Source organism: Salinivirga sp., assembly GCF_055145285.1.
In genome coordinates, this window is record NZ_JBSRDC010000052.1 from 1 (window position 1) to 57671 (window position 57671).

Below are 57671 nucleotides of genomic sequence, written 5' to 3' on the forward strand. Positions count from 1 at the left end.
AACCGCGCGGAGTTTGCACGGCCAGTTCCACATCGAAAGTAGTGGTTGTATTGTTGAAATGCAGGTAAGTGTGGGTAATGGCACTGTCGCTGCCCGAAGAAGCATCGCCAAAATCCCAGCTGAGCTGCACATCCACATTGTTGGTGGGCATATGCGCAAAATCCACATCCAAAGGGTTACAGCCTGTCAGTGGAGCGGCTGTGAAGGTGGCGTCAGCCACGGGGTATACTTCAATGGGCTGCTCCGTAGTGTCTGTACAACCAGCGGCATTATCAACAACCAGTTGAATGGTATTTTGGATAATATTGTCAGTGGGATTGGTATAAGTATGTGGTGTCGGATTTGCTGCTGCATTTAAAGGAGATCCATCTCCCCAGTCCCATTCATAGTTATTTATGGCTCCATCTGATTTGTTGATAACAGATACTTCTAAATCGGCACATCCTTTAATTTTATTTGGTGTAAAACCTGCATTTATATAAGGATGTACAGTTATGTTTTGCCGGGCTGTATCCTGACATCCATTGGCTGATGCAATGATAAGCTCTACATTGAATGTTGTATCTGCTGGGCTGTAATTCTCAAATTGGTGGCTGGGATTCAGCTGGTTGTTGATCACTGTGCCATCGCCCATGAACCATTTCTGTTCAGCTATTGCGCCGGTGGATGTGTCTTGAAAGGTTACAGGTAGCGGATGACATCCAATTATTAAATTCTGCTCAAAACCTGCTTCCACTCCTGGAAAAACTCTTATGTTGAGCGCTGTGGTGTCTGTACAATTGTTTTTGTAGGCTATAAGTTTTAAAGTGTAAACTTGCTCAATTGCTGTAGTGTTATTGTATGTATGAGAACCGGGGTTGTCGGTAAAGGTTGTGTCTCCATCGCCCCATATCCATTTGTATGAATCAATTGAACCTGTTGGTGATGACAAATTAGAAGGATTAATTTCGAGCGGAGCACAACCCATATTTTGGTCTACATGAAACTGGGCGTATAATGCTGGTTCCACAGAAACAGTTTTTGTTACAGTATCTTTGCAAAAGAATGTGGGAGATTTTGTAATTAGCTGGGCGGTATAGGTTTGTATATTAATGGTCAGGTTTTGATATTGATGAACAGGTTCAAATTCCGTAGATGTGGCACCATCGCCAAATGACCATTCAAATGTGGATGTATCACCACTTGACAAATTTCGAAAAGGCACAGTCAATGGGTTACATCCGGCAGTATCTGGCTCAAAATCTGCATAAATGGCTGGGTAGACAGTGACGTCAGCGTACAGAGAATCTTTGCATCGCAGTACATTCTCAGTTAAAAGCTTTATTGGGTATGTGATGGGTGCGTTTGTTGTGTTATTGAATGTGTGGTATATTGTGTCGGGGCCTGTAGTATATTCAGGATTGTTGTCACCATCCATATCCCATTCGTAGTTAGCTACCGGGTAGTTATCTTCTGAATGATTAGTTATGGCGACATCCATTGGAGCACATCCAAGCACATCACTTAATGCAAAAGAAGCTTCAATTGGGTCAGAAACTATGATATCAACATAAGCAGAATCTCTAAGGTTGCAACCTCCTTCTACAATAACTTTATATTTTCGGTTGCTCAGGGGCGATACAATGGGGTTCTGGCTTGTGGGATCATTGATATAATAAGGTGTTGCATCAGCTGTCCATAAGTACGAGTTTCCCGAACTGGCTATCAGCTGTGTACTTTTTCCGTAGCAAAGTACTTTTGAGCCGTCGATGGTTCCAACTATGGTGGCAGCAACATCGAGTTTGTTAAAGTCGCTGAAGTAACCGTAAAAGCAGTCAGCACTACCAATTCCATTGATTATTCCCAGGTGAAATACATCATCGTTTGTGAGCACCTGTGGTGTTTGTGCGGCAACGATGGCTGAGGCATCAACCGTTCCGGCCATCCATTCATTCGGCACTATTTCAGTCCAGCCGCCAATGGGATTTATGAGACCGCCTGCACCGTTTAGCTCAAAATTATTTTCTGCCCCTTTTCTTACGAGGATATTCATATAAAATGGAAAGTTCTGAGGGCGAGTGAATACAACCTCCTGAGAACCTGTGCAAACGTCAATTTGAGGGAGGATACTTCCGCCCATCTGGCCTGCAAATCCGGATACATGAAACACAGAAACCGGGAGGTCAGCCTCTATAAGGTTAAAATTTGCTCCCAGGTTATCAATTCTAATTGGCATTTGTTCACCCGCATTAAGCACAGGGGCTTGTGGTGTTCCATTCAAGCTCACTGTTGTGCCGTTTTGAGTGGCCAGAACGTACACATACTCGGGTACTGTAGTAATTTGTCCTTTCATAACCACATAGGTCTGTCCCAGCAGACTAACCGGCACTAACTGATCAGCTACATAATCCACATCACCGCCGCAGCCATTACAATATACAGAACTCACGTCATGCACAAGGTCATCTTTGGTTTGTACCACAAGTGCTGAGTCGTTTGACCATACACGTGTTCCGGCCAGGCGGGTTCTGCGACTGATATTATAAGTTGCATTATCGCCAACACCGTATGGGACGGCTGTGAAAGTTTCACCGGTATTGAGGTTAACTGAATAAGTGGTGTTGGCGGGGATTATTACGTCTCCACCGGCAGCAAATATTAGCATGTCAACAGTTGGTCTTATGTTGACTGTTGTAGCTTGCGTGGCAAGAATGTCAATTGCACTATAAACCAGAGGGTATGCAGCTGTAAGGTAGTTGTTGAAATTGGTTTGAAATGGCACGTAAAAATTTCTTCCAACACCATTACGGCCTTTTAAGGCAATAATTTCCCTGTTTAGATTTGAACTAATTTCATAATATGCTGTAATGTTTGATGTACTGGATATCTTAAGGCCAATATTATTGATATTTCCTACTCGTGCAGGCGTTGGAGCCTGTATTTCGTTTTCTATAAGATTCAGATCATAGACGCCTGCGCCACCACCACCTGGTCTGAATTCGATCGAACGTGTATCGTTTGCAGGAATGTTTATAACTATCGGGGTAAATGCCGGGTTGGCAGGTTGCGTAATGGTTACTTCCGATGGTAAATCGTATGTTGCAATGCGTAAATAAGTGGGTTGTCCGCCACCTCCGTGTGCATCATTTACTTCAGAAGCAACAAACCAGAATTCCTGGTCTGTTTGGCCGTATGTTGTAAGGTTGATATATAGACTGATACTAATGATGAGAAATATTAACCTAAGGGTAGAAGCTGCAGGATTAGTCATAAGTCTTTGAGGCTTTAGAGTAAGTTTTTTATAATTTTACTATGTCAAATATTTTGACCAGTAATAAGTGCTTTCAACTGTTTTGTCTGTCTTTGAATTTTAAGAACTCATTAACAGGGCAATATTACTAATAATTTTTTACTTTGTGAAAATATTTAGATGAACCTAAGCATCATAATGTGAGGTGCTTTATTCTATACAATATTGAATGTGTGCTCGTTGGTATGTTATTGTCCTGAAGTAATTATTTTTATTGCGCTTTGTTTGTTTTTGATTAATTTTAAAAAATAATTGATGATTGGTTAAAACCGCACCTCCAATAAAACGTATTTATAAAAAAAAAGATATAGAATAACCCATGAGAAAGCTTGTTTATGCATTTATTGCCCTATTCGTAATTTGGACTAACCAGGTCGATGCCCAGGTATTCTTCAGTGAAGATTTTGAAGATGGAATTCCCATAACCTGGACACAACAATATCTCACTTCCACTGCATCATGGTATATTGAAAGTGGTGGTTTGAATGGTGAACATCCTGATTCTGCATTTCAGGGTAATTATAACGTTATCTTGCAGCAAGCCGGATCATCAAAAATTACCCGTCTTATCACACCAATGATAGATTTGGGAGATGTAGTTAAGGCCCAACTTCAGTTTGGGCATGCCATGACAGAATTTGTTGGGATTGATGAATTATCAGTGGAATGCCGGGTACATCCTGATAGTGTCTGGGTTGAAATTGCTTACTATGGAACAGCCGTTTCTGCGTGGGAATTTGAAGAAATTCAGATTCCTGATTCCCTCACAAGTTCTACATCAGCGATAGCTTTTAAAGGCAAAACAAATTATGGTGGTGGTATATGTATCGATATGGTAGAAGTTATTGAGGTTGGTGTTGTACCGTTACAAGTTAAAACTATTGGTGCACAAAATTTTTCATACACTACGGTTCCTTCTGGCTCTGAAAGTAATCCAATTTTACTTACAACGATTAAAGTTGTCGGTAATACAGGAAGTCTAAATTTAGAAGAAATTACCTACCAGTCATTAAACACAGATGACACCGATTTAGAAAATGGAGGTGTGTCACTTTATTATGCTAAAGATACATTACTCAGAAATGTAGAATTTGTGGCCGGTAATATGAATTTTGAACAAGGTGAAGTAACCTTTACAGATCTTACCGTTCCACTCTCTTTTGGTGATAATGTTTTTTGGTTGACCTATAATGTAAAGTCGGATATATCCCATGAGCAACATGATCATGTGTTAGATGCCAGGGTAAATATTGATGATATTATTATCGAAGGATATACCTATCCTTATGAAGTGCTGGATCCGTCCGGAAAATTGTTGCTCAAAGAATCATTATTTTATGATGATTTTGAGGGGATGGTGAATTGGAACTTACTTGAAGAATTCGAAATTGATCAACCTACCGGACTTGGTCTTACAGGGGATGGAAATCCTGATCCTGAATTTGCTGTGAGCGCTTCAAACGTGCTGGGAACCGATCTTACAGGATTGGGAGCAACCGAAGGTGCCTATGAGAATAATTTAACTGGAGCAGCTTATCAGGCCATTTCTCCTTATGTAAACGTAGATTATTTTAAAGATTTGGATGTGTTTTTTTGGCGCTGGCTCAATGTCGATTTTTTCGATGATGCCACCATTGATGTCCGGAGAAATCAATCTGGTTGGGGAAGAGTATGGATCAACAATAATTACAATAATGATAATTTCTGGCGCGTTTACGAATATGGGCTGCATGATACATTGTATTATAAAGATAGCATTCAAATGCGTTTTGCTCTGGGTCCATCCGATGAAGAAAATAATCAGAGCGGCTGGAACATAGACAATTTTGCGATTACAGGAGACTATATTGCCTACGATGTAGGTGTGTCTGCGTGGGTTTCACCCGGCGATGGTTGCGGTCATACGGAAGATGATATTGTAACAGTTCAGGTAAAAAATTATGGTGGAGAAGCTTCACCGGCTAATATCCCTGTTGAATATTCTATCGATAATGGTACTACCTGGGTTCAGGAATTATTAAATGCGTCTATTCCGGTAGGGGGTGAAACTACCTACACCTTTACAAATACTGCCAATATGTTGCTACCAGGAACTTATCAGGTGATTGCACGTACCGTATTGCCCGAAGATGAGTTTACAGCCAATAACCGAATGGATACCTTGATTCATGTAACACCTTCCTATAGCTTGCCCTATAGCCAAAGTTTTGAAGCAGGAGCAGATTATTGGATGCGTGGGGGTGAAAACAGCACCTGGGAAATAAGAAAGCCTCATCAGGCAATTTCAGGTCCTTATATCGACACTGCCTATCATGGACAGTTGTGCTGGGTTACCAATTATGAAGGTAGTTATCTTGCTAATGATTCCAGCTATATTCAAAGTCCTTGCTTTGATTTCACTACCGCAGCGGCGCCAGTGTTAGAATTTGCCATTTTTACCGACTTTCAAACAGGTATAGATGGAGCCAATGTTTGGTATTCTATAGATAATGGTGCATCGTGGGAGTTTTTAGCTGAACATCCCGATTACAGCCAAAACTGGTATACCAACAGCAATGTGACTTCATTGGAAAATCCCGGATGGGATCAATCCAACAGCGGATGGATGATAGCAAGAAATTTACTTCCGCAAGAGCTTACTGCATACCAATCTGTTAAATTCCGAATTGTAATAGAATCTGATGGAACTATTGAAAATGAGGGTGTTGCTATTGATCGCGTTCGGCTTTATGATGCACCTTACGATATTGGTTTGAGTGCACTTGTCTATCCATTAACCAGTTGTGAGCTTGGGGCGGCAATTCAACCACAAATCGAAATACAAAATACGGGAGTAAGCGCATTACCCGGTGGCTTGGAGGTGCCCATTAATTTGTATTTCAAGGAGCATTTTATACTACGCGATACATTTGAACTCACTTCACCGCTGGCTGTGAACGATACTCGTTTATTCACTTTCGATACGGCGCTTTATATGGATACTGCCGGAACTTATGCATTTGAATTTATTAATAAATACAATGAAACGCCCGGTTTTTATTCATCAAATAATGATACGCTTTATACTCAGGTTAGTGTGGAAGGAATGCCTCAATACAATCCTTTCCCCGATGTAACAGGTAAAAACAGCCCATATGTTGAACTAGATGCTGGTGCGGGATATACTTATAATTGGAGTAGTGGATATACGGGCCAGGTCTTTCAGGCCTATTCAGAAGGTATCTATTCGGTTACAGTGACCAATGGCAACGGCTGCACTGCTGTTGATTCTACAGAGGTTATTAACTCAGTAGATGATATGGAGCTTGCCCAGGTACTAACATTAATTCCCGATCAGTGTCAGAGACCTGATCCGGTGTTTATGGAGGTTGAACTCATAAATCATGGGGAAGCATTTTCAGTTGGAGATAAACTACCGGTTGCCTACCGGGTGAACCAGGAGCCTAAGGTGTTAGATACCCTTACACTATCGAGCCCTCTTGCAGTTGGAGAATCCGTACAGTTTACTTTTAATACAGGCATAGATATGAGTGCGCCTGAACAATATAATATTGCAGTTTTTAGCAATATTGACAAAGACCTCGATAAGTCTAATGATACCATTTTGTTGCAAACAAATACATGGGGGGAGCCGATAGTAGGTTTTTATGGCGATACAATTTACACTGCCCAACCCGATACCGTAGTGCTTGATGCAGGTGCCGGAATGGATGTTTACCTTTGGCAGGACAATAGCGTGAATCAAACCTTTAATGTAACCAGTGATGTATCACAATGGTATTATGTTACAATAAATGATACCTATAATTGTGGACCCACTATTGATTCAGTATTCTTGAATACGAGCGACATTGGAATTCTTAATATACAAACACCTGTAACCAACTGTGAGCACTCAAATAGCGAAACAATAACAGTGCAGGTTGAAAACCGCAGTGGTGACTATGTGAATATTGGCGAACAGTGGGTATTTGGCATTCAACTAAACGAGCAGGAGCTTGTTTATGAGGATTATACATTGAATCAAACAATTGAGCCTAATAGTTCCAGGTTTATAGACCTGAATACAACACTTGATATGGAGGATACAGGAACCTATCAGTTAACCATCTGGCTCGATAAAGCAATAGACAACAGCACAGCAAACGACACTGCAATATCTACTATAGCCACCCTGGGGTATCCTGATGTTGAATTAGGCCCTGACACAGTTTTTACTACCCGGCCCGATACACTGTTTTTTGATGCTTCTACCCAGTTTAGCTCTTATGTGTGGCACGATGGTTCAATTAATCCTTATTTTATTGCAGATCAGGACACATCATTTCTTTACAAAGTAACTGTTAGTAATGAAGATGGTTGTGGTACAGATAGTGATTCAGTACAGGTTTTTACTTATAATTTGCAGCTTGCAGAAATCATAAACCCGGAGAGTTCATGTGAATTATCCGAAAATCAGCATTTCGATTTACGAATAATCAATAGTGGCCCCGATAAACTCTATCCGGGAGAAAATATTCAGCTCGGCTACCAGGTTAATGGTAGTGAGTGGTACAGGCATAATCTATCATTAACCGATACATTATTTGCCGGTGATGATATTATTCGCAGAATAAATGAGCCATTTGACATGTCTGCGTTTATGCGCTATGACCTGGTTTCTGCAATAAGTTTTGAAAAAGATGCAACTTCTGCAAACGATACTATTATTAAAACAATTGAAACCTATGGTTACCCGCCCATAAATATCAATTATGACATTATAAACAGTACCCAGCCCGATACAATAGATCTCATTGTTACACCACCAGGTTATGTTAGTTACATGTGGCACGTGGGTATCGATAATGATACTTTACAACTCGATACTTTGAACGAACCATACTACGCCGTTACAGTATCAGATATTCATGGTTGTGCAACGATGGATACGGTGCTTGTGAATCAAAAAAATATTGGATTCCATAAATTGGTTGCACCACAATCGGCTTGTCAGCATTCACTTGATGAAAATATTACTGTACGCCTGTTAAATAGTGGAGTTGATACCATCGATGCTGGTGAATCTATAACTTTAAATATAATAAGTCCCGATGTAGCCACCGAAATTCTAAATCTTTCAGAACCACTTTACCCGGGAGATTCTATTGATTACACATTTACTCTGGGAGTTGATTTGGCTGCAGTAGGCACTTATGATATGAGTATAAATCTTGAAGCAGATTTTGATGCCACAATATCTGATAATACCCTTAATCAAGCAATAGAAACTTATGGGCCGGCTGACATTGATCTTGGAAACGAAATAACCATTAGTCAATTGCCTTATGTGCTTGATGCTGGTGACGGATATGTTTCTTATTTGTGGCACGATAATTCAACAAACCAAACTTTCACAATTGATGAGACAAATATTACCGGTACGGGATTGTATTCTGTAACGGTTACCAATAGTTTAGGTTGCGCAGGCAGCGACAGTCGCCGTGTAAACGTAAATATTTTCGATTGGGCTGCAGAATCAATCATACAGCCACAAGGAGATTGTTTTAATAGTTTTCCTGCGGTAACTGCCTTATTTAGCAATCAAAGTGGCGTTCCGGTGCGCCAGGGGCGGGCATTTTATATCAGTTATGCCCTTAACGGAGGTGCTGAAATAGAGGAAATTTTTACCCTGGAAGATAGTGTTTATCCGCAGGAAAATTACACTTATACCTTCATGCAAATACCAGCCTACGAAGAAGAAACCGCTGGAGTTTTAGAAGTTACCCTGGATAATGGCGGCGATGAAGAACCTTCCAATAATAGCGTAACCCAAACATTCACCATGCACCTCAATACTATGGCTTTTGCCAGTGATACTTTAAGGCCCGGCAGTTATCCGGCTACAATTACTGCCCCCGGAGGATATGCATCATATGAATGGAGCACTGGCGAGAGTGGGCAAACCGTTTTTGTAAGCAGTCCGGGATGGTATACTGTAACTGCTACGGACTATCAGGGCTGCGCTGCTACGGATTCCATATTTGTTACCGATCCGACGGGTATAAATGGACCGAAAAAGCAGCAACAAATCACGATTTGGCCAAATCCCGCCTCCAATACTATTTGGATCCGGTTGCATCGCGAAACCGGTGGTTGGATACATTACGAAATGATTTCTGCGTCAGGAGATGTAGTACTGATTGACGAGCAGAATATTCAAACCGGAGAAATTTTAGAAATACCAGTCAATGAATTTTCCGATGGCATATATTTGTTTCGCTTTTATGATACGGATGAGCAAGGCATTGAAAATATTATTATAGCCAGGTAATTGCTTGAAAAGTTGTTAATATCACTAACAAAGCGGCTACTCATTTTATGAATAGCCGCTTTTTATGCTCATGTTGTTTATTTATTATTTTCTTACTGTGGTAGTAGAATTACCTTGCGCTGTTGGTGTTATAAGTACATCGTTGATATTCACATGAGGAGGTCTCGATGCAATCCAAACAATTGTTTCTGCAATATCTTCAGCACGCAGGGCTTCCAATCCATCATATACTGAAGCTGCACGGTCCTCGTCGCCTTTAAACCGCACCATAGAAAATTCTGTTTCTACCAATCCGGGACTCACAGAACTAACTTTAATACCATGTTTGAGCATATCTAAGCGCATACCTTTTGTAATGGCTTCAACTGCGTGTTTGGTTGCGCAGTATACGTTGCCTTTTTCGTAAACTTCCTTACCTGCAATTGAGCTTACATTTATTATATGCCCTTTTTCACGTTCAACCATGCCGGGCATTATTTTGCGCGATATGTACAACAAACCTTTAACGTTTGTGTCAATCATTTGCTCCCAGTCATTGATGTCGCCTTCCTGTAAATGCTTCATGCCGGCAGCAAGTCCTGCATTATTTACAAGTAAATCAACGGCTTTCCATTCAGTTGGCAGGTTGTCAATGGCATCATCGACTTCTGCTCTTTCACGAATATCAAAAGTGAGGGTTAAAACCTCCACATTGCATGAAGATTTTATACGCTCAGCAAGTTTTTTAAGTCTTTCTTTACGTCGGCCTGTAATAATCACATGGTAGCCCTGACCTGCCAGTTGTGTGGCGGTTTCTTCTCCAATGCCGGCAGTGGCTCCCGTAATAAGTGCTATTTTATTCATTTTATCCATTTTATCGGGTTAGATATATAGCGAAGTTAGTAAAAAATATTTGAGCAAATACGATGTTTTCCATTCCGTGTTTTTCAATAATCTAAACATTCATTTTTGCACTTCATTAAATAGATGTTCGTTCAATGTTTTTTGTGCCTGGTTAATATGTGGAAACCATTTTTTTATCAGCTTTTCAGCTTTTTTCCAGTCAATACTCAAAAGTAGTAAACCGTATAAAAAAGGTTGTGCAGGTATTTTGTATCGCACAAGGGCTCCCAGTACAGGAGTTGTCATTCCTGCAAGGGCAAAAAGTATTAAGGTAAATGACCCTAAAAACAGCATTGCCCGTCTGTTGATTTTTCGCTTATGGAAAATGAAAGCTAAAAAAATTAAAACCATGGTAATGAGGTTTTCTATCACCGCCGGGATCATGGCCAGGTTGTGGGCTTCCAATGGATGTGGTCTGAATAGTGTGATAAACAGACCCCGAAATCCCTGCGTGATAAAATCCCAAAAATTACTTGTGAGCCGCGGGCTGTCAATATAGCTACCAACATGATTGAGCGATTGCACATAATTTATAAAATCATTTTGCTTTCTGCTGATAAGTTCCGGAATATCTGGCAATCCTGCCATGGGGAGAAGAAAAATTGCCAAAAGTAAAAATAGGTGTACACTCAAAAAAGACATCCAGTTTTTACCGGTGGCTTTGGCTAAGTAATAGCTTAAAATGGCTGGTAAAATAGCCATTAGCACATAGAATTTCGAAATGCTAAATATTGCCAGAGCTAAAATCAGTGTAATATAGGGTTTGAGTGATAACCGGTGCTTATCAATTAGAGCAAGAGCATGAAGCAGCATACCCAGTGCAAAAATTACGATGCCTTCTTTTAATAAACCGGAGCCCCAAAACAGGAGCGATGGAGGAAGGACTACCACCAAAAGTGCAACCCATTTATTGGCTTTTACTACCTGCAGAAGAAACCGAAACATGCCCACCAATCCAATAAACGAGAGAAAATTCATTATATAAGCATGAACGTATATGTTTTTGAAGGAAAACAGCATCACTAAGGCATTAAACCGAATCACCGTTTTATTATCATTAAATAAATTGTAATTGAAATCTTTTAACCAGAAATTCATCTTGTCGTAATAATGCATCAGGTGCGGCGCATCATCGCCAATTCCTGTCAGCATACTAAAATAGTCATACGGATTAATGCTCAAGGCACTAAAAAGCACTTTGCCATCAGTGAAATAGTTAAAAATATCAGCACTACCAGGAGGGTAATAATATTTATACACCAAAATTAAAGCTATCCCCATTAATGCTTTAATCGAAAAGATAATTCTTAACCCGACAGCGGATATTCCTGATTTTCTAAAAAAAGGAATTCTGGGGATTAGCCAGATGATAAATGCCAGATATGGTAACGACCAAAATATTTCCATGAATTTACCAATGAGTTGTGCCCAAAATTAAATAAATGAGGTGAATATTCAGAAAAAAACTGAAGTACATACATTTTTTACTTGCTAAGCCTGTTGTTTTAATCCGATTTGCATGCCGAAGTCCATAACTTACATTGTTTTTTGTTTAATGCATCGGTACACCTCAAAAAAATTATTAAGTTTGCGTTCATAATTTTCATACAAACGCCAAAGCAAAATGACACAAAACCAAGTCGATATAAATACCGCGAAATCGCTGGGTTTATTGCCTGAAGAGTTCGATAAAATAAAAGAAATTCTTGGAAGAGAACCCAACTTTACCGAGTTAAGTATATTTTCTGTCATGTGGTCGGAGCATGCAGCATATAAAAATTCCATCAAGTGGCTTAAAAAATTACCTAAGGAAGGAAAAGCCGTCCTGGCAGCCGCCGGTGAAGAAAACGCCGGATTGGTTGATATTGGTGGTAATATGGCTTGTGCCTTTAAGATTGAATCGCACAATCATCCATGTGCTGTTGAACCATATCAGGGCGCTGCTACAGGCGTCGGCGGTATCAATCGCGATATATTTACCATGGGGGCTCGTCCAATAGCGCAACTGAACAGCCTGCGTTTTGGTGATTTAACAATTGACCGTACCAAATGGCACATGAAAGGCGTTGTGAAAGGTATTGGAGATTATGGCAATGCATTTGGTGTCCCGGTTGTTGGTGGTGAAGTAGTTTTTGACAAAAGCTACAATACCAATCCATTGGTGAATGCTATGAGCGTTGGCGTGATGAAAAAAGGTAATGTGGTAAGTGCTAAGGCTGAAGGTGAAGGAAATCCTATTTACATTGTAGGATCCTCAACAGGTAAAGATGGTATTCATGGTGCAACATTTGCCTCAGCCGATATTACCGAAGATTCTGCTGAAGATATTCCATCGATTCAGGTCGGAGACCCTTTCCAGGAGAAATTGCTTTTGGAAGCTACCCTTGAAGTAATAGAAACAGGCGCTGTTGTTGGTATGCAGGATATGGGTGCTGCAGGAATAATTTGTTCCACAAGCGAAATGTCGGAAAAAGGCAATAGCGGTATGCGCATAGATTTGGATAAAGTACCCTTGCGTCAGCAAAATATGAATGATTGGGAAATATTGCTCTCAGAAAGTCAGGAACGCATGTTGATATGTGTAGAGAAGGGCCGTGAAAAGGAAGTAGAAGCAGTATTTGAAAAATGGGATTTGAATTGTGAGATTATAGGCGAAGTTATCAACGAAGATAGATTATATTTCAATTTTAAAGGGCAACAGGTAGCTGATGTGCCTGCTTCAGCTCTTGTGCTTGGTGGAGGAGCGCCACAATACGACCGTGAGTTCCGCGAACCGGCATATTACAAAGAGTATCTGAATTTTTCAATAGATGAAGTAACAAAGCCAAAGGATCTTAAAGTTGTGGCTGATGAACTTCTTAAACACCCCAATAATGTAAGCCGCGACTGGGTTATGCAACAATACGATTCCATGGTAGGTACTCGCAACATGACGACTAACCGGCCGTCAGATGCAGGTATTGTCAATATTAAAGGTACAAACCGGGCATTAGGCCTCACGGTGGATTGCAACGGGCGTTATGTCAAGGCCGATCCTGAAATTGGAACAGCCATAGCAGTGAGCGAAGCCGCCAGGAATTTAGTTTGTTCAGGTGCCAAACCACTGGCCATTACAAATTGTCTGAACTTTGGAAATCCATACAACCCCGAAGTATACTGGCAGTTTGTGGGAGCTATAAAAGGCATGAGTCGTGCATGTAAAAAGTTCGATACTCCTGTAACCGGTGGTAACGTTAGTTTTTACAATCAAAGTAGTGTAAGTGGCAAAGAAGTACCAGTGCATCCAACACCAACCATTGGAATGTTGGGACTTATCGAAGATAAAAATAAGTTGATGACACTTGACTTCAAGCAAAAGGGAGATATGATTTATATGTTGGGAACTTCTAAAAATGATATTGGTCAGTCTGAGTATCTTACTTCATATCATGGTATTGAAGGTAGTCCCGTACCTGATTTCAACCTCGATTTTGAATTTAAATTACAAAATGCCATCCTACAACTCGTTGACCAGAAATTAATCCAGTCGGCACATGATGTTTCCAACGGCGGGTTATACATTACCCTTGTGGAATCAGCTATTCCACGTAATCTTGGGTTCGACATTACCTCCGATGCAGAAATACGTACCGATGCATTTCTTTTTGGGGAATCCCAAAGTCGTGTAATCGTTACATGTGCTGAAAAAGATGAAACACAGTTTATTGATTTATTATTGAAACTCGATATTCCATTTTCAGCGTTAGGTCATGTCACAAAAGGAGAAATGCGTATAGATGATAAATCCTTTGGTTTTGTTGATGAAGCCCGGAAGTTGTATTCAGAAACCCTAGCATCTTATCTTGAAGACTAATAAGGTTACACCATACAAGAACCGTTTGTCGAAAAAGGAACAAGTGGCTGGCATGTTCAACCACATAGCTCCACGGTACGATTTTTTAAACCACTTTTTATCGCTTGGTATTGATCGCATATGGCGCAGAAGGGTTGTGAAAAAACTTCAGCAAAACCCACCAGTTCGCATGCTCGATGTTGCCTGTGGAACAGGTGATCTGGCCATTGCTGCAGCTAAACGAATGCCGGACATTAAAATAGATGCAGTTGATATAGCAGCCGTAATGCTCGAACGGGCCAACAGAAAAATAGACCGTCGTAAACTTGGGTTTAATGTGCATCTGAATATAGGCGATGCAGAAAACTTACAGTTCCCAAACGAACGTTTTGATGCTGTTACCTCTGCATTTGGTGTGCGCAACTTCGAAGATCTCGAAAAAGGATTGCATGAGATGCATCGGGTGCTGAAAAAAGACGGGACAATCATTATTCTGGAGTTTTCCCAACCGCGCAAAGGTTTGTTTGCAGTGTTGTTTAAGCTTTATTTTAATGCTATTTTACCACTTATCGGTAGCGTTTTTTCTGGTAATAACCGCGCATATAATTATTTACCTGAATCGGTAAATGCTTTTCCTGAAAGAAATAATTTCATTAAATTGCTTGAGCAAACAGGGTTTAAAAATTGTAATTATAAACCATTTACCTTTGGCGTAGCTTGTATGTATCAGGGAAAAAAGTAAATTCGCACAATAAATTATTGTCACAACGTTTTAAACTTTATGATTATTGTCACAACGTTTTAAACTTTATGATTAAGCGCATTAGCATATTCTTTGTTTTTGTTATCATGGTTCTTGGTGCTTATGGCCAGGAAGGCAAACATGTTTGGAATAAGCCGAATTACGATGAATACCCTTTTCATTTTGGATTTGCAGTGGGCTATAATCAGATGGACTTTAGAATTATACCACGCCAGGAATTATTGACAAGTTTTGATACCGTATACGCAGTAGAAAATAATCCGCGACCCGGATTCAATATTCACATGGTGGGCAATCTGCGTTTAGGCGAAAATTTCGATCTCCGGTTTATTCCGGGTTTGGCTTTCGGGCAGCGAGACATCAAATACACCCATGTAAATACTGTACAATCCGATACCGTATTAGAAAATCATCTGATGCAGATAGAATCTACTTTTTTAAGCTTCCCTTTATATTTTAAATACAGGGCTAAACGCCTTAATAACTGGCGTCCATATTTGCTTTTCGGAGGTAATTATGCGATTGATCTTGAGGCCAGAAAAAAGATTAAAGAAGAAGAGCGACCCAAGATACGGCTTAAGCAGCAGGATTTTTATCTGGAGGCCGGGGTTGGTATCGATTATTATTTCCCGTTCTTTAAGCTGGCAACAGAACTGCGGTTCTCTTTTGGTATGATGAATGTAATCAAAGAAGATAATACTGAGTATACACGGTTTTATGACCGACTCAACTCCCGCATGTTTACCTTGCTTATTTTTGTCGAATAAATTTATTTTTCATGGCGCATCAACTACAATTAACGCTAACACCTGAAGAGGCAGCGAATCCGGAAATTTATATAGCAAAGTTTGCCCAAAAGGCAGGTGTTAAGATGAATGATGTCATAAAATTTCAAATCGTTTCCAAATCCATTGATGCCCGCAGACCCCCTGTTAAGATTAATATGGCGGCAAAGCTTTATACTGATATTGAGGATAACGATTACATAATCCCACCATTCGAAGCCAACGATGTATCAAGAGCCCCTGAAGTAGTTATTGTAGGTGCCGGACCAGCAGGTCTCTTTGCAGCCCTTACTTTTATAGAAAAAGGCATAAAACCGGTTATTATCGAAAGAGGAAAACGTGTAGGCGAGCGTAAACGCGATGTTGCCGCCATTAGCACAAAACATTACGTCGATTCGGATTCGAATTATGCTTTTGGAGAAGGCGGGGCAGGCACATTCTCCGATGGAAAGCTTTACACCCGAAGCAAAAAACGCGGTGATATCAGACGTATATACGAATTATTGTACCTGCACGGGGCCCAGGAAGAAATTTTATACGAATCGCATCCTCATATTGGCTCTGATGTATTGGCGCAGGTTGTGGTTAATATTAGGCAAACAATACTCGATGCAGGCGGCTCAATTTTGTTTCAGCAGCGCGTAGTAGACCTTGTTGCAGAGGGCGAAGAGCTAAAAGGAGTAAAACTAAACGATGGCCGCACATTGGCAGCAAAACATATTGTGCTTGCTACAGGACATTCTGCAAGGGATGTATATGAAATGCTGCAAAGCAGAGGTATTATGCTCGAAGCAAAGGGGTTTGCTATAGGTGTTCGCCTGGAACATCCCCAGGAACTTATCAATCAGATTCAGTACCACAGCAAAAATCCCGACCCAAATTTACCACCGGCCAGTTATAAACTCGTGAAGCAAGTCGACGACCGGGGAGTATATTCATTCTGTATGTGCCCGGGTGGATTTATTGTCCCCGCAGCCACAGCCAATGACCAACTTGTTGTAAATGGTATGTCGCCCTCAAAACGTAATGGTATGTTTGCCAATTCTGGAATGGTGGTAGAGCTTAGAACAGAAGATATTCCGGGAGTTGATGCAGACCCCCTGGCAGGTATGCGATACCAGGAAAAATTAGAGAAAATGGCATTTGTAAACGGAGGTCAGGGACAAGTTGCCCCGGCTCAAGGTATGGCCGATTTTGTCAATAACCGGATTTCATCCGATATGCCTGAAAATTCTTATTTCCCGGGAATCATTTCATCGCCAATGCACTTTTGGCTACCAGAAAATGTAAGTACGAGACTTAAAATGGCTTTTAAAGCATTTGGAAAAAAAATGCACGGTTTTTTAACAAACGATGCTTTGGTTATTGGGCTCGAAAGCCGAACCTCAAGTCCTGTTCGTATTTATCGTGATAAAGATGCTTTGACATCTTTTCCATATGAAGGACTGTACCCAACTGGTGAGGGTGCCGGATATGCCGGTGGCATAGTATCAAGTGCGCTCGATGGAGTAAAAGTAGCCAGAAAAATTGCTGAAATAATATAGCCGCATTATTATATACCGATTCTGCAGATTATTAAAGCTATGCTTATCAAACCCTATTTTTGCAGCAATAATTATAAAAATTTATCATGGTGGTTAGTGTTGCTGACTATTATTGTCAGTGTTGTCATTCGTTTCCACCTGCTTGAGACTCCTTTTGAGCGGGACGAGGGCTCATATGCTTACCTTGGACAACAAATATTAGATGGTAAAATTCCGTATGTGGATTTTTTTGAGAGAAAATTTCCCGTCATCTTTTATGCCTATGCCGCACTAATTGCAATATTTGGTTATTCGCTCACCGAATTACATTTAGCTTTTACGGTTGTGAATGTGCTTACTATTATGGTTGTTTTTTTACTCGTGAAAAAACTTTTTAATCCTTTAACTGGTTGGATTTCAGCTACATCATTTGCGCTTTATTCATTGAGTCCATTTGCATCCGGGTTTACAGCGCAATCAGAACATCTGGTAATATTTTTTGTTGTTTTGGGTTTTCTAACCTTGGTACACGCGCTTAATAAACAGCATCTTTGGTTATACGTGGTCGCGGGAATTATAATGTCCACAGGGCTGTTAATTAAACAAAACGGTATAATTTTCATCTTTTTTTCGGTTATAGCACTCATTACGATATTGTTGGTGAGGCAATATCGTTACAAACAAATATTAAAGTATCTTACTTTTTATGCCATAGGCGGAATCATACCGGTTATTTTGGTAGCTGTAATTCTATTTTTCCAGGGAGCTTTCGAAGAAATGATTTATTGGACCATTCATTCTTCAGCTGATTATGTGTCATCAAGAGGGTTAGATAAGGTTTTTGCAAACATTGCCTATATGGTGCAGCGAATTAGTCAAACCCACCTTATAATGTGGATACTTTCTTTGATGGGGTTGATTCTTTTTTGGGTTTTGCGTAATCCTCTGCATTTTAAGATATTACTAACATTGTTTGTTGTGTTTTCTTTTGTCGCTGTTGCTCCCGGATTCAGGTTTTTTGGGCATTACTGGCTTTTTATTTATCCGGCTATGGCATTGCTGGTAGGTATGTTTTTTTATGCACTTTCTCATTTATTCAAAAAGGGCATTTTAATACTGCTTATTGGACTTAGTGTGGTTTTTATTTTCAATATTTTTCAAAATCGCAGTTATTATTTCGGCGATGATGTAAATCAACCTGTTAAAAAGACTTATGGTTCAGATCTGTTTCCAGCTACCAAAAAAATTGCTGATTATTTAAATGAGCAAATGGACGCAGATGATCAGTTGCTTGTTTTGGGCCTTGAGCCTCAGATATATGTCTATACAAACAAACAAGCTCCGGTACGTTTCCACTTTATGAGATTGCTGACTAAAATTAAGAATGACAGCCTATATACAGCTTATAAAGATACGATGGTGAAAAAATTGCTCGTTAATCCGCCGGACTATATTGTCTATATGGCAAATTTCATGGATGATGATTCTGCAAAAGATTTCAAGTCTGAGCTGGAGCAACTGTTAGCAAATTATGAGCAAACCGCGCTTGTAGATTTGCGCAAATGGAAAACTACCAAATATTTCATTGACAAGAACTGGGGTAATTACAAGCCCGGGAATAATCATATTGCTGTTTTAAAGAAAAAGTAATGATGTTTGTATTACCTAAGTTGAGCGGTTTGAACGTAGTGAAAACGCGCTTTACTTATCCGGCAGCTGCCGGACCGACTTAAAAATTGTTGGGTTTCACTGAATAGGTGAGGTGAAAACCTTACAATTTCTTAGTCCCCGACACTTCGTGTACGGGGCAGGTAGTGAGCGAGAACCTTTAGCGCATGACCGAAGGGAATAATCGCTCAATTTGGGTATTACTCCATTGTCCGGCGTCTGAACTCTGAAACTGTAACAGCTGTGGCAATGGCCACGTTCAGAGATTCCATGCCAGTGTCTTCGGGCGGATATGAAGGGATTTTTATTTTTTGCACGGCCATCGAACTTATTTTATCTGACAATCCCTGAGACTCATTACCTATGATAATTAAACCGTTGGAAGATAGCGATGTTTCGTAAAGATTCTGTCCCTCCAAATGAGTGGCATAAATACCAAAATCAGGAAGGTTTGTCGCTTCCTCCACCAACCTGTAAATGTCAGTATAATGAACCTTTACGCGATAGAGAGCTCCCATGGAAGACTGCACAACCTTAGGGTTAAAGCATTCGACTGTTTCGGCATTGCAAAATATATGTTGAATACCATACCAATTTGCCAGGCGTAATATAGTACCCATATTGCCCGGATACTGAATATTTTCCAATACAAGACTCAAATTATTGGCAATTGTATCCATGTCAGGCATTCTTGGTTCCGGAATTGTAGCTAAAGCAATAGCATTATTGGGGTTTTTCAGCGTGCTGATACGATCCAGTTCTTTGGGTGTAATATGTTCAACTTCTATTGAACCACGATCCAGCTCCTCAGCATTTACGGCATATACATTTTTGATTTCAAAATCAGCGTGCATTAATTCATTGACCAGTTTGTTACCTTCAACAAGAAATTCTGAATTTTCCTGTCTGAATTTTTTCTGGTGCAAACTGCGTAAATATTTGATCCTGTTCTTGTCCATAATATGAAAGCAATAGATTATGCGAATCTACACAAAAAGATTACGGCAGAATAAAATAATTAACGATATTTGGACTGTTTTACTTCTTAAATTCGTTTGTATGAGTCGCAGAACCGCTGTAAGGACTCTTTTATTGATGCTTTTTGTTTTTGCTGCAGTGCAATCGTGCCGCATCACACATCATGTGCCCGAAAATGAATTTTTGCTAAATAAAGTTCATATCAATATTGACAATAAGAAAGTTGATGAAGACGATCTTACGAACTATATACAACAGGAACCAAATCGCAGAATACTCTATTTTTTAAGGTTTCACCTTTGGGTTTATAATATTTTTAAACCACAAAATCGTGATAAAGGGATGTTTAACTATATTGCAACGGTGGTAGGCGAAGAGCCGGTTGTTTATGATCGTTTTCTCGCAGGCAAAACAACCAGGCAGTTTGAGAAGTATTTGCACAACAGAGGCTATTATAATGCACAAGTGAAGGATTCTGTTGTAAAGAACGGACAAAAACTCGACTTGTATTATATTATAGAATCCAATGAACCCTATATTATAAACTCCATCGAATATGAATTTGCCGACAGTTCTATAAGCTCATTAATTCTTAGCGATACAGCTGCTGGTTTTATTAAAAAAGGGGCCGTGTTCGATGTGAAATCCTTTCAAAAAGAACGCAATAGAATTACCCGCCAAATGAAAGAAGCTGGCTATTTTTTCTTTCGAAAAGATTTTATCTCTTTCAAGGCCGATACTACAATAATGCCTAATCGGGTAAGCGTGGTATGTCAGATCGATGAATTTGTGCGCAAGACAGAGGATGGTAAAATTATACGAGAACACCACAGGCCTTGTCGTATTAAAGATATTTATCTCTATCCGTCATTTGACCCGAAAAGTGCTATTGCTGAAACGCAAAGCTATTTTAGCTCCTTCGATACCGTAAAACATGAAGAATTCGATGTAATTTTTTCCGATAAATTAAGAATAAAACCCGATGTAATTTTGCAGGCTAACACCCTTAAGGAGGGACAGAAATATGATATACGAAATGTGGAGGATACCCGTCGGTTTTTGAACTCCTTGAGTTTTTTTAAACTAATACATATTCAGTTTCGACCGGCAGAGTCTACTGGTGATTCTGTAATATGGCTAAATGCACATTATCAACTTACTCCCTATACGCTGCAATCTTATACGGTCGAACTGGAAGGTAGCAACACTGGTGTTAACTGGGAAGCAGGGGTCAATTTGTCTTATCAGCACCGCAATGCATTTAGGGGGGCTGAACTTTTAGATGCATCAGTTAAAGGCGCTTTGGAAGCCACTCGAGATGTGGTCGGTGAAGAAACATCGGAACGTTTCGATTTTAATACATATGAATATGGAGCAGAATTCCGTCTTGAGTTTCCGAAATTTCTCATGCCATTTCGCAAAAGACAATTCTATAAAAAATTTCACCCACAAACATCAACTACATTTCAATATAACTTTCAGCAGCGACCAGACTATACGCGTACAATACTAAGAAGTAGCTTTGGATATTTCTGGAACAGTTCTGCAAATATGCGGCATATTGTGACACCTATTGAGGTCAATTCCGTGCGTCTGCCAAGGGCCGATTCTACATTTTTGCAGGAAATTGAAAACAATAGCTATCTGAGAAATTCATACGATGACTATTTCATTACGGCTTCAGGTTACCAGATGATATACAGCAATCAAAATATTCAAACAAACCGCAATTATTTTTATATAAAAACCAATGCCGAATTTTCAGGTAATATTTTAAATGGTATTTATAATGCTACTAACCGCGATACGGTCAATGGTAATTATCAAATCTTTAATACCAGGTACTCACAGTATTTTAAAGGAGATGTGGATTTTAGGTTCTATAACGTGCTTAATGAAGGAAATCGTATGGTTTACAGACTTTTTATTGGTGCCGGTATTCCTTATGGCAATGCCAATAGCTTACCTTTTATCAAACAATATTTTGGAGGAGGAGCTAGCGGTATTCGTGCCTGGCGTTCACGGGATCTTGGCCCGGGAATATACCAGGATAGTTCAGTATATCCCAATCAGTCTGCCGGTTTAAAACTGGAAATGAATATGGAATACCGTTTTCCTATTTTTTGGATGATTGAAGGTGCAGTTTTTCTCGATGCGGGTAACATATGGGCTATTACTGCAGGTGACAATCGCGAAGGAGCCCGCTTTTATATCGACCAATTTTATAAACAACTTGCTGTGGGTACCGGATTTGGCATAAGATTAGATTTTTCATTTTTCGTTTTCCGGCTCGATACCGGATTGAAACTGTTCGATCCTGCAATAGGTGGTAGCAATAAGTGGGTGCTTCACGATCGCAGATGGGGCAAAAATGATTACCAGATACACTTTGGAATTGGATATCCATTTTAAAAAATATGGCAGAATAGCCTAAAATACTATTTTTGTATTTTCAGTAACCATAAAGTTGTTCCTTAGCAATTGAATTTTAAAACTATAAAATAGTAGCCATGAAACAAGAGGAAAGAGGTAGCTTTACCAGTAAGTTTGGTGTTATAGCAGCTGCAGCAGGTTCTGCAGTCGGTTTGGGAAATATTTGGCGATTCCCTTATGTTGCAGGCGAAAATGGTGGTGGAGCATTTTTACTTATTTACCTCTTTTTTATACTTGCCATAGGAATACCTGTTATGCTCTCCGAATTTACAATTGGTCGAAAAGCACAACGCAATGCATTTGGATCGTTTCGTAAATTAGCCCCGGGGTCTGGCTGGCCGCTGGTCGGCTTAATGGGAATTGTAGCTGCATTTGTAATTTTAGCATTCTATTCTACTATTGCTGGCTGGACTGTAGAATACATCATTAAATCTGTACAGGATGGATTCAGAGGAAAGGACACATCAGCACTTTTTGAAACATTCAAATCAACTACTTTCAAACCATTATTATGGCAGTTTATATTTATGATTTTAACTGCCGGGATAGTTTTTGCCGGCGTCCAGAAAGGGATTGAACGTTATACAAAAATTTTAATGCCCCTCCTGTTCATTTTAATTTTAGCCATGTGTGCTCGCTCTGTAACTTTGGATGGTGCAGGCAAAGGCCTCAGCTTTCTATTTAAACCAGATTTTTCTAAAATTACTTTCAATGTAGTGCTTGAGGCATTAGGCCAGGCTGCCTTTTCATTAAGTATTGGCATGGGAGCTTTAATCACTTATGGTTCTTATATAAGAAAAGACAATAACCTGTCGAATACTGCAATGCAGGTGGCCTCTACCGATACGCTTATTGCTATTTTAGCAGGCGTTATGATTTTTCCTGCAGTATTTGCACTCGGAATGGATCCCAAAGCCGGCCCCGGTCTCGTATTTGAAGTCTTGCCAAAGCTTTTCATGAAAATGCCATTAGGATATTATTTTTCAGTGCTCTTTTTTATTTTGCTGGCAGTAGCAGCCCTTACATCTACCGTGTCTGTGCTGGAGGTAGTTGTAGCTTATTTCTCAGAGGAATTGAATATGAGCAGAGCAAAAGCTACCATTATAAGCGCATCCTCCATTTGGGTGTTCGGTATATTGGCAACCTTGTCATTTAGCGATTTAAGTAATGTCACAATCTTTGATAATACATTTTTTGATTTGATGGATTATTTATCTGCAAATGTATTATTGCCCCTCGGAGCACTTCTGATTGTTATATTCCTGGGCTGGAAATTGGGGAAAAAAGCTACACAACAGGAAATTACAAATGAGGGAGCTTTAAAACTAAAAGTATTTGAAATATTCTTTTTTATTGTAAAATACATTGCCCCAATTGCTATTGTACTGGTATTTCTTAATTCACTCGGGATATTAAAGTTTTAAAAACAGATCAAAGGATAAAATTGAATGAGTCACTTCAGGCGTAACCTGACATCATTTACTAAGCGGGAGCGAAGAGGTTCTTTTATTTTTATAATCCTTCTTCTTGCAATAATGCTTGCCGGTAAATTTATTCCTGATATGGTGGAGGAAAAACCGTGGTTCATAGTAAAAGATTCTACGATGATAAATTCCTGGATTAATGATATTGCAAAACAAAAGGAATTGAACTTGCACAGGATCAATCCAAATAAGGTTACTATTGATGAACTTTACGATATGGGTATACCTGCTTCCATTGCTTCTGGCTGGATTAAATATGTCGATGCCGGAGGGCAATTCTATCGTAAAACTGATCTGAGAAAAATATATGGAATGCCAGACACACTTTATGCAAAAATAGAACCCTGGATCCAAATACCACAAAAAGAATCCGGTACGTATTCTTATCAACAAACCTTTTCCAAACCAGAACGCAAATATTTAAACATACAAAAATTTGACCCCAACACATTTACAAAAGAGATGCTTATTGATGCAGGTGTCAGACCACAAATAGCTGCCAATATCATTAATTACAGGGAAGCGGGAGGATATTTTCAAACAAAAAAAGACTTATTGAAATTGTACGTAATTGATACAGCCTATTTCAATCATTTAAAACCCCATATCAGTTTGAACGTTGAGCTCAAAGAGATAGTAAGAATTGATAGCGTTGAACTTAACTCAACAACGGTAGAGGAGCTTATGCAATTAAACATTCAAAAAAATATTGCACGGAGAATTATTAATTACAAAAACCTGCTGGGCGGCTTTTTTAGCCATAAACAGCTGAGAGAGGTATACAGCATAGATTCCTACACCATCAACAAACTGAATCGTTCAAGTTGGATTGATACCTTATTAATAAAACCTATAGATATTAATGAAGCTGATGAATATGAACTAACTCAACATCCTTATATAACCCAACAGGCGGCAGAGCAAATAAGGAAATACCGTGATTTCGCCTCCAAAATTGAATCACTCGATGAGTTGTTTAATTTGGGTATTATGGAACAGCAATCAAAGAAAAAGCTCCACTATTATTTATTGTTCTAGCTAGTCTTCAAAACATTATTTTAGAATATCGGGTAACTCACTGAAAAAAAAGGAAAAAATTCTTTTTTTGAAAAAAATAATTATACCTTTGCAACCCAATTTATTAGGGTAAAATATCTTAATTCATAGAATATGCCTACAATACAGCAGTTAGTAAGAAAAGGAAGAACGAGAATCGAACAGAAGAGTAAAGCGCCTGCATTAGGTGCCAGCCCTCAAAAGCGTGGTGTATGTACAAGGGTATATACCACAACGCCTAAAAAACCAAACTCGGCTATGCGTAAAGTAGCCAGAGTACGTTTGACCAATGGGAAAGAAGTAAATGCTTATATCCCGGGAGAAGGCCATAACCTTCAGGAGCACTCAATTGTGCTTATAAGAGGCGGCCGTGTGAAAGACCTACCAGGTGTTCGCTATCACATTGTGAGGGGAGCACTTGACACATCAGGAGTTGATGGAAGATTACAGCGTCGTTCCAAGTATGGAACTAAGAAACCAAAGAAAAAATAATTGATCGATGAGAAAAAATAAACCCAAAAAACGGATAATTACGCCCGATCCAAGGTATAACGATAAGTTAGTTACCCGTTTCGTCAATGAATTGATGATGAGTGGTAAAAAGAACTTGGCGTACAATATTTTTTATGATGCTTTGGACATTGTTGGAGCTAAAATGAAGGATAATGAAGAGTCTCCGTTAGAAATTTGGAAAAAAGCATTACAAAATGTGACACCAAAAGTTGAAGTTCGTAGCCGTAGAGTTGGAGGTGCTACATTCCAGATTCCACAGGAAATCAGGGATAGTCGTAAAGAAGCACTAAGTATGAAGGCGATGATTAGATTTGCTCGCGAAAGGAATGGAAAAACTATGGCCGATAAATTAGCGGCTGAAACTATGGCGGCATTTAACGAAGAAGGTGGCGCATTTAAAAAGAAAGAAGATACACACAGAATGGCAGAGGCAAATAAAGCCTTCTCCCACTTCCGCTTCTAAATCTTTTTAAAATCTCGATATATTACGATGGCAAACAAATTAGAATTTAATCGAAATATCGGTATCATGGCACACATCGATGCCGGTAAAACTACTACAACAGAGCGTATACTCTACTACACAGGTATCACACACCGGATAGGAGAGGTGCATGATGGTGCTGCTACTATGGACTGGATGGAGCAGGAGCAGGAAAGAGGTATTACCATTACTTCTGCGGCAACTACCTGCTTTTGGAATTATCAGGACCAGGAGTACAAAATTAATATCATCGATACCCCCGGACACGTTGATTTTACTGTTGAAGTAGAAAGGTCTTTGCGCGTGCTCGATGGAGCAATTGCAGTATATTGTGCAGTAGGTGGAGTAGAACCGCAGTCAGAGACTGTATGGCGTCAGGCCGATAAATACGGAGTACCCCGTATTGCTTTTGTGAACAAGATGGACCGTACAGGCGCTGATTTTTTCGGTGTTGTTACTCAAATGAAAGAGCGACTTAAAGCCAATGCGGTGCCTATTATGCTACCAATTGGTTCAGAAGAGTCCTTTAGTGGTGTGGTTGACCTAATCCAAAACAAAGCAATTGTATGGGTCGATGATGAAGAATTAGGAACAAATTACGAGTATGTTGACGTTCCTGATGAAATGAAAGACGAAGTAGATGAATGGAGAACCCATCTTATTGAGGCTATTGCCGAAACAGATGACTCCATTTTGGAACGTTATTTCGAAGATCCTGATTCATTGACCGAAGATGAACTTAGAGCAACTATTCGTCAAGCCACAATTAACCGGATCATCACACCTGTTATGTGTGGATCAGCATTTAAAAATAAAGGCGTACAACGCCTCTTAGATGCAGTTGTAGCATATTTACCTAGTCCAATGGACATAGGATATGTAAGCGGAACCGATCCAGACGATGCTGAGGTTGCAATGGAGAGAAAGGCAAACGACGATGAGCCACTTTCTGCACTTGCATTTAAAATTGCAACAGATCCATATGTAGGTCGTCTTTGCTTTATGAGAATCTATTCAGGAGTACTCAAAGCAGGTGATCAGGTATTGAATGTGCGTACTGGTAAAAAAGAACGCATATCACGCTTATATCAGATGCATGCCAATAAACAAAATCCAATCGCTCAGGTTGGCGCAGGTGAAATAGTTGCAGGTGTTGGTTTTAAAAGTATTAGAACCGGTGATACATTGAGTGCAATAAACCATCCTATTGCTCTTGAGCAAATGGAATTTCCGGAACCAGTAATCTCAATCGCAATTGAGCCTAAAACACAGGCCGATATCGATAAACTGGATATGGCACTGGCCAAGTTAGCTGAAGAGGATCCAACATTCCAGGTAAGAACAGATGAAGATTCTGGTCAAACCATTATTAGTGGTATGGGAGAGCTTCATTTGGATATTATCATTGATCGTTTGAGAAGAGAGTTTAAAGTCGATGCCAATAAAGGTGAACCACAGGTTAAGTATAAAGAAGCAATTACCCAAGCCGTTGAGCATCACGAAATTTTCAAAAAACAAACAGGTGGTCGTGGTAAATTTGCCGATATTCAGGTACGAATCGAACCCGCAGAAGAAGGTAAGCCTGGGTTGGAATTTATTGATAAAATTAAAGGTGGATCTATTCCAAGAGAATACATCCCATCTGTTGAAAAAGGCTTTACAGAAGCCATGCAAAACGGCCCATTGGCTGGATATCCAATCGATAGCCTTAAAGTAACACTTTCCGATGGGTCATTCCACCCGGTTGACTCCGATCAGTTGTCGTTTGAAGTTGCCGCAAAGTCAGCATTCAGAGCAGCAGCTGCAAAAGCCAAACCGGTATTACTCGAGCCTGTAATGGCCGCTGAGGTGGTAACACCCGAAGAGTATATGGGCGACATTATCAGTGACTTTAATAAGCGTCGTGGTAATGTAGAAGCCATGGAAGAAAAATCAGGAGCACGCATTGTGAAAGTCAAAGTACCTTTATCAGAGAAATTTGGCTATGTAACAGTGTTACGTACAATTTCTTCAGGGCGCGCTACTTCTTCAATGGAATTTTCACATTACGCAGAAGTACCAAAAAATATTGCCACAGAAGTGCTCGATAAAGTAAAAGGAAGAACAGATCTATTATAAATAATAAGAGAATATGAGCCAGAAAATTCGAATCAAACTCAAGTCGTACGATCATAACCTGGTCGATAAATCGGCTGAGAAGATCGTGAAAACGGTAAAAACTACCGGCGCGGTGGTAAGTGGCCCTATTCCGCTTCCAACACGTAAGCGTATTTTTACCGTATTACGTTCAACATTTGTGAACAAAAAATCCCGCGAGCAATTTGAATTGTCTTCGTACAAGCGGTTGCTCGACATTTACAGTTCTACTGCCAAGACCATCGACGCACTCATGAAATTAGAGTTGCCAAGTGGAGTTGAGGTAGAAATTAAAGTATGATAGTTAAAACAGATTATGGCTGGATTAATTGGAAAAAAAATCGGAATGACATCGGTTTTCAGTGCCGAGGGAAAAAATATTCCATGCACTGTGATCGAGGCTGGACCCTGTGTTGTCACACAGGTGAAAACCGTTGATAGCGACGGTTATGAAGCACTACAACTCGGGTTTGAAAGCAAGAAAGAAAAAAATGCTAACAAACCGGAGCTTGGACACTTTAAAAAAGCTAACACCACACCTAAACGTAAACTCATTGAATTTAACAAATTCGGCGATGTTTATAATTTAGGCGATGTGGTTAATGTTGAGCTTTTCAAAGATGATACCTGGGTTGATGTAACCGGAATATCGAAAGGAAAAGGATTCCAGGGCGTAGTTAAACGCCATGGTTTCAGAGGCGTGAACGACGCTACTCACGGTCAGCACGACCGTAGCAGAGCACCGGGATCAATCGGAGCATCATCTGACCCTTCCAAAGTATTTAAAGGTATGAGGATGGCAGGACGTACCGGTGGTCAAAAAGTTAAGGTTTTGAGCCTGAAAGTGATAAAAATTATTCCTGAGAGCAACCTTCTTATTGTTAAAGGTTCAGTACCAGGATCCAAAGGATCATACTTAATAATTGAGAACTAATGGAAGTAGTTGTAAAAAATATTGCAGGAGAAGACACTGGTCGTAAAATAGAATTAAACGATTCTATATTTGGTATCGAACCAAACGATCATGCCATCTACCTCGACGTAAAAGGCCATTTGGCCAATAAACGTCAAGGTACGCACAAATCCAAAGAAAGAGCCGATATCGTAGGAAGCACCAAAAAATTAAAACGACAAAAAGGTACTGGTACAGCTCGTTCCGGTAGCATCAAGTCGCCTATCTTCCGCGGTGGTGGTCGTGTATTTGGACCAAGACCTAAAAGTTACAATGAAAAGGTCAATAAGAAAGTAAAAGCATTAGCACGCAAATCTGCATTGAGCTATAAAGCAAAAGACGGTCAAGTTATTGTTATTGAGAGCTTTAGTATGGATAAACCTAAGTCTAAAGAATTCTCAAATATTCTCAATAATCTGAAAATTAATGACAAAAAGTCCCTTTTTGTTTTAACAGATACAAATAAAAACATATATTTGTCGGCGCGAAATTTGCCCCATGCACAGGTTGTTGCAGAAAATGGGCTAATGACTTACAATATTCTCAACAACAATACTTTAGTATTGACTGAGGATATGGTAAAACGTTTAGAAAAAGTTTTTGAAAAATAGTTGTAGCAATGGAAATTCTGAAGAAGCCTATCATTACAGAGAAGATGACTGCCAAGTCCGATGACTTAAACCAATATGGTTTTATTGTAGATAAAGAATCTACAAAAGAGCAGATCAAGGATGCAGTTGAAGAATTATACCAGGTAAAGGTTGACTCTGTAAACACAATGCGCTATGGCGGCAGACAGCAAATGAGGTATACCAAAGCCGGTGTTGTAGCTGGCCGTAAACCTGCCTACAAAAAGGCGATCGTGACATTGCAAGATGGAGAAACAATCGATTTTTACAGCAATATCTAAATTTGAGAGATGGGAGTAAGAAAGCTTAAACCTGTTACACCAGGACAAAGACACAAAATTGTGAGTAACTTTGATATGGTTACCACTTCAACACCTGAAAAATCATTGTTAAAGCCCAAGAAGAACTCCGGTGGCCGTAATAGCTCCGGACGAATGACAATGAGGTATATAGGTGGCGGGCATAAACAAAAATACCGTATTATAGACTTCCTTCGTGATAAAGAAGGCGTAGAAGGTACGGTAAAAACTGTTGAATACGATCCAAACCGCACAGCGCGTATCGCATTGGTTACATATGCCGATGGCGAAAAACGCTACATTATTGCGCCAAATGGAATACAGGTCGGACAAACAATAAAATCAGGAAAAGGATTATCTCCTGAGATTGGAAACTCACTTTTCCTGTCCGATATACCACTTGGTACAATTGTGCACAATATTGAATTGAAACCCGGAAAAGGTGCTGTTCTGGCAAGAAGTGCCGGTACCTATGCACAATTGGTTTCAAGAGAAGGAAAGTATGCCGCCATTAAACTACCATCAGGAGAAGTGCGATTAGTATTGACCACCTGTAAAGCTACCATAGGATCTGTATCGAACCCCGATCACAGCCTTGAGCGTTCAGGTAAGGCCGGAAGAAGCCGCTGGAAAGGAAGACGTCCACGCGTACGTGGCGTTGTAATGAACCCGGTAGATCACCCAATGGGTGGTGGAGAAGGCCGCGCAAGTGGAGGACATCCACGTTCGCGCAAAGGACTAAGGGCAAAAGGTTTCAAAACCCGCACGCCCAAGAAGTATTCAAATAAGTATATTGTAGAGCGTCGTAAAAAATAATGCATAACTGAGGAGATTATGAGCAGATCATTAAAGAAAGGCCCTTTTATTGATTACAAACTCGAGCGAAAAGTATTCAAAATGAATGAGTCTACTAAAAAACAGGTAATTAAAACCTGGGCTCGAGCATCAATGATATCGCCGGATTTTGTAGGGCACACTATTGCCGTTCATAATGGTAATAAATTTATTCCTGTATACGTCACCGAGAACATGGTAGGGCACAAGTTAGGCGAATTTGCACCTACCCGTCAATTCCGTGGTCACGGTGGTAAACAGAGATAATCTTAAAAGACAGAAATAATGGGTGCAAAAAAGAGAATACGAGCAGAAAAACTAAAAGAAGAACGGAAAAACCATTACTATGCCGTTCTGCGCAATTGTCCAACATCGCCCCGCAAAATGAGGCTTGTTGTAGATTTAATACGTGGAGTTGAAGTTAATGAGGCACTGGATATCTTAAGATTTACACCAAAAGAGGCAGCAAAAAGAGTTGAAAAATTACTCAAAAGTGCAATTGCCAATTGGGAAATCAAAAACGAAGGTGTACGTCTGGAAGAAGCCAACCTTTATGTGAAAGAGGCTTATGTAGATTCAGCCAGAGTATTGAAACGCCTGCGTCCCGCACCACAAGGTCGGGCTCACAGAATTCGCAAGCGTTCCAACCACGTGACAATTGTATTGGATAGTTATAATCAAACTGAAAAAGCGTAATTCGATGGGACAAAAAACTAATCCAATAGGAAACCGATTAGGATTTATTAAAGGTTGGGAGTCCAACTGGTTTGGCGGAAATCGTCAGGAAGATAAACTAGTCGAGGATAATAAGATAAGAACATATCTTAAAGCACGTTTAGCTAAAGCCAGTATCTCAAGAATCGTTCTTGAACGTACGCTGAAGCTAATTACCATTACCATTCATACTGCCCGTCCGGGTATTATTATTGGTAAAGGTGGTCAGGAAGTTGACAAACTAAAAGAAGAGTTGAAAAAACTGACCAAAAAAGAAGTACAAATCAACATTTTTGAAATTAAACGCCCGGAACTCGATGCCACACTGGTAGCCAATAATATCGCACGCCAATTAGAAGGACGCGTATCGTATCGTCGTGCAATTAAAATGGCCATTGCCTCATCATTAAGAATGGGTGCACTAGGCATTAAAGTGCAAATCAGTGGACGTTTAGGTGGTGCAGAAATGGCTCGCACAGAAACCTATAAAGAAGGACGTATTCCGTTACATACGCTCCGCGCTGATATCGATTATGCATTGGGTGAAGCACTGACCAAAGTAGGGTTGCTAGGTGTTAAAGTGTGGATTTTTAAAGGTGAAGTTTACGGTAAACGCGACCTATCGCCAAATGTTGGCCAGGCAAGCAATCGTAAAGGTGGTAAAAGAAGAAAGAAGTAACTTTAAAATCGAGAAGACGTTATGTTACAGCCAAAAAAGACAAAACACCGTAGAGTCCAGAAAGGCCGCATGAAAGGTAATGCGCAAAGAGGTAATCAACTTGCCTATGGTTCTTTTGGCATCAAAAGCCTCGACAGCCACTGGATTACAGGTCGACAGATAGAAGCTGCCCGTATCGCAGTGACTCGTTATATGCAACGTCAGGGGCAAACCTGGATCAGGATTTTTCCGGATAAACCCATATCTAAAAAACCTGCAGAGGTTCGAATGGGTAAAGGTAAAGGTACACCAGAAGGTTTTGTGGCACCTGTTACCCCAGGACGGATGCTTATCGAAGCAGAAGGCGTACCCGTAAAAATTGCCAAAGAAGCATTGCGACTGGCTGCACAAAAATTGCCAGTCCGAACTAAGTTTGTTGTAAGACGAGATTACGTCGAAAATTAATAGGAGTAGCGCTATGAAAATGTCAGAAATTAAAGAATTGACAGAGCAGGAGCTGTTGGAACGTATCGACGATACGCAAAATATGCTCACTCGAATAAAATTGAACCATGCCGTATCGCCACTGGAGAATCCTAATCAGATTAAGAATGTGCGTAAAGACGTTGCTCGTTTATTAACTGAGAAACGCCTTAGAGAACTAAACAAACAGAACGATTAATTCAATAGATGATGGAAAAGAGAAATTTGCGTAAAGAGCGTATCGGTATTGTCGTCAGCGACAAAATGGAAAAGTCCATCGTCGTGGGAGTACGTCGTAAAATGAGACACCCCATCTATGGGAAGTTTATCAATAAAACGACCAAGTTTAAAGCCCATGATGAGGAAAATACTTGCAAACCTGGCGATATCGTTCGCATAATGGAGACACGTCCATTAAGCAAATCCAAAAATTGGAGATTAGTAGAAATAATAGAAAGAGCTAAGTAACCATGATACAAACTGAATCCAAATTGACGGTTGCCGATAATAGTGGTGCTAAAGAAGTACTTTGCATCGGTGTGCTTGGTGGTTCTAAAAAGAAATATGCCACCATTGGTGATCTGATAATGGTTACCGTGAAAAGTGCACTACCGTCAGGTGAAATGAAAAAAGGAACTATTAGTAAGGCAATTGTGGTGCGTACAACTAAAGAAGTACGCCGTCCTGACGGATCATACATCCGTTTTGACAACAATGCCTGCGTCCTTCTTAATGCCACCGACGAAATCCGGGGAACCCGTATTTTTGGGCCTATTCCCCGCGAGCTACGCGAGAGAAATATGAAGATTGTTTCATTGGCACCAGAAGTACTTTAAAATTTAAAGCCATGCAAAAGAAACTACATATTAAAAAAGGAGACACGGTTTTTGTAAACTCTGGTGAAGGCAGAGGACAAAAAGGTCGTGTGCTCGAAGTTGACGTGAAAAAGCAACGCGCCATTGTGGAAGGTGTGAATATGATTTCAAAACACACCAAGCCTAATGCTGATAATCCTAATGGGGGAATTATTAAAAAAGAAGCTCCGATACATATTTCTAATCTTATGCTTCTTGATCCCAAATCAGGAGAACCCACAAGAATTGGCCGAAAGCTGAACGATAATAACAAATTGGTACGTTATTCCAAAAAATCAGGAGAGGAGATCAAGTAATGGCTTACGTTCCGAATTTAAGAAAAAAATATACAGATGACATCGTACCTGCATTGATGAAAGATTTTAAATACAAAAGTATTATGCAGGTGCCGAGACTGGAAAAAATCGTGATCAACCAGGGAGTTGGTCAGGCTGTTGCCGACAAAAAAATAATTGAGATTGCTCAACAAGAGCTCTCTGCAATTGCCGGGCAACAAGCAATACAAACTGTTTCTAAACGCGATATTTCCAACTTTAAGCTTAGGAAAAATATGCCTATTGGTGTAACAGTCACTCTGCGACGAACTAAAATGTATGAGTTTTTAGATCGTTTAATTGCCGTTTCATTGCCTCGTATCAGAGACTTTAGAGGCGTAAACTCAAAACTCGACGGTCGTGGAAACTACACACTGGGAATTTCAGAACAAATTATTTTTCCTGAAGTAGATATTGATAAAATTAATACTATTTTGGGAATGGAAATTACATTTGTTACCAGTGCGCCAACCGATGAAGAAGCATTTGCGCTTCTCAAGCATTTCGGTATTCCTTTTAAAAATGTTAAAAAGAGTTAGATTATGGCAAAAGAATCAATGAAAGCGAGAGAAAGAAAACGCAGAAAACTCGTAGAAAAATACGCGGAAAAACGTGCACGACTAATAGCTGAAGGTGATTACGAAGGGTTGCAAAAATTGCCAAAAAATGCTTCTCCGGTTCGTTTGCACAACCGTTGCCAGTTAACAGGAAGACCGAAGGGATATATGCGCCAGTTCGGAATTAGCAGAATAAACTTCCGTGAGATGGCCAATAAGGGCTTAATCCCCGGAATTAAGAAAGCAAGTTGGTAATATTTAAAAGTAAAGAAAATGATTACTGATCCAATAGGAGATTTTATCACACGCGTTAGAAATGCGTCATTGGCCAGACACAAAGTCGTGGAAGTTCCTGCTTCAAACATGAGAAAAGCTATGACTAAAATACTTTTCGATCAGGGATATGTCCTGAATTATAAGTTTGAAGACAAAGGTCCTCAGGGTGTTATTAAAATAGCCCTCAAATACAATAAGGACACCAAGGAACCCGTCATCAAGGCAATGCAACGCATTAGTAGACCTGGATTAAGAAAATATGCAGGTGCAAACGAGATACCCCGGGTATTGAACGGATTGGGTATAGCAATTCTTTCAACCTCTCATGGAGTTATGGTTGATAAAGAAGCCCGCCGCAATAATACCGGTGGCGAAGTTTTATGTTACGTATACTAAAAAAGCAAAAAAATGTCACGAATAGGTAAACTGCCAATAAAAATACCTGAAGGTGTAACTGTAGATGTCGATAAAAATAATATCGTAACAGTGAAAGGACCCAAAGGCGAATTGACACAGGCTGTAAAAGGTGGAGTCGAGATAAAAGTCGAAGATGGACAGGTAACCCTTATCCGTCCCGATGAGTCAAAGCATCAACGGTCTATGCATGGGCTTTACCGTTCTCTTTTGAGTAATATGGTGGAAGGTGTTTCTAAAGGTTATAAAATTGAACTAGAACTTGTTGGTGTTGGATTCCGCGCCGAAGCAAAAGGACAAATGCTTGAGCTTAGCATCGGTTATTCGCACCACATCTATTTCGAAATGCCATCTGAAGTTAAAGTGGAAGCCAAAACAGAAAAAAGATCTAACCCATTTGTAACGCTTGAAAGTTGCGATAAACAACTCATCGGACAGGTAGCTGCCAAAATCCGCTCACTACGTAAACCTGAGCCTTACAAAGGAAAAGGTGTGAAATTTGTGGGAGAAGTACTTCGCAGAAAAGCAGGAAAATCTGCAGCTAGTGTTTAATGATTAAACAACGGAATTATGGCTTTTGATAAGCAGAAGAGAAGATTAAAAATTAAGAAGCGCATCCGGAAAAGTATCTTTGGAAATCCGGAAATGCCGCGTTTGTCTGTATATCGCAGTAATAAGCATATAAGCGTACAAATTATAGACGATGTAAACAATAAAACCCTGGTATCTGCCAGTTCAAGAAACAAAGAACTTGCAGAAACTAAGGGCAATAAGAGTGAAATTGCCACTTTAGTTGGTGAACTTATTGCAAAACGTGCAATTGATAAAGGCATTAACCAGATCGTATTTGATCGTAATGGATACCTTTATCACGGCCGTGTGAAATCATTGGCAGAGGGTGCCAGAAAAGGAGGATTAAAATTTTAAGCTTATGTCAGGAATTAGAAGAATCAAAACCAGCGATTTGGATTTAAAAGACCGATTGGTTGCCATTAATCGTGTTACAAAAGTTACCAAAGGAGGTAGAACATTTAGTTTTGCTGCAATTGTGGTAGTAGGTAACGAAAATGGTATCGTAGGACATGGGCTTGGTAAAGCAGGTGAAGTAACTACTGCCATATCCAAGGCTGTCGAGGATGCCAAAAAGAACCTTGTGAAAGTGCCCATCATTAATGATACAATACCACACCAACAAGTAGCACGTTACAGCGGTGCACACGTTTTGATGATACCAGCTTCAAGTGGTACCGGAGTGAAAGCCGGTGGTGCAATGCGCGCCGTACTGGAGAGCGTTGGTGTAAAAGATGTATTGGCCAAATCCAAAGGTTCTTCAAACCCTCACAATGTGGTAAAAGCTACACTGAAAGGGCTCATGAAGATGCGCGATGCCTACACTGTTGCAAAAGATAGAGGCGTTGCTCTGGAGAAAGTTTTTAACGGATAGAAATCGACAAATCATGGCTAAAATAAAAATTACACAAACACGCAGTATTATAGGCTCTGATAAACGTCAGAAAAAGACCGTGGAAGCACTAGGTCTTAGGAGGATACGCCATACTGTGGAACATGAAGACAATGCTGTCATTCGTGGTATGGTTAAAAAAGTAGAGCATTTAGTTAAAGTTGAAGAAATCAATTAAATTTTGATGATATGGATTTAAGCAACCTTAAACCAGCACAGAAAAGCAAGAGCTCTAAGCGACTCGGAAGAGGCGAAGGTTCTGGTTACGGTGATACAGCAAGTCGCGGCCATAAAGGTGCAAAATCGCGCTCAGGCTACTCCAAGAAAATCGGTTTCGAAGGAGGGCAAATGCCTATTCAGCGTCGTGTACCTAAATTTGGTTTTAATAATCGCGGCCGTGTCGAGTATAAACCGATCAACCTCGATACATTAGAAAAAATCGCCGAAAAACTTAACATTACAACTATTGATAAAGATGTGCTGGTTGTAAATGGACTGGCTTCAAAACATGACCTGATTAAAATATTGGGAAATGGAAGTTTGACAAAAAAATTGACCGTGAAGGCAAATGCTTTCTCTAAGTCAGCTAAAGAAGCCATAGAAGCACAAGAAGGAACCGCAGAAAAAATTTGATGAATGAAACGTTTTATTGAAACAATCAAAAACATTTGGAAAATTGAGGATTTGCGTAATCGCATCCTTACAACATTAGGTCTTTTGCTTGTTTATCGTTTAGGGGCCCATGTAGTAATACCAGGAGTTGATCCAAGTCAGCTTGAAAATTTGCAGTCACAAACTTCAAGCGGCGTTATGGGGTTGCTGGATATGTTCTCCGGTGGTGCTTTTTCAAATGCCTCTATTTTTGCTTTAGGTATTATGCCTTACATTTCTGCCTCAATCGTTGTTCAGCTACTGGGTATGGCTATTCCTTACTTTCAGCGTCTGCAACGTGAAGGGGAAAGTGGCAGAAGAAAAATCAATCAGATAACACGTTATTTAACTCTTATTATTCTGCTATTACAAGCACCAGGGTACATTGCCAACTTACATGCACAATTACCTCCATCAGCCTTTATGCTGAAAGGTACATATTTTACCATATCGTCAGTCATCATATTGACGGCAGGTACCATGTTTGTAATGTGGCTCGGTGAACGTATCACCGACCGTGGCATCGGCAATGGAATTTCTTTGATCATAATGATCGGAATCATTGCACGCCTGCCATTTGCTTTAGCAGCTGAATTTGTATCACGAGTTGAAGAACAGGGCGGCGGTCTTGTAATGTTCCTCGTTGAGATGATTATGTTAGGTGTTATCATTCTACTTACGATTTTGTTGGTACAGGGAACACGCAAAATACCTGTACAGTATGCCAAGCGAATTGTTGGTAATAAACAATATGGTGGGGTTCGTCAGTACATTCCCCTTAAAGTGAATGCTTCTGGTGTAATGCCTATTATCTTTGCACAAGCTTTAATGTTTGTACCCGTTTTATTAGTCGGGTTCGCAGAAAGTGATAGCATGAGTGGCATCGGTGCAGCATTTGCCGATTATACCAGCTTTGTTTACAACATTACATTTGCATTGTTGATTATTGGCTTTACCTATTTCTATACGGCTATTACCATCAATCCAAAGCAAATGGCTGATGACATGAAAAAGAATGGTGGATTTATACCAGGTGTCAAACCTGGCAAGAAAACCGTAGAGTTTATCGACACCATCATGTCCAGAATTACACTACCAGGATCAATATTCCTTGCAATTGTTGCCGTGCTTCCAGCCATAGCGGTTCTGGCGGGAGTAAACAACCAATTTGCCAATTTTTATGGAGGAACATCCTTGTTAATTATGGTTGGTGTGGTTCTTGATACATTACAGCAAATCGAAAGTCACTTATTAATGAGGCACTATGACGGATTATTAAAATCCGGACGCATCAAAGGCAAAAGATCAGTTATTTAAAAAAGTATTTTATGGCTAAACAACCATCAATTGAACAAGACGGAACTATTATTGAAGCCCTATCGAACGCAATGTTTAGGGTAGAGCTAGAAAATGGTCACGTTATTACTGCTCATATTTCTGGTAAAATGCGCATGCATTATATAAAAATATTACCAGGTGATAGGGTGAAGGTGGAAATGTCGCCTTATGACTTAACAAAAGGTCGAATTACTTTTCGATATAAAAATTAAAAGCAATGAAAGTAAGAGCATCAATAAAAAAGCGTAGTTCAACCAGCAAAATAGTGCGTCGTAAAGGACGACTTTATGTGATCGACAAGAAAAATCCCAAGTTTAAACAACGTCAGGGATAATTAATGTAAACTCAATTAAAGGAAAATTATATGGCACGTATTGTTGGGGTTGATTTACCTAAGAACAAAAGAGGCGTAATCGGCTTAACTTATATTTATGGAATCGGACGTAGCACGGCTAAACAGATTCTGAAAAAAGCCGATATCGACGAAAATATTAAGGTAACAGACTGGACCGACGATCAGATCGCTGCTTTGCGTTCGATCATAAATGAGCAATATACCCTTGAAGGTGAATTACGCTCCATGGTTCAGATGAACATTAAACGACTGATGGATATTGCCAGTTATCGTGGTATTCGTCATCGTTCCGGACTTCCTGTACGCGGACAAAATACACAAAATAATGCGCGTACAAGAAAAGGAAAGAAAAAAACAGTTGCGAACAAAAAGAAAGCTACCAAATAGGAGTTAGGATATGGCACAGAAGTCTAAAACAAGCAGAAAGCGTGTTGTTAAGGTTGAAGCCAATGGAATGGCATTTATTCATTCCTCCTTCAACAACATCATCATCACACTTACCAATACTGATGGGCAGGTAGTAAGTTGGTCATCAGCCGGTAAGAATGGTTTTAAAGGTTCTAAAAAGAACACTCCGTATGCTGCTCAGGTAGCTGCAGCGGATTGTGCAAAAATTGCCAGAGATGCAGGAATGCGCAAGGTAAAGGTTTATGTAAAAGGACCTGGTGCAGGACGAGAGTCAGCCATTCGTACTTTGCACAATGAAGGTATTATCGTGACAGAAATTATCGATAAAACCCCATTGCCGCACAATGGTTGTAGACCACCTAAACGCAGAAGAGTTTAATTGTAGATCGAAAAAGAAGTAAATCATGGCAAAATATATTGGACCAAAAACAAAAATTGCCCGTAAATTCGGAGAACCGATATTTGGACCCGACAAATACCTTGAGCGGAAAAATTATCCGCCAGGAGAACATGGCGCTACGCGCAAAAGAAAGAAACAATCCGAGTATGGAATGCAGCTCGCTGAAAAGCAAAAAGCAAAATATACTTACGGAGTTTTGGAACGTCAGTTCCGTAATCTTTTCAAAAAAGCGCAGCGTAGTAAAAGTGTAACTGGTGTAGAATTGCTACAGTTACTGGAGTCCAGATTAGATAATGTGGTTTTCCGTTTGGGAATAGCACCAACACGCGCTGGTGCACGTCAACTCGTATCGCACAGACATATCACCGTTAACGGAGAGGTTGTAAACATACCTTCTTATCAGGTGAGAAAAGGCGACATTGTTGGTGTTCGTGAAAAATCAAAATCACTTGAAGTAATAAGTGATTCGCTGGCTACAAATCGCGCCAGTAAATATGCCTGGTTAGAATGGGATCAAGATAATTATGCCGGTAAATTTGTGAATTTACCCGAGCGTGAAGAGATTCCTGAAAACATCCAGGAACAATTAATCGTTGAATTGTATTCTAAGTAAAATATTTATTTATGGCCATTTTAGCTTTTCAAAAGCCAGATAAAGTCATTATGCTCGAAGCTGATGACGCATTCGGTAAATTCGAATTCCGTCCGCTCGAGCCAGGTTATGGAATGACTATAGGAAACGCCTTACGCCGAATTTTACTCTCCTCGCTCGAAGGTTTTGCCATTACATCGGTTAAAATCGAGGGTGCCGATCATGAGTTTTCATCTATACCCGGCGTTATTCAGGATGTGACAGAAATTGTGCTTAATCTGAAACAAGTGCGCTTTAAGCGGAAAGTAGAGGATCAGGAAAGTGAAAAATTTACTGTCTCTGTCAGCGGCCAAAATAAATTTGTTGCCGGTGATATGAATAAATACCTCACTAGCTTCGAGGTTTTAAATGAGGATCAGGTAATCTGTGAAATGGAACCCGATGTGAAACTTCAAATGGATATTACCATTGAGAAGGGTAGAGGTTATGTTCCGGCAGAAGAGAATTTCAATGACGACAACGAGATTGGCATCATTGCTATGGATTCGATCTTTACACCCATTAAAAATGTTAAATATGACATTGAAAATTATAGGGTGGAACAAAAGACAGACTATGAAAAACTGGTCTTCGAAATTATAACAGACGGATCTATTCATCCTAAAGAAGCCCTGAAAGAAGCTGCAAAAATTCTCATATACCACTTTATGCTATTTTCTGATGAGAAAATTACCCTCGATAATGACGAGGATTACGGTAATGAAGAATTTGATGAAGAAGTACTTCATACAAGACAGCTTCTGAAAACTAAACTTGTCGATCTGGATCTGTCAGTAAGAGCACTTAATTGCCTTAAAGCTGCAGATGTGGAAACGCTGGGCGATCTTGTGGTATATAATAAGAATGACTTATTGAAATTCCGCAACTTTGGTAAAAAATCACTTACTGAGCTCGAAGAATTACTCAGTAATATGAACCTTAACTTTGGAATGGATATAGGTAAGTATAAACTAGACAAGGACAGTTAAGATGAGACACAATAAAAAATTTAACCATTTAGGACGTCAACATGGACACCGTAGTGCCATGTTGTCCAATATGGCTACTTCGCTGATAATGCACAAAAGAATTAAAACAACCGTACCCAAAGCGAAAGCTTTAAGAACGTTTGTAGAACCATTGATAACAAAATCAAAAGTAGATTCTACCCACTCAAGACGTGTTGTTTTTAGTTACTTGCAAAATAAAGATAGTGTATCAGAATTGTTTCGCGAAGTTGCCGTTAAAGTGGCAGACCGCCCCGGAGGTTATACCCGTATATTGAAATTGGGTACTCGCATGGGCGACAATGCAGATATGTGCATTATCGAGCTTGTAGATTATAACGAAAACATGCTGAAAGACAGCAAAGACAGTAAATCTAAATCAAGCCGCAGACGTCGCCGCAAAAAATCTTCAGGAGATCAAGCTCACCCAGCACAGGATACACAAGCTCAGAATACTGAGCAGGATAATAAACCTGAAGCTGCAACTAAAGAAGAGCCTAAAGCCGAAGCCAAAACACCAAAAGCTGAAACAAAAAAAGCAGCTCCTAAAACTGATGATAATAAGGCTGAACCAAAAGCAGAAAAGAAAGCTGCTCCTAAAAAAGCTGAAGCAAAATCATCAGATAAGGCAGAAGCAGCAAAAGAAGCTCCTAAAAAAGAAGAGAAAAAACAAGCAAAACCAAAGGCAGAAAAAACTCCTCAAAAAGAGGATAAAAAGGATGCCGATGGAAAAAAAGATGCTGAAGAGAACAAATAATTTTAATTATAAGTTCATGTTAAAAAGGGATAAAGACTTAACTTTATCCCTTTCTTTTTGTATTTTTACATATAGAAAGCTTCAAAATTTTCAGTAAAAACAGCTCATTTTATGGATTTCAATGGGCTTAATGCTCTAAAGGAAAGCACGTTATTAAGTCAAATTGTACGTGTGAGCATCACTATTAATCAGAATAGATTTTTTATAACTTCAAAATTTTAAAAATTATGGCACACATAGCTAAAATTATCGCAAGACAGATTTTGGATTCAAGAGGCAATCCAACCGTAGAAGTTGATGTAATTACCGATCAGGGTGTGCTTGGTCGTGCAGCTGTCCCTTCAGGGGCGTCAACCGGAGCATTTGAAGCTCATGAAATGCGAGATGGTGATAAGAATATGTACCTCGGAAAAAGTGTACTAAATGCTGTTAATAACGTCAATACAAAAATTAATGAGGAACTTAACGGTTTTTTTGTTTTTGATCAGGCTGCCATCGATCAAACATTAATTGAATTAGACGGAACAGACAATAAATCAGCGCTTGGAGCTAATGCCATGTTGGGTGTTTCCCTCGCTGTTGCAAAAGCTGCAGCAATGTCATCAGGACAGGATTTATACCGGTACCTGGGCGGGGTAAATGCTAAAACATTGCCCATTCCAATGATGAATATTCTTAATGGCGGACAGCACGCCGACAATAAAATAGATATTCAGGAATTTATGATCATGCCTGTTGGCGCAGAAAGATTCTCAGATGCCCTGCAGATGGGTGCTGAGGTATTTCACAACCTTAAAAAAGTATTGTCCGAACAAGGTCATTCTACAAACGTAGGTGATGAAGGTGGGTTTGCACCAGCTTTAAATAGCAACACGGAAGCTCTTGATTATGTGCTGACCGCAATCGAGCGTGCAGGCTATAAACCAGGAAGTGATATTTTTATAGCACTCGACCCGGCTGCAACTGAGTTTTATCACAGCGATCGTGGATTATACGTTTTTGAATCGAATGGCGAAGAACGCAACTCCGATCAAATGGTAGAATATTGGAAAGAACTTGTTGATAAGTATCCAATTATTTCAATTGAAGATGGCCTGGCAGAAGAAGACTGGGACGGCTGGAAAAAATTGAATGAAGCCATTGGTGACCGTGTACAAATTGTTGGCGACGACCTGTTTGTAACTAACGTAAAAAGATTGCAAAAAGGTATTGAAATGAATGCTGCTAATTCAATTCTTATTAAAGTTAACCAAATTGGTACATTAACCGAAACTATTGATGCAGTGAACCTGGCAAATAAGAACGGAATGACAGCTGTTATTTCGCACCGCTCAGGAGAAACAGAAGATACTACCATTGCAGACCTTGCCGTTGCTTTAAACACTGGTTTAATTAAAACTGGTTCTGCTTCAAGGTCAGATCGTATAGCAAAATATAATCAATTGCTACGCATTGAAGAAATGCTCGAAGAAACGGCTGTATATCCTGGCCGCGTCTTTAAATATGCAAAATAAAATTGTTTTACAAAGCCTGGTATAGCTGAAATCCTGCTATGCCAGGCTTTTTTATTTTTTTCAAATGAGGTATAACGGACTTAGTACTTTTGTTGATCGCTTAAAGCAAGATGACGAGTTGGTTGTTGTCAACGAATTTGTAAATCCCGAATTAGAAATTACAGAAATTGCAGATCGTTTTAGTAAACAAGGCCATGGTGGCAAAGCAATTTTGTTTACAAATACAGGAACCAATTTTCCATTATTAATTAATGCTTATGGCAGCCAAAACAGAATCAACAAGGCATTGGGGGTGGAACATTCAAAAGAATTTGCACAGCGCATAGAGCATTTGTTTAATAGTTTCAATCATCAGTCGGGTTCATTATTTCAAAAGCTCCGGTTATTACCTCAACTTGCCGGAATCGGCCGTTTTTTACCCAAAAAAAAACGAGGTAAAGGGATTTGCCAACAACAAATTCACCTAAATCCCGATTTGAATAAGTTGCCCATATTGAAGTGCTGGCCGCACGATGGCGGTAAATTTATTACTTTACCTATCGTACATACCATTGACCCTGAAAACGGAATGCGCAATGTGGGTATGTACCGCATGCAGCAAATGTCGGCCAAAACTACCGGCATGCATTGGCACAAACATAAAGTTGGAGCCCGGCATTATCAGCAATATAAAGCCCGTAAAGAAAAAATGCCCGTTAGTGTAGTGCTCGGTGGAGATCCGGTGTATACTTATGCTGCTACAGCGCCAGCTCCCGACCATTTTGATGAATACATTATTGCCGGTTTTATTAGAAAAGAACCGGTTAAATTAGTCAAGAGTATCACAAATGATATTTATGTACCGCAAGATGCTGATATTGTTATAGAAGGGTATATTGATCCCGAAGAATCATGGGTCAACGAGGGCCCATTTGGCGATCACACTGGTTTTTATTCCTTAGCGGATCTTTATCCTTTATTTCATGTAACATGTGTCACTCATCGTAATGATGCTGTTTTTCCGGCCACCATCGTAGGTATTCCACCAATGGAAGATGCCTTTATGGGTGAGGTCTCAGAACATTTATTTCTTAAACCATTGCAAATAAGCATTGCTCCTGAAGTAAAAGATATGCATATGCCTGTTGCCGGGGTGGTACATAACCTGGTAATTGTTTCAGCTAAGATTAACTATGAAGGACAAGCATTTAAAATTGCCAATGCGTTATGGGGCGCCGGGCAAATGATGTTTACAAAATATATAATTGTGGTTGATGAAAAGGTTGATATAAGGGATTATAATGCAGTTTTCGATGCAGTTATGCGAATTTCAGACTGGAAAGAACATACCCTGTTTTCAAAAGGGCCATTAGATATTTTAGACCATTCCAGCGATGAACAATCTATGGGGGGTAAATTATGCTTCGATGCTACCCGGCGTAATCATGAGTATTCCAATGTAACGGATTTTAATAACCCGCCGGAAGAACTTAAGACGAAATTTTTTGCCCCCGGCTTTCTTGTAGTTTATACATCAACATACGAGACGGATTTGAAGGTAATTAAAGAACATTATAAAGACGCTCGAGGTTTTATTGTATTTCTGGAAGATGGCTTGCATGATTTAAATATCTATACTTTGGCCTGGTACATACTTGGTAATACTGATCCTGTCAGAGATATAACCATTCAAAATGACCTCGTAATTGTCGATGCACTTAGGAAACATGGCCGGGAAGGTTTTAAGAGACCGTGGCCTGACCTTGTGGTTATGGATGATGAAGCCATTAAAAAAGTTAATGATAATTGGGAAAAATATAACATTGGCAAATTTATTGAATCCCCATCACTATCGTTTAAAAAAGTTACTGACGGAAGGCAGGCAAAATTATAGTTGTTAGCTATTTGTTCGGGCGTGCTGCATTATGTGCCAGGTTTTTTTTAATAAACTTTTTTTATAGCGGAATCAATTCGTAATAAATGTTACTTTCCTGTATTTTTCCTATATTTAACTGCAAATGAGATTGACTTTCCTAAATATCTTACTCCTCATATTTCTGTCAGTTGCAGGGCAAAGACAAGAAAAACTGCAGGTGTTAAATATCGAACATGGCCTTTCGCAAAGCGTGGTAAATGATGTATTAATTGACTCCAAAGGTTTTCTTTGGGTAGGAACACAAAATGGGTTGAATAGATATGATGGTTATAATTTCAAGATTTTTCACAACAACCCTGAAGACCCTTTTTCTCTATCATCAGATTATATCAATGCTATTGCAGAAGATGCTAATGACAATTTATGGATAGGCACCAGAACAGGGCTTAATAAATATGATAGTCGTAAACAAAGGTTCATTCACTACGGCTTGCCATCTAATAGAATTGTTTTTCCCGAAATAAATATAAGGTCGCTGTTGGTCGATAGCGAGAATTTTGTTTGGGTTTTATTGCCAAATTATTTGGTGCGCATTAACCCAATGGATGAAGACGTAAGGATTTTTGGCTTTAGCGATGAACGCTCCCGCGATAAACACTGCACTGCAAGCTCTTTGTATGAGAGCTCGAGTGGGAATATCTGGTTTTTGAAAGGACATCAACTCGTGATGTTTGATAAAGTATTTGGCAGGTTTGACTTTAATCCTGTTGCAGCTCCAGATTTCGTTAATTGTTTTCAAAATATTTTCGAGTATAAACAGGAAATGTATATTACTTCCGATCAAACAATTTGGAAATATACAGGAGATGAGCTGCAAAAAGTTCAGCGGTTTAACAGTCAAATAAGTGTTTTTGATAATAAAAGAGATAAAACCGTCTATCTTGTAAGCAATAAGGGATTATTTCGGTTTCAGACGAATGGCTTCCAGCAGTACCTGGCTTTTGATTTTTCTTCCAGCAAACTGGAACGTTTTTTTGTTTCTGCCATTACCATTGATTATAGTAACAACTTATGGATAGGTACCAGCGGAAAAGGCGTGCTTAAAAGCAATATTTCAGATCCGAAATTTGAAGTTATAGAGCTTGAAGTAGACGAAGGTAGTTTTTTGTCTGACGATCAGATTTCTTCGATTTTCTTTGATGGACTTTATTTTTGGATAGGAACCTACGAGTATGGCCTTAATTTCGTCAATACACAAAACCGCAATGTTACTCAGATGAGTGCTGTTGACAGAAATGCAGTTATTTCAAGCGATAATATATATGATATCAAGCATATAGGCAATAGGGTTATTATTGCCACTAATATGGGAGTGAATATTGTAACCAGAGATAAATCAGGTAATTTGATCATTGAGCCGCATCCAATACTTGATAAACTCAAGGTGCATGTATATGATGTGCTACCCGTCTGGGATAATTCATTTTTCTTTAGTTATGGTGGCCAGCTGCATTTGTATAATTTAGACAAGAAAGAGTTACAATCCTGGATGTTTGATATGGAAAAAGCTGCTGGTATTGCAAATTCTTTTTGTCTTGAAAAAGTTAAAAACGATTTGGTATTTATTGGAACCAGTCATGGTCTTTTTCGATTTGATCTTAGAAATAAGTATTGGGATAGATTCCTATACAACCAGCATGATACTACATCGTTGTCGGGTAATGATGTATATGCGCTGGATTACGACCGATTTGGTCGCTTGTGGGTAGGAACGGCCAACGGACTCGATTTGCTCGACGATCCCTTTAGCAACAACCCGAAATTTACAAGGATAACCAGCGGACGAAAAAGCACAATATATAGTATCAACAATACAGATGAATACGCTTTTGTTGGCACTGGCAACGGTCTGCTTCGGTTTAGGTATTCAGACAGTGCGCAAAATATTTTCCATAAAGCAGATGGATTGCCTTGCGATGAATTTAATGTGGGTGCAACATACGAATTTAAAAATGGAAGGCTTGCCTTTGGAGGTCAGGGAGGAGTAGTGTTTTTTCATCCTGATTCGCTTAAGTTGAGTTCTTTTAACCCTGAGGTCGAAATATCCGGTGCCACCATATTTGGAACAAGAGGTAAAAGGGAAATACCCGTATATTCCGGCGCAACCCTCGATTTGAAGGTTTCTGACTTTTTAGTAAATATTTACTTTAGCTCACTGGACTTAACCGCCCCGCAAAAGATTCAGTATAGATACAAGATAAATAATTCGGATTGGATATTGATAGGAAATCAAAATTATGCCTCTTTTAGTAATCTGCAACCGGGTACCTATAAAATTGCAATAAATGGAACGAATGCCGACAGAATTTGGAGTTCAAATGTGGCTTATTTAAATATACATGTACCACGCCCCTGGTATGCTTCGTGGTTGGCTTATTCAATTTATACAGTTTTATTTGTAGGTGCAGTTTTGTTTGGTATTGAAACCCGCACGCGCCGGTTGCGTCTTACAAATCAGGTATTAAGGGAGAAAGAAGCTTCTGCAAAGCAAGTTGCACAACAAAACGACAGGTTAACAATCTTGCATAAAAATGTAACTGAAAGTATGAATTACGCCAGTCGTATTCAGCAGGCGCTGTTTCCTACAAATAATACGTTTAAAAGAGTAATTCCACACTCTTTTATTATGCACAGACCCAAGGATATAATCAGCGGCGATTTTTATTGGTTCACTGAAATTGGCTCAAAGATTTGTGTTGCTGCTGTTGATTGTACCGGACATGGAGTCCCGGGTGCCTTAATGTCGGTTATTGCAGTGGAATTGCTAAAGAAAACCGTCATTCAGAATGGCTATGAGAAGCCTTCGGAGATACTCGGTAGGATGGAAACCTTACTTTACGATCTTTTTATTACTGAGGATGAACAGGAAAAAAATATTTCTGATGGAATGGACATGGGTTTGTGCATGGTTGACCGCGAAACTATGACAATTGAGTATGCGGGTGCCATGAACTCATTGTATAATGTAAATAACGGTGATTTCAAGGAGATCAAAGGCGATAGAATGCCGGTTGGCATGGGGCGCGCACTTGGGAAACATGAATATACCAATCATTATATCGAATTTTCAGAAAATGATAAATTTTATATGGCTTCAGATGGCTATTCGGATCAGTTTGGAGGACCAAAAAACAAAAAATATAAACAGCGTCGCTTCAGAAATTTTTTATTGTCTATAGCCAGTCATGATATGGATATGCAGCATTTGCTACTTGAAAATAATTTTGATAAGTGGCGTGGTGCAAATGAGCAGGTCGATGATGTGATGGTTGTTGGTTTTAAAACACAATTTGAATAGCGAAAAGTTTATTATAAAAAAAAGCGGCCTGGTAGCCGCTTTTTTTTTTGATCAAATCTATTTTTATTCAGAATAATCCATAGCCGCCATGCGCTGATATGATTTATAACGCCATTTGCTGTTCTCTTCAGCATTTTTGAACAACTCTTTAGCTTCTTCTGGGAAGCTTTTCATTAGAGAAGTATAGCGCACTTCTGATTTAAGGAAATCCTGGAACTGATCCCAGTTAGGTTCTTTTGAATCAAGCTGGAATGGGTTTTTACCCTCAGCTTCTAACATAGGATTGTAACGGAACATGTGCCAGTAACCACAAGCTACAGCATCTTTCTGTTCTGCCTGAGTTTTGCTCATACCCTTACGCAATCCGTGTGCGATACATGGTGAGTAAGCTATGATGATTGATGGACCCGGATATGCTTCAGCCTCTTTTACAGCCTTGAGGTACTGTGCGGTATTTGCGCCCATAGCTACCTGAGCTACATAAACATATCCATAAGTCATTGCCATCATGCCAAGGTCTTTTTTGCGAATTTTCTTACCGCTGGCAGCAAATTTTGCTACTGCTCCCGCAGGTGTTGCTTTAGATGACTGACCACCGGTATTTGAATATACCTCAGTGTCGAGTACCAATAAATTCACATCTTCACCAGAAGCAATTACATGGTCTAAACCACCATAACCGATGTCATAAGCCCATCCGTCACCTCCAATGATCCACACTGATTTCTTGATCAGGTAATCTTTTAGCGACAAGATATCTTTTGCTACCGGATGTTTTTCTTTCTGTAGAGCTTCAACAACAGCTTTTGATGCTTCTTCAGATTTGTCGGCATCTTCTCTGCTTTCTATCCATTGTTCGAAAGCTGCTTTGGTTTCAGAACCTACATCATTCATGGCTTTTGTCATTTGGTTGGCCATGCGTTTGCGCAGGTTTTGTACACCAAGTGCCATACCAAATCCGTATTCTGCATTGTCTTCGAAAAGTGAATTTGCCCAGGCCGGTCCTTTACCTTCGTGGTTTTTGCGGTAAGGTGTAGAAGGAGCCGATCCGCCATAAATTGAAGAACAACCTGTAGCATTAGCCACCATCATGCGGTCTCCATAAAGCTGTGTAATGGTTTTGATGTATGGTGTTTCACCACAACCGGCACATGCGCCTGAGAACTCAAATAATGGTTGTGCAAATTGTGCATTCTTCACATTTTGCTTCTTATTGAATCGGTCTTCTTTAATGGTAACTTTATTGAACATGTAATCCCAACGTTCGATTTCATCTCTTTGAGAATCGAGTGGTTTCATTACCAGAGCTTTGGTTTTTGAAGGACAAACATCTTCACAAACACCACAGCCAGTACAATCGAGTGGAGTGACCTGTATGCGGTATTGAAGTCCTTCGAGGCCTTTTCCTACGGCTTTTTTTGCTTCTGTACCTTCCGGTGCATTAGCGAGTTCATCTTCTGTAAGGAGGAATGGACGAATGGCTGCGTGTGGGCATGCATTTGCACAAAGGTTACATTGAATACAATTCTCCATTTGCCATTCAGGAACCGTAACTGCAATACCCCGTTTTTCGAATTCTGTTGATCCGGCGGGGAATGTACCATCTTCGCGCCCAACGAAAGCACTTACCGGAAGGTCATCGCCTTTAAGCAGGTTCATTGGTTCTGCTACATTTTTAACGAAATCGGGTATGTTTCTCTCGTCTTTGGCTTTTTTGTCTGCTGAAAGTTTAGCCCAATCTGATGGGATATCTATTTTTTGTACTTTTTCGCCACCCTTATCTACAGCTGCATTGTTCATTTTAACAATCTCATCACCTTTGCGGGCAAAAGATTTTACAATGAAATTCTTCATCTCTTCTACAGCCTTATCGTAAGGTATTACTTCAGAAATTTTGAAGAAAGCCGATTGCATAATGGTATTGGTTCTGTTGCCCAGACCAATTTCTTCTGCAATTTTTGTGGCATTGATAATGTAAAATTTAATGTCGTTTTCAGCCAGGTATTTTTTTACGCTATTGGGCAGGCGTTTTTTTGTTTCCTCTTCATCCCAAATTGAGTTGAGTAGGAAAGTTCCGCCTTTTTTCAGGCCTTTAAGCATATCGTAACTGTCGAGGTAGGCTGGCACGTGACAGGCTACAAAATCAGGTGAGTTTACCAGATATGGTGAGCGTATTGGTTTGTCGCCAAAACGGAGGTGTGATGTTGTTACTCCACCAGATTTTTTGGAGTCATATGAAAAATATGCCTGACAGAACTTATCTGTAGTTTCTCCGATAATTTTAATGGAGTTTTTATTTGCACCAACAGTACCGTCAGATCCAATTCCATAGAATTTTGCTGAGTATGTACCTTCTGGCGAAACATTAATCTCTTTTCCAATTTCAAGCGAATGGTTTGTTACATCGTCTACAATACCTACGGTAAAGTAGTTTTTCGATTCTTTTTTCTTCAGGTTATCGTAAACACTGAAAATTTGAGCTGGGGTAGTATCTTTTGAAGATAATCCATAACGGCCACCAATAATTTTTGGTGCATTAGCATCATCTTTGAAAAGTTCTACTATGTCAAGGTAGAGTGGCTCACCATGTGATCCCGGCTCTTTTGTCCGATCCATAACTGCAATGTTTTTCACAGATTTTGGAAGGGCCTTAAAGAAATATTTAGCTGAGAATGGACGGTATAAGTGTACACTTATTACACCTACTTTTTCGCCTTTGGCTATTTTGTAGTCAACCACTTCTTTGATGGTATCAGTAATCGAACCCATTGCTACGATAATATCTTCGGCATCATCTGCTCCATAATAGCTAAATGGATGATATTCGCGACCCGTTGTTTTCTTTATTTCCTGCATGTATTCTTCAACAATGTCAGGAAGCTTGTCATAGAATGGATTGGCTACTTCGCGTGTTTGGAAGTATATGTCGGGATTCTGTGCTGTTCCTCTGGTAACCGGATGCTCAGGATTCAAGGCATTGTCTCTGAATCTTTGTAATGCCTCATAATCAACGAGTTTTGCCATTTCTTCTGTTGTAGGAGCTTCTACCTTCTGGATTTCATGTGAATTTCTGAAACCATCGAAGAAGTGTAGGAATGGTACGCGTGATTTTATCGAAGCTAAGTGCGCTATGGGTGCAAGGTCCATAATTTCCTGGATGCTGCCTGTTCCTAACAGGGCAAAACCTGTCTGGCGTGTAGCCATAACGTCGCTATGGTCGCCGAATATTGATAATGCCTGAGCGGCCAAACTACGAGCCGATACGTGAAATACGCCAGGTAATAACTCTCCGGCTATTTTATACATATTGGGAATCATTAACAGCAATCCTTGCGATGCTGTAAAGGTCGAAGTAAGGGCTCCTCCCTGCAAGGATCCATGAACTGCACCTGAAGCGCCGCCTTCTGACTGAAGCTCTGCAACTTCTACTGGTTCATCAAATATGTTTTTCCTTCCATATGCTGCCCATTCATCCACATATTCTGCCATTGTAGATGATGGCGTAATCGGGTAAATCGCTGCTACTTCACTAAACATATATGCTACATGCGCTGCAGCATAGTTACCGTCACAGGTAATAAAGTTCTTTTTAGCCATACTTTTCTGGATTTATATTTAGAATTTTTTCACCTACAAAATTACATTATTTGTTCCTTTTTTCCTTACAAATATGTTGTCAAACCGTTTATTTTGACTTATATAAAAGCATTTTAAATAATAATATTCGAAGGGGCACAACAAAAATACGGATTATTGGGGAAATAATCCGCATTATAAAATATCGTTTGTGGTTTAGTTATAAGAATTCGAAGTAAATCTACAAATATTTATAAAAGGTAAGTGTCTTTATTTGTTGTCTTTAGCAGCATCTGCATTTGTAGTTACTCCCATGTCGCAACAAGTTTCTGTGCAAGAAAAATTGATGTTTCCGTCAGCATCAACGGTGCCCTGAATTTCGCAGTTAGTGCATTCTCCCGTTCCCGTGCATGATATAGTCCAGCTTCCGCCATCTTGTTCCTTTAGTTCTGTAAGGTTTTGCTGCTTTGTAATTAAATTGTTGCTTGTAAAATGCACTTCTCCTTTACCAATAGCTATAGTTTCTTCTATTTTACTATCAGCCCTTACATAAGAAATGATAGCTGCATTGGCTTTCTCACTTTCCAAATATTCTATGGAAGTTATTCTGTCATTGGTATTTAAATTAATAAACGATTTAAGTTCACTAATTGAGTTAGCTGCTTTAAAGCCTTTGGGCGATGTAAGCTGGAGTTCTTCTTCTCCCTGGGATTTTATTTGCTTCTGTTCGCAACCTGCAAATAACAAAAGGAGCGAAAAAGCTAAACTTAAAACTGTTGCTGTTTTTTTCATAGTACTATTTTTTGGGTGCGAAATTTGAGTAATCATTATTACGTAGCAATGTACAAAGAATAAGAGACTAACAAAACTTAATCAATAAAAAAAGCGGATTCAATTTGAATCCGCTTTTGTAATGTTATATGAGAGTTTATTTTATTTATCCATGGTCAATAAAAACTCTTCATTGGATTTAGTTTTTCCAATTCTGTTTCGCATAAAATCCATCGCTTCTATGCTATTCATGTCAGCAAGGTAATCGCGCAACACCCAAATTCGGTTGATTAAATCTTTGTCGATCAATAAATCTTCGCGGCGTGTGCTTGATGCCGGAATGTCTATTGATGGGAAAATACGGCGGTTCGATAGTTTTCTGTCGAGTTGGAGTTCCATGTTACCGGTTCCTTTAAACTCTTCAAAGATTACATCGTCCATTTTGGAGCCTGTTTCTGTAAGTGCTGTAGATAGGATGGTTAAGGAACCTCCATGCTCAATTTTTCTCGCTGCACCAAAGAACTGTTTGGGCTTATGCAGTGCATTGGCATCAACACCTCCCGACAACACTTTACCAGAAGCTGGAGATACAGTATTGAAAGCCCTGGCCAGTCTTGTAATAGAGTCGAGCAATATTACAACATCATGGCCGCATTCTACCATGCGCTTGGCTTTTTCATGTACAATGTTTGCCACTTTTACATGTCGCTCTGCTGGTTCATCAAAAGTTGATGATATAACTTCTGCATTTACACTACGTGCCATGTCTGTTACTTCCTCCGGTCTTTCATCGATAAGTAAAATTATCATGTAAACCTCGGGATGGTTTGCTGCTATGGCGTTGGCAATGTCTTTCAGTAATACCGTCTTACCGGTTTTGGGCTGGGCTACAATTAATCCTCTTTGCCCTTTACCAATTGGAGCAAACATATCAACAATACGTGTCGATAGATTACTTTTTTTGCCTGTAAGATTGAATTTTTCGTGAGGGAAGAGTGGCGTGAGAAAATCGAATGGGGCTCTGTCTCTAACTTCCTCTGGTGGACGGCCATTAATTTGGTGAACCTTAATTAATGGGAAATATTTCTCACCTTCTTTGGGTGGACGTATGCTTCCTTCTACAGTATCGCCGGTTTTTAGTCCAAAAAGTTTTATTTGCGATTGACTTACGTAAATGTCATCCGGGCTGTTGAAATAGTTGTAGTCTGAAGATCGGAGAAAACCATAACCGTCAGACATTATATCCAATACACCGCTTGCTGTAACAATCCCTTCAAATTCAAACCGTTTATTTTTATGGCGGTCACCATTTTTGTTCTGGTCTGACTGATTGCTTTCTTTTCTGCCAGGTATATTTTTGGAAACTTGTTTCTGTTCCTTTTCCTGAGCTGGTTTCTGATGTTTCTTTTCTTGTGCAGGTTTTGGCTTTTCTACGGTTTTTGGTTTCTCTACAGGTTTTGGTTTCTCTACAGATTTTGGCTTCTCTACCGGTTTTGGCTTCTCTACCGGTTTTGGTTTTTCTACCGGTTTATTTTCAGCTACAGGCTCATTTTGTTTTGCCGTTTCTTGTTGCTGATTGTCTGTGCCAGTTACAGGTTGTGTTTTTTCTTTTTTCTCAACCCGCTCTTTGCGTTTGGGCTTTGATTTTTCCTGTTCACCAGCTTCAGCCTGATTCTGTGAATCCTGTTTCTTGTCTTGCTTTGCTGAAACTCTTTCAACCCGTCGGACTCTGGGTCTCTTTGAACTTGATTTTTTGTCGTTGTCCTCTGTTTGGGATTGCTGTTCTTCGGAGGCTTTAATAGCTTGCTGGTCTAAAATTTTGTAGATGAGATCCTGCTTTCGTAAAGATTCAATTTTTTTAATTTTTAGATCAGCCGCAATCTCTTTAAGTTCTGAAACAAGTTTTTTGTTCAGTTCTAAAATATCGTACATCTGAGTGTAATTTGATTATGTAAAATTGTGGTGATTATCTAAGAAGATTGACTTGGGAATTATGTGACAATAATACGCAATAAACCTAAATTGACAAAATTTTTTGGAAAAAAAGTAGTATTTAAAAAAGTTGTTACCTTTAGATTTCTTTCTGTAATTTTAATTATATTGACCCAAAATGATGCAGTGTAAACTTCTTCAGTGTTTTTAAACTACTTTTATTTAATTAAATACATGCAATTTTATGTTGACATCCATTTATCGTGAGTTTATACAATCAAAGAAGTATTTCGATAAAGAAACCATGTTTAAGGCCCTGATGCAAAAACGTATTTACCGTGTTTTGCTGATTTGTAGCAATTATGATGCCTACATGCTCGAGGAGGACGGACGTATTGATGAACAGATTTTTAAAGAATATGTATCCTTAAACCTACGCTACCCACCGGTTTTTGTTCAGGCAAATTCTGCCACAAAAGCATTTAAGATATTAGAAGGAGGTAATATCGATCTTGTAATTTCTATGCTTAGCGTTAGAGAAACCGATGCTTTTCAATTATCTAATCAAATAAAAAGCCAATACCCTGAAATTCCAATTGTTGTACTAACACATTTTTCAAGAGAAGTGAGTATGCGCCTTCAAAATGAAGATAGGCGATCAATTGATTATGTTTTTTCATGGCTTGGAAATGCCGATTTACTACTCGCAATTGTGAAGCTTATTGAGGACCGAATGAACGTTGATAGAGATGCCAATGAAATAGGCGTTCAGGTGGTATTGCTTGTAGAAGACTCCATACGTTTTTATTCGAGTTATTTGCCCAATCTTTATAAGGTTATATTTCATCAGAGTGAGCGTTTTATGCAGGAAGGACTCAATGAACACCAAAGGATGATTAGAAAAAGAGGAAGGCCCAAAATATTATTGGCTACAAATTACGAAGATGCAATTGCATACTATAATAAATACAGAAATAATATGCTGGGCGTTATTTCGGATATCAGATATTCGAAAGATAATATGAAAGACCCGCATGCCGGTTTTAAATTGTGCGAACATGTAAAAGCTGATAATCCATATTTGCCATTTCTTTTGCAGTCTTCGAGACCCCAAAACAGAACTATTGCCGATAAACTTGATGTGGGTTTTTTGGATAAGAACTCCAATAAGTTATCGCTTGAACTTCGCGATTATGTAATTAATAATTTCGCGTTTGGCGATTTCGTTTTTAAAGATCCGAGAACAGGAGAAACAGCTGCAAGGGCGCACGATCTGGTTTCGTTTCAGGAGGCGGTTAGAACCGTCCCTGTGGAGAGCCTTCGTTTTCATAGCCAGCGGCATGACTTTTCAAAGTGGCTAAAAGCCCGTTCTCTTTTTTCGCTTGCCAATATTTTTTCAAAAGCTTCCACATCTGACTTTGATACAATAGAAGAGGTTAGAGAATATGTGCTCAAAGAAATATCTCGCTATAGAATTAATCGGGGCCGAGGTATCATTTCTAAATTCGAAGGAGATGGCTTCGATGAATACTCCATCTTTTCCCGGATAGGAGAAGGCTCAATTGGCGGTAAAGCAAGAGGATTGGCTTTTGTAGATAATGTTATTAAGAAACACAAAATATTCTATAAGTACGAAAATATCATCATTAGTATTCCTCGCACTATCGTATTGTGTACAGATATTTTTGATGAGTTTATGACCAATAATAATCTTTATGAAATAGCCTTACTCGACCTCGATGATGAGGTAATCTTACAACATTTCTTAAGTGGTACCTTGCCACATCATGTAAAAGATAAATTAAAAGCCCTTTTATCAAAAACATCAACACCATTGGCTATTCGCTCTTCCAGTTTGCTTGAAGATAGCCATTATCAGCCTTTTGCCGGTATCTATTCCACATACATGATTCCTTATATCAAAGAAGACGAGGAGATGCTGGAGATGCTCTTCAGGGCTATTAAAAGTGTGTATGCATCAGTTTTTTATCGCAGCAGTAAAGCTTATATGGAAGCAACAAGGAATGTGATCGACGAGGAGAAAATGGCCATAATTTTACAGGAGGTGACGGGTTCCACTTATGGAGATCGGTTTTACCCGACCATTTCAGGTGTTGCACGCTCGGTGAATTTCTATCCCATTGATCCCGAAAAACCAGAAGATGGCATCACCTCCATTGGCCTTGGTTTAGGGAAAATTATTGTAGAAGGCGGCAAAACGTTGCGTTTTTCTCCCAAATACCCCAAAAAGGTATTGCAGTTGTCAACACCGCAAATGGCTTTGACAGAAACGCAGAAGAAATTTTATGCGCTGAGCATGAATCCTGAGGATTATATCGATTCTACCGATGATGGAATTAATATGGAAGAGCTCAGTATAAAAGAGGCCGACAAAGACGGGGCGATTAAAAAAATATGTTCAGTGTATGATTTTCAGGATAATATAGTGCGCGACGGATCATATGGAAAAGGAAAAAAACTAATTACCTTCTCAGGGATACTGAAATATAAC

At 39.6% G+C, this 57671-nt stretch carries 51 protein-coding genes and 1 pseudogene (1 of these 52 running past the window's edge); 45 read left to right on the forward strand and 7 right to left on the reverse strand.

The genetic code is table 11. The annotated features are described in order from the left end of the window. The coding region (locus tag ACTB0Y_RS09930; protein ID WP_463206667.1) for a PKD domain-containing protein at positions 1-3250 on the reverse strand (3250 nt) is incomplete at its 3' end. Positions 3251-3608: 358 nt separating this feature from the next. Between ACTB0Y_RS09930 and ACTB0Y_RS09935 the strand changes: the two genes are divergently transcribed. After that, positions 3609-9602, forward strand: coding sequence for a T9SS type A sorting domain-containing protein (locus tag ACTB0Y_RS09935; RefSeq protein ID WP_463206668.1), 5994 nt, complete (start codon positions 3609-3611; stop codon positions 9600-9602). A gap of 84 nt (positions 9603-9686) precedes the next feature. Here the strand turns inward: ACTB0Y_RS09935 and ACTB0Y_RS09940 are convergent, their stop codons facing one another. Together ACTB0Y_RS09940 and ACTB0Y_RS09945 are read right to left on the reverse strand one after the other, a co-directional pair. Next, a complete protein-coding gene (locus tag ACTB0Y_RS09940) occupies positions 9687-10445 on the reverse strand; it encodes an SDR family NAD(P)-dependent oxidoreductase (protein ID WP_463206669.1) in 759 nt (252 codons plus the stop codon). Between the two features lie 99 nt (positions 10446-10544). Continuing rightward, positions 10545-11891, reverse strand: coding sequence for a hypothetical protein (locus ACTB0Y_RS09945; RefSeq protein WP_463206670.1), 1347 nt, complete (start codon positions 11889-11891; stop codon positions 10545-10547). Between the two features lie 217 nt (positions 11892-12108). Between ACTB0Y_RS09945 and purL the strand changes: the two genes are divergently transcribed. The 5 genes from purL to ACTB0Y_RS09970 all read left to right on the forward strand — a co-directional run bounded on the left by purL (position 12109) and on the right by ACTB0Y_RS09970 (position 19037). Continuing rightward, positions 12109-14337, forward strand: a complete 2229-nt coding sequence (gene purL, locus ACTB0Y_RS09950; RefSeq protein ID WP_463206671.1) for a phosphoribosylformylglycinamidine synthase subunit PurL — start codon at positions 12109-12111, stop codon at positions 14335-14337. Then, a complete protein-coding gene (gene ubiE, locus ACTB0Y_RS09955; RefSeq protein ID WP_463206672.1) occupies positions 14327-15058 on the forward strand; it encodes a bifunctional demethylmenaquinone methyltransferase/2-methoxy-6-polyprenyl-1,4-benzoquinol methylase UbiE in 732 nt (243 codons plus the stop codon). The genes purL and ubiE overlap by 11 nt, the downstream gene beginning before the upstream one ends. Before the next feature lie 68 nt (positions 15059-15126). Then, positions 15127-15846, forward strand: a complete 720-nt coding sequence (gene porT, locus ACTB0Y_RS09960; protein WP_463206673.1) for a type IX secretion/gliding motility protein PorT/SprT — start codon at positions 15127-15129, stop codon at positions 15844-15846. An 11-nt stretch (positions 15847-15857) separates the two neighbouring features. Beyond that, positions 15858-17408: an NAD(P)/FAD-dependent oxidoreductase gene (locus ACTB0Y_RS09965; protein WP_463206674.1), complete on the forward strand. Its 1551-nt coding sequence runs from the start codon at positions 15858-15860 to the stop codon at positions 17406-17408. Positions 17409-17447: 39 nt separating this feature from the next. Continuing rightward, a complete protein-coding gene (locus tag ACTB0Y_RS09970) occupies positions 17448-19037 on the forward strand; it encodes an ArnT family glycosyltransferase (RefSeq protein ID WP_463206675.1) in 1590 nt (529 codons plus the stop codon). Between the two features lie 218 nt (positions 19038-19255). Here the strand turns inward: ACTB0Y_RS09970 and ACTB0Y_RS09975 are convergent, their stop codons facing one another. Beyond that, the gene (locus ACTB0Y_RS09975) at positions 19256-20014 is read right to left on the reverse strand and encodes a TrmH family RNA methyltransferase (RefSeq protein ID WP_463206676.1); all 759 of its coding nucleotides are present in this window, start codon (positions 20012-20014) and stop codon (positions 19256-19258) included. Positions 20015-20114: 100 nt separating this feature from the next. On the opposite strand from ACTB0Y_RS09975, the gene tamL reads away from it, so the two are divergent. The 38 genes and pseudogenes from tamL (at position 20115) to ACTB0Y_RS10165 (ending at position 48880) form a co-directional block, all read left to right on the forward strand. Beyond that, positions 20115-22445, forward strand: coding sequence for a translocation and assembly module lipoprotein TamL (gene tamL, locus ACTB0Y_RS09980; RefSeq protein ID WP_463206677.1), 2331 nt, complete (start codon positions 20115-20117; stop codon positions 22443-22445). A 98-nt stretch (positions 22446-22543) separates the two neighbouring features. Beyond that, complete coding sequence (locus ACTB0Y_RS09985; protein WP_463206678.1) at positions 22544-23890, forward strand: sodium-dependent transporter; 1347 nt, start codon at positions 22544-22546, stop codon at positions 23888-23890. 24 nt (positions 23891-23914) lie between these two features. Continuing rightward, entirely contained in the window at positions 23915-24988 is a 1074-nt protein-coding gene (locus ACTB0Y_RS09990) for a helix-hairpin-helix domain-containing protein (protein WP_463206679.1), read from the forward strand. Positions 24989-25120: 132 nt separating this feature from the next. Beyond that, a complete protein-coding gene (gene rpsL, locus ACTB0Y_RS09995; protein ID WP_057954013.1) occupies positions 25121-25498 on the forward strand; it encodes a 30S ribosomal protein S12 in 378 nt (125 codons plus the stop codon). A 7-nt stretch (positions 25499-25505) separates the two neighbouring features. Further along, positions 25506-25982 carry a 30S ribosomal protein S7 gene (gene rpsG / locus ACTB0Y_RS10000; protein WP_463206680.1) on the forward strand — a complete coding sequence of 159 codons (477 nt, stop codon included), beginning with the start codon at positions 25506-25508 and terminating at the stop codon, positions 25980-25982. A gap of 27 nt (positions 25983-26009) precedes the next feature. Continuing rightward, a complete protein-coding gene (gene fusA / locus ACTB0Y_RS10005; protein WP_463206681.1) occupies positions 26010-28121 on the forward strand; it encodes an elongation factor G in 2112 nt (703 codons plus the stop codon). 13 nt (positions 28122-28134) lie between these two features. Then, positions 28135-28440, forward strand: a complete 306-nt coding sequence (rpsJ, locus tag ACTB0Y_RS10010) for a 30S ribosomal protein S10 (protein WP_057954016.1) — start codon at positions 28135-28137, stop codon at positions 28438-28440. Positions 28441-28455: 15 nt separating this feature from the next. After that, entirely contained in the window at positions 28456-29073 is a 618-nt protein-coding gene (gene rplC / locus ACTB0Y_RS10015) for a 50S ribosomal protein L3 (protein ID WP_463206682.1), read from the forward strand. After that, entirely contained in the window at positions 29073-29702 is a 630-nt protein-coding gene (rplD, locus tag ACTB0Y_RS10020; RefSeq protein WP_463206683.1) for a 50S ribosomal protein L4, read from the forward strand. Before rplC ends, rplD begins: the two co-directional genes overlap by 1 nt. An 8-nt stretch (positions 29703-29710) precedes the next feature. Continuing rightward, on the forward strand, positions 29711-30001 hold the full coding sequence (gene rplW / locus ACTB0Y_RS10025) for a 50S ribosomal protein L23 (protein WP_463206684.1): 291 nt from the start codon (positions 29711-29713) through the stop codon (positions 29999-30001). A gap of 9 nt (positions 30002-30010) precedes the next feature. Continuing rightward, on the forward strand, positions 30011-30835 hold the full coding sequence (rplB, locus tag ACTB0Y_RS10030) for a 50S ribosomal protein L2 (protein ID WP_463206685.1): 825 nt from the start codon (positions 30011-30013) through the stop codon (positions 30833-30835). Positions 30836-30853: 18 nt separating this feature from the next. Further along, the gene (gene rpsS / locus ACTB0Y_RS10035; protein WP_463206686.1) at positions 30854-31120 is read left to right on the forward strand and encodes a 30S ribosomal protein S19; all 267 of its coding nucleotides are present in this window, start codon (positions 30854-30856) and stop codon (positions 31118-31120) included. Positions 31121-31138: 18 nt separating this feature from the next. Continuing rightward, a complete protein-coding gene (rplV, locus tag ACTB0Y_RS10040; protein ID WP_463206687.1) occupies positions 31139-31549 on the forward strand; it encodes a 50S ribosomal protein L22 in 411 nt (136 codons plus the stop codon). A 4-nt stretch (positions 31550-31553) separates the two neighbouring features. Then, positions 31554-32246 (forward strand): 30S ribosomal protein S3, encoded by a 693-nt coding sequence (gene rpsC, locus ACTB0Y_RS10045; RefSeq protein WP_463206688.1) that lies wholly within the window; start codon positions 31554-31556, stop codon positions 32244-32246. Between the two features lie 21 nt (positions 32247-32267). After that, entirely contained in the window at positions 32268-32690 is a 423-nt protein-coding gene (rplP, locus tag ACTB0Y_RS10050) for a 50S ribosomal protein L16 (protein WP_057954024.1), read from the forward strand. A 13-nt stretch (positions 32691-32703) separates the two neighbouring features. Beyond that, the gene (gene rpmC / locus ACTB0Y_RS10055; RefSeq protein WP_463206689.1) at positions 32704-32907 is read left to right on the forward strand and encodes a 50S ribosomal protein L29; all 204 of its coding nucleotides are present in this window, start codon (positions 32704-32706) and stop codon (positions 32905-32907) included. Between the two features lie 11 nt (positions 32908-32918). Next, positions 32919-33176, forward strand: coding sequence for a 30S ribosomal protein S17 (gene rpsQ / locus ACTB0Y_RS10060; RefSeq protein WP_463206690.1), 258 nt, complete (start codon positions 32919-32921; stop codon positions 33174-33176). Between the two features lie 2 nt (positions 33177-33178). After that, positions 33179-33544, forward strand: coding sequence for a 50S ribosomal protein L14 (rplN, locus tag ACTB0Y_RS10065; protein WP_463206691.1), 366 nt, complete (start codon positions 33179-33181; stop codon positions 33542-33544). Positions 33545-33555: 11 nt separating this feature from the next. Next, positions 33556-33879: a 50S ribosomal protein L24 gene (gene rplX / locus ACTB0Y_RS10070; protein WP_463206692.1), complete on the forward strand. Its 324-nt coding sequence runs from the start codon at positions 33556-33558 to the stop codon at positions 33877-33879. Further along, positions 33879-34436, forward strand: coding sequence for a 50S ribosomal protein L5 (gene rplE, locus ACTB0Y_RS10075; protein WP_463206693.1), 558 nt, complete (start codon positions 33879-33881; stop codon positions 34434-34436). The genes rplX and rplE overlap by 1 nt, the downstream gene beginning before the upstream one ends. A 3-nt stretch (positions 34437-34439) precedes the next feature. Beyond that, on the forward strand, positions 34440-34709 hold the full coding sequence (rpsN, locus tag ACTB0Y_RS10080) for a 30S ribosomal protein S14 (protein WP_463206694.1): 270 nt from the start codon (positions 34440-34442) through the stop codon (positions 34707-34709). A gap of 21 nt (positions 34710-34730) precedes the next feature. Continuing rightward, positions 34731-35126, forward strand: a complete 396-nt coding sequence (gene rpsH, locus ACTB0Y_RS10085; RefSeq protein WP_463206730.1) for a 30S ribosomal protein S8 — start codon at positions 34731-34733, stop codon at positions 35124-35126. A 12-nt stretch (positions 35127-35138) separates the two neighbouring features. After that, entirely contained in the window at positions 35139-35696 is a 558-nt protein-coding gene (gene rplF, locus ACTB0Y_RS10090) for a 50S ribosomal protein L6 (protein WP_463206695.1), read from the forward strand. A gap of 18 nt (positions 35697-35714) precedes the next feature. Beyond that, positions 35715-36071, forward strand: a complete 357-nt coding sequence (rplR, locus tag ACTB0Y_RS10095) for a 50S ribosomal protein L18 (RefSeq protein WP_463206696.1) — start codon at positions 35715-35717, stop codon at positions 36069-36071. A 4-nt stretch (positions 36072-36075) separates the two neighbouring features. Beyond that, complete coding sequence (rpsE, locus tag ACTB0Y_RS10100) at positions 36076-36588, forward strand: 30S ribosomal protein S5 (protein ID WP_463206697.1); 513 nt, start codon at positions 36076-36078, stop codon at positions 36586-36588. A 13-nt stretch (positions 36589-36601) separates the two neighbouring features. Next, a complete protein-coding gene (gene rpmD, locus ACTB0Y_RS10105; protein ID WP_463206698.1) occupies positions 36602-36784 on the forward strand; it encodes a 50S ribosomal protein L30 in 183 nt (60 codons plus the stop codon). An 11-nt stretch (positions 36785-36795) separates the two neighbouring features. After that, positions 36796-37239: a 50S ribosomal protein L15 gene (gene rplO / locus ACTB0Y_RS10110; RefSeq protein WP_463206699.1), complete on the forward strand. Its 444-nt coding sequence runs from the start codon at positions 36796-36798 to the stop codon at positions 37237-37239. A gap of 3 nt (positions 37240-37242) precedes the next feature. Next, on the forward strand, positions 37243-38574 hold the full coding sequence (gene secY / locus ACTB0Y_RS10115; protein WP_463206700.1) for a preprotein translocase subunit SecY: 1332 nt from the start codon (positions 37243-37245) through the stop codon (positions 38572-38574). An 11-nt stretch (positions 38575-38585) separates the two neighbouring features. Further along, on the forward strand, positions 38586-38807 hold the full coding sequence (infA, locus tag ACTB0Y_RS10120) for a translation initiation factor IF-1 (RefSeq protein WP_057954037.1): 222 nt from the start codon (positions 38586-38588) through the stop codon (positions 38805-38807). Between the two features lie 5 nt (positions 38808-38812). Then, positions 38813-38929: a 50S ribosomal protein L36 gene (gene rpmJ / locus ACTB0Y_RS10125; RefSeq protein WP_081421557.1), complete on the forward strand. Its 117-nt coding sequence runs from the start codon at positions 38813-38815 to the stop codon at positions 38927-38929. Between the two features lie 30 nt (positions 38930-38959). Beyond that, positions 38960-39337: a 30S ribosomal protein S13 gene (gene rpsM / locus ACTB0Y_RS10130; protein ID WP_463206701.1), complete on the forward strand. Its 378-nt coding sequence runs from the start codon at positions 38960-38962 to the stop codon at positions 39335-39337. A 10-nt stretch (positions 39338-39347) separates the two neighbouring features. Then, positions 39348-39737: a 30S ribosomal protein S11 gene (gene rpsK / locus ACTB0Y_RS10135; RefSeq protein ID WP_463206702.1), complete on the forward strand. Its 390-nt coding sequence runs from the start codon at positions 39348-39350 to the stop codon at positions 39735-39737. Positions 39738-39762: 25 nt separating this feature from the next. Next, on the forward strand, positions 39763-40371 hold the full coding sequence (gene rpsD / locus ACTB0Y_RS10140; RefSeq protein WP_463206703.1) for a 30S ribosomal protein S4: 609 nt from the start codon (positions 39763-39765) through the stop codon (positions 40369-40371). Positions 40372-40382: 11 nt separating this feature from the next. Further along, positions 40383-41378: a DNA-directed RNA polymerase subunit alpha gene (locus ACTB0Y_RS10145; RefSeq protein ID WP_463206704.1), complete on the forward strand. Its 996-nt coding sequence runs from the start codon at positions 40383-40385 to the stop codon at positions 41376-41378. 1 nt (position 41379) lies between these two features. Further along, positions 41380-41907 (forward strand): annotated as a pseudogene (rplQ, locus tag ACTB0Y_RS10150) (50S ribosomal protein L17); the annotation flags it as partial. A gap of 473 nt (positions 41908-42380) precedes the next feature. Next, positions 42381-43667, forward strand: coding sequence for a phosphopyruvate hydratase (eno, locus tag ACTB0Y_RS10155; protein ID WP_463206705.1), 1287 nt, complete (start codon positions 42381-42383; stop codon positions 43665-43667). A gap of 64 nt (positions 43668-43731) precedes the next feature. Continuing rightward, on the forward strand, positions 43732-45540 hold the full coding sequence (locus tag ACTB0Y_RS10160) for a menaquinone biosynthesis decarboxylase (protein WP_463206706.1): 1809 nt from the start codon (positions 43732-43734) through the stop codon (positions 45538-45540). A 124-nt stretch (positions 45541-45664) separates the two neighbouring features. Beyond that, positions 45665-48880 (forward strand): ligand-binding sensor domain-containing protein, encoded by a 3216-nt coding sequence (locus tag ACTB0Y_RS10165; protein WP_463206707.1) that lies wholly within the window; start codon positions 45665-45667, stop codon positions 48878-48880. 63 nt (positions 48881-48943) lie between these two features. On the opposite strand, the gene nifJ is transcribed toward ACTB0Y_RS10165, so the two are convergent. From nifJ to rho, 3 genes are all read right to left on the reverse strand, one after another. Further along, positions 48944-52477 carry a pyruvate:ferredoxin (flavodoxin) oxidoreductase gene (nifJ, locus tag ACTB0Y_RS10170; protein ID WP_463206708.1) on the reverse strand — a complete coding sequence of 1178 codons (3534 nt, stop codon included), beginning with the start codon at positions 52475-52477 and terminating at the stop codon, positions 48944-48946. Positions 52478-52726: 249 nt separating this feature from the next. Further along, positions 52727-53248, reverse strand: a complete 522-nt coding sequence (locus ACTB0Y_RS10175; protein WP_463206709.1) for a hypothetical protein — start codon at positions 53246-53248, stop codon at positions 52727-52729. A 141-nt stretch (positions 53249-53389) separates the two neighbouring features. Then, positions 53390-55159: a transcription termination factor Rho gene (rho, locus tag ACTB0Y_RS10180; protein WP_463206710.1), complete on the reverse strand. Its 1770-nt coding sequence runs from the start codon at positions 55157-55159 to the stop codon at positions 53390-53392. 256 nt (positions 55160-55415) lie between these two features. On the opposite strand from rho, the gene ACTB0Y_RS10185 reads away from it, so the two are divergent. Further along, a protein-coding gene (locus ACTB0Y_RS10185; RefSeq protein WP_463206731.1) for a PEP/pyruvate-binding domain-containing protein crosses the window boundary here: on the forward strand, positions 55416-57671 show its 5' portion. Its footprint extends 705 nt past the window's final position; only the first 2256 of its 2961 coding nucleotides appear in the window; the start codon lies at positions 55416-55418; its stop codon lies beyond the right edge, outside the window.

What these genes read in the sequence shown, in the direction of transcription:
- eno (WP_463206705.1), top strand. Translation starts at nt 42,381, where the DNA reads ATGGCACACATAGCTAAAATTATCGCAAGACAGATTTTGGATTCAAGA.
- ACTB0Y_RS09945 (WP_463206670.1), bottom strand. Translation starts at nt 11,891, where the DNA reads ATGGAAATATTTTGGTCGTTACCATATCTGGCATTTATCATCTGGCTA.
- ACTB0Y_RS09935 (WP_463206668.1), top strand. Translation starts at nt 3,609, where the DNA reads ATGAGAAAGCTTGTTTATGCATTTATTGCCCTATTCGTAATTTGGACT.
- rplW (WP_463206684.1), top strand. Translation starts at nt 29,711, where the DNA reads ATGGAAATTCTGAAGAAGCCTATCATTACAGAGAAGATGACTGCCAAG.
- rplO (WP_463206699.1), top strand. Translation starts at nt 36,796, where the DNA reads ATGGATTTAAGCAACCTTAAACCAGCACAGAAAAGCAAGAGCTCTAAG.
- rpmJ (WP_081421557.1), top strand. Translation starts at nt 38,813, where the DNA reads ATGAAAGTAAGAGCATCAATAAAAAAGCGTAGTTCAACCAGCAAAATA.
- rpsE (WP_463206697.1), top strand. Translation starts at nt 36,076, where the DNA reads ATGTCAGGAATTAGAAGAATCAAAACCAGCGATTTGGATTTAAAAGAC.
- infA (WP_057954037.1), top strand. Translation starts at nt 38,586, where the DNA reads ATGGCTAAACAACCATCAATTGAACAAGACGGAACTATTATTGAAGCC.
- rpsQ (WP_463206690.1), top strand. Translation starts at nt 32,919, where the DNA reads ATGGAAAAGAGAAATTTGCGTAAAGAGCGTATCGGTATTGTCGTCAGC.
- secY (WP_463206700.1), top strand. Translation starts at nt 37,243, where the DNA reads ATGAAACGTTTTATTGAAACAATCAAAAACATTTGGAAAATTGAGGAT.
- ACTB0Y_RS09965 (WP_463206674.1), top strand. Translation starts at nt 15,858, where the DNA reads ATGGCGCATCAACTACAATTAACGCTAACACCTGAAGAGGCAGCGAAT.
- purL (WP_463206671.1), top strand. Translation starts at nt 12,109, where the DNA reads ATGACACAAAACCAAGTCGATATAAATACCGCGAAATCGCTGGGTTTA.
- rplN (WP_463206691.1), top strand. Translation starts at nt 33,179, where the DNA reads ATGATACAAACTGAATCCAAATTGACGGTTGCCGATAATAGTGGTGCT.
- rpsK (WP_463206702.1), top strand. Translation starts at nt 39,348, where the DNA reads ATGGCACAGAAGTCTAAAACAAGCAGAAAGCGTGTTGTTAAGGTTGAA.
- ACTB0Y_RS09970 (WP_463206675.1), top strand. Translation starts at nt 17,448, where the DNA reads ATGCTTATCAAACCCTATTTTTGCAGCAATAATTATAAAAATTTATCA.
- ACTB0Y_RS09975 (WP_463206676.1), bottom strand. Translation starts at nt 20,014, where the DNA reads ATGGACAAGAACAGGATCAAATATTTACGCAGTTTGCACCAGAAAAAA.
- rpsM (WP_463206701.1), top strand. Translation starts at nt 38,960, where the DNA reads ATGGCACGTATTGTTGGGGTTGATTTACCTAAGAACAAAAGAGGCGTA.
- rplF (WP_463206695.1), top strand. Translation starts at nt 35,139, where the DNA reads ATGTCACGAATAGGTAAACTGCCAATAAAAATACCTGAAGGTGTAACT.
- ACTB0Y_RS09990 (WP_463206679.1), top strand. Translation starts at nt 23,915, where the DNA reads ATGAGTCACTTCAGGCGTAACCTGACATCATTTACTAAGCGGGAGCGA.
- ACTB0Y_RS10175 (WP_463206709.1), bottom strand. Translation starts at nt 53,248, where the DNA reads ATGAAAAAAACAGCAACAGTTTTAAGTTTAGCTTTTTCGCTCCTTTTG.
- rho (WP_463206710.1), bottom strand. Translation starts at nt 55,159, where the DNA reads ATGTACGATATTTTAGAACTGAACAAAAAACTTGTTTCAGAACTTAAA.
- rplC (WP_463206682.1), top strand. Translation starts at nt 28,456, where the DNA reads ATGGCTGGATTAATTGGAAAAAAAATCGGAATGACATCGGTTTTCAGT.
- rplR (WP_463206696.1), top strand. Translation starts at nt 35,715, where the DNA reads ATGGCTTTTGATAAGCAGAAGAGAAGATTAAAAATTAAGAAGCGCATC.
- ACTB0Y_RS10145 (WP_463206704.1), top strand. Translation starts at nt 40,383, where the DNA reads ATGGCCATTTTAGCTTTTCAAAAGCCAGATAAAGTCATTATGCTCGAA.
- porT (WP_463206673.1), top strand. Translation starts at nt 15,127, where the DNA reads ATGATTAAGCGCATTAGCATATTCTTTGTTTTTGTTATCATGGTTCTT.
- rpsC (WP_463206688.1), top strand. Translation starts at nt 31,554, where the DNA reads ATGGGACAAAAAACTAATCCAATAGGAAACCGATTAGGATTTATTAAA.
- rpsS (WP_463206686.1), top strand. Translation starts at nt 30,854, where the DNA reads ATGAGCAGATCATTAAAGAAAGGCCCTTTTATTGATTACAAACTCGAG.
- rpsJ (WP_057954016.1), top strand. Translation starts at nt 28,135, where the DNA reads ATGAGCCAGAAAATTCGAATCAAACTCAAGTCGTACGATCATAACCTG.
- ACTB0Y_RS10165 (WP_463206707.1), top strand. Translation starts at nt 45,665, where the DNA reads ATGAGATTGACTTTCCTAAATATCTTACTCCTCATATTTCTGTCAGTT.
- rplD (WP_463206683.1), top strand. Translation starts at nt 29,073, where the DNA reads ATGGAAGTAGTTGTAAAAAATATTGCAGGAGAAGACACTGGTCGTAAA.
- rpsN (WP_463206694.1), top strand. Translation starts at nt 34,440, where the DNA reads ATGGCAAAAGAATCAATGAAAGCGAGAGAAAGAAAACGCAGAAAACTC.
- rpmD (WP_463206698.1), top strand. Translation starts at nt 36,602, where the DNA reads ATGGCTAAAATAAAAATTACACAAACACGCAGTATTATAGGCTCTGAT.
- rplP (WP_057954024.1), top strand. Translation starts at nt 32,268, where the DNA reads ATGTTACAGCCAAAAAAGACAAAACACCGTAGAGTCCAGAAAGGCCGC.
- tamL (WP_463206677.1), top strand. Translation starts at nt 20,115, where the DNA reads ATGAGTCGCAGAACCGCTGTAAGGACTCTTTTATTGATGCTTTTTGTT.
- rpsG (WP_463206680.1), top strand. Translation starts at nt 25,506, where the DNA reads ATGAGAAAAAATAAACCCAAAAAACGGATAATTACGCCCGATCCAAGG.
- rpmC (WP_463206689.1), top strand. Translation starts at nt 32,704, where the DNA reads ATGAAAATGTCAGAAATTAAAGAATTGACAGAGCAGGAGCTGTTGGAA.
- rplV (WP_463206687.1), top strand. Translation starts at nt 31,139, where the DNA reads ATGGGTGCAAAAAAGAGAATACGAGCAGAAAAACTAAAAGAAGAACGG.
- rplB (WP_463206685.1), top strand. Translation starts at nt 30,011, where the DNA reads ATGGGAGTAAGAAAGCTTAAACCTGTTACACCAGGACAAAGACACAAA.
- rpsD (WP_463206703.1), top strand. Translation starts at nt 39,763, where the DNA reads ATGGCAAAATATATTGGACCAAAAACAAAAATTGCCCGTAAATTCGGA.
- rplX (WP_463206692.1), top strand. Translation starts at nt 33,556, where the DNA reads ATGCAAAAGAAACTACATATTAAAAAAGGAGACACGGTTTTTGTAAAC.
- ACTB0Y_RS09940 (WP_463206669.1), bottom strand. Translation starts at nt 10,445, where the DNA reads ATGAATAAAATAGCACTTATTACGGGAGCCACTGCCGGCATTGGAGAA.
- fusA (WP_463206681.1), top strand. Translation starts at nt 26,010, where the DNA reads ATGGCAAACAAATTAGAATTTAATCGAAATATCGGTATCATGGCACAC.
- ACTB0Y_RS10160 (WP_463206706.1), top strand. Translation starts at nt 43,732, where the DNA reads ATGAGGTATAACGGACTTAGTACTTTTGTTGATCGCTTAAAGCAAGAT.
- rplE (WP_463206693.1), top strand. Translation starts at nt 33,879, where the DNA reads ATGGCTTACGTTCCGAATTTAAGAAAAAAATATACAGATGACATCGTA.
- rpsL (WP_057954013.1), top strand. Translation starts at nt 25,121, where the DNA reads ATGCCTACAATACAGCAGTTAGTAAGAAAAGGAAGAACGAGAATCGAA.
- nifJ (WP_463206708.1), bottom strand. Translation starts at nt 52,477, where the DNA reads ATGGCTAAAAAGAACTTTATTACCTGTGACGGTAACTATGCTGCAGCG.
- ACTB0Y_RS09985 (WP_463206678.1), top strand. Translation starts at nt 22,544, where the DNA reads ATGAAACAAGAGGAAAGAGGTAGCTTTACCAGTAAGTTTGGTGTTATA.